Below are 54,324 nucleotides of genomic sequence, written 5' to 3' on the forward strand. Positions count from 1 at the left end.
GTCTTGCCGTGGTCAACGTGGCCAATCGTGCCGATGTTGACGTGCGGCTTATTACGCTCAAACTTTTCCTTTGCCATTCCTCAGGCGCCCTTTTGCGATTTGGGGGACCCTTGGTCCCGTGGTTACATCTGCGCGCGCGAGATATTTGGTTCAAAGCGGAAAATCAAGCACATCCTGAGGGAAATGCGCCGATCACGTTGGATTTTGCGTGACCTCGACAGATTCCAGCGGCTGGATCAGGTCTGGCCGTTTGTCAAACCAGCCGTTTTCTTCATGCTCTTCAGCAAGCCATTCCTCGACACGGTCGGCAATTTTTAGAGCCAGACCGCTCATCTGTTCTTCTTTGGTGCGCTCATGCCCTGACCCTTTAAATGCACTTCCGCCGGTGGTGTCTTCCAGCACCTGGAATTGCTTCCCTTTGGCCAGAAACTCTTTCTTCTTCACGTCATAGACGTTGACCAGCACAATCGCAGTGCTTCTGGGATTGTAAATCACAGGTATTCCCGGCGGAGCCAGCATGTAGCCCTCCAGACTAATGCCGACGTCATATTCCTGCGAACCATCGTAACGCCCCAAACGAATATCAACAGCGTTCTGGATGGCTTTTGTCCATTCTTCAGGTGTGGCGTCCCGCGACACAGGTCCCTGAACGGCCTTGTCCGCAAAGGCATAGTTGACACGCAGTTTGAACTCGCCAAGGGATTCAGGTGGTTCATACACTTGTGTCTGTGTGCAGGCGGCCATCAGGGCCAGTCCGGTGATCAGCGTCAGAATGCGCAACATGTCTCGTCTCGATAGGCCTGTTTTTTGTTGATCTAGCGCACCGATACGGGTTGTGCCAAGCCGTATCGGCGGAAATTCACCTGCGCAGCAGCGCGATCACGAAAACTTATAGTCACGTGGGAAGCCATAGGGTGGTTTTTTCCCGACAGTGGCCCGTTTTGCCAGCCATTGCGTCATATCCGCCTCATGTCGGGTCTTTTCGCCGCCCATGGACCATTTCAGGCCCTCTTCCCAGTTGAAGGTCGTTACGTCCGACAAACCGCCATCCAGCTCGAGCGTTCCCTGCCGACCTCGCGCCATATTGTACTTTTGCAAACGCACACCTTTTCCGCGCGTCATCTCGGGCAATTCCTCGGTTGGGAAAACCAGGAACTTGCCGTTTTGGGATATGACAGCCACGTGGTCGCCATCGACCGGCTTGCAGATCATTGCCGTTTCGCCGCCTTTGACGTTCAGCACCTGCTTGCCATTGCGGGTCTGAGCAAGAACATCGTCCTCGGGAACCATGAATCCGTTGCCCGCGTCCGAAGCCACCAAAAGTTTGCGGCCGGGCTTGTGGATCAGAATGTCGATGATCTGCACCTCGTTCGGCAGATCGACCATGAGGCGCAGGGGCTCGCCCATGCCCCGCCCGCCGGGCAGGTTGGCAGCACTAACGGTGTAGAACCGCCCGTTCGAGGCAAACACCAGCAGCCGGTCCGTCGTTTCCGCGTGGAAGATGAACCTCGGACCGTCGCCATCCTTGAACTTAAGTTCGCGCTTCAGATCGATATGGCCCGTCATCGCGCGAATCCACCCCATCTGAGAACAGACCACGGTGATCGGTTCCTTGTCGATCATCGCTTCAAGCGGCACTTCTTCGACCTGCCCGGCCTCAGCGAACCGGGTCCGACGCGCTCCACCTTCGTAGTCTTTGCCGAAGGTCTTTTTGGTTTCTTTCAACTGCTCGGCGATCTTGGCCCATTGCAGTCCTTCGTCGGCCAGCAGGTCCTCAAGGTTGGCACGCTCCAGCATCAACTCGTCACGCTCGCGGACCAGCTCCATCTCTTCCAGACGACGCAAGCTGCGAAGGCGCATGTTCAGGATGGCGTCGACCTGAACCTCAGACAGTTCACCCTCACCCGGCTTGGGCGTAACATAATCTGACTCGTCGGTGGCGCGGACATGGGTAATGCCCCAATCCTCGCGCATCAGCGCTGCCTTGGGGTCGTCGTCGTAACGGATAATGTCGATCACTCGGTCGAGGTTCAGGAAAGCAACGATAAAGCCCTCCAGCACCTCCAGACGATGATCAATCTTCGCCATACGGTGGCGGGACCGACGCAGAAGCACCTCTTGCCGGTGATCGAGGAAGGCGCGCAGCACTTCCTTCATCGAGCAGACTTTCGGCGTCACCCCGTCGATCAGCACGTTCATGTTCAGGCTGAACCGCACCTCGAGGTCCGAATTGCGATAGAGCATACCCATCAACACCTCGGGGTCGACGTTCTTGGAACGCGGCTCGAGGATCAGGCGGATGTCATCGGCGGATTCATCCCGCACATCGGCGAGGATCGGGATTTTCTTAGTCTGGATCAGTTCCGCGATCTTTTCGATCAGCTTGGACTTCTGAACCTGATAGGGGATCTCAGTGACGACGATCTGCCACTGACCGCGGCCCAGATCTTCGACCTCAAACTTGCAGCGCAACCGGAACGACCCGCGCCCTGTGCGATAAGCCTGCGCGATATTCTCCGGTGGCTCGACGATTACCCCACCGGTCGGAAAGTCTGGACCCGGCACGTAATTCAGCAACGTATCATCGCGCGCGTCTGGCGTCTTGATCAGATGCAGACATGCATCACAAAGTTCCGAAATATTGTGCGGCGGGATATTTGTCGCCATTCCAACGGCGATGCCGCTTGCACCATTGGCCAGCAGGTTCGGAAACTGAGCGGGCAGCACCACCGGCTCGGTCAGTGTCCCATCGTAATTGTCGCGGAAGTCGACGGCATCTTCGTTCAGACCCTCAAGCAGCGCTTCGGCCACGATGGTCATCCGCGCCTCGGTGTATCGCGAGGCCGCCGGGTTGTCGCCGTCGATGTTGCCGAAGTTCCCCTGCCCGTCTACCAGCGGGTACCGGACGTTGAAGTCCTGCGCCAGACGCGCCATCGCGTCGTAAATGGCGGCGTCACCGTGCGGGTGATAATTGCCCATCACGTCGCCGGAAATCTTGGCGGACTTCCGAAAGCCTCCGGTTGCACTGAGTCGCAGTTCTCTCATCGCATAGAGGATTCGCCGATGTACTGGCTTCAATCCGTCCCGCGCATCCGGCAGGGCGCGGTGCATGATGGTGGACAGCGCATAGGTCAGGTAACGCTCGCCTATCGCGCGGCGCAGCGGCTCCGCCACCTCACCCCCGTTGTCGGGGGCCTCCATGTTGGGGTCGTCGATCGTATCGTTCATATATGATGTGATACGACGCAAGGACGTCTTGGTAAAGCAAGCAACGCGTATTTTACTGGGGACAAGTCGCGCTTTTTGCAACAGGGGGAGGCAAGTCAGTGTTTTCCCCGAATTTTCGACTCAAGCTCACTATTATGCTACCATTCCAACAATTGAATAATTGCTGCCTTTTTTGTTGTTACGATTGACCTGGGGGATGCGCCATGACGCGCCTTGTACTTGTTACTTTCGCCGCACTCGGCTGGACCTTTTACGTTATGAGCGGAGGTCCCGACTTTGAGCCGCGCGGGGTCCGCACAGCGGAACCGGAACGCGTTGCCACTGCGCCAAGACCTGCCAAACCAGCCGTCGAACCAGCACCTGCCGAAACTTTGGTCGTTCGTGCTGCAGTAGAACCGTCAGTATCGGCCCCCCCGGTCACTAAAACTGTCGCCGAGTTGGATGAAGCAGAAACAAAAGCGCTGTTGTCTCAGGTTGCGGCTGGCTTGAAGGCGAACCCCACGCTGTTCGCTGACGAAAACGTCACCCTGACCCTGGCATCACTGGAGCAAGGCTTGGCCTCCTTGGAACAGGTGACTACCGACGCCGAATTGCCAACGGTTGAACTGCCCGCCCCTGTTGAGGTCACCAAGGATATCCGCGAAATTTCAGGAACCCGTGTAAACCTGCGCGATGGGCCGGGGACGATCTATCCGATCATCGGCAAGGCCAGGATTGGCCAGCAGGTTGAGGTCTTTGGAGATTCAGGCAGCGGCTGGTTGCGCCTGCGCGTGTTACCCGGGCAACAGGTTGGGTGGATTTCGGCATCACTCGTCCGGAAAACAACGAACTGACATCGAAGCGTCATTGCCCTGCCGCAAACCCCGCCATAGCTATGGGCGGGGATCAGGTTCGGAAGGCACATGCAGAAATCGATTCTAATTACAGGATGCTCGTCAGGCATCGGTCTGGACGCGGCACACGGAATGCGTGCGCGCGGCTGGCGCGTTTTTGCATCCTGCCGCAAGCAACGCGACTGTGATCGCCTGCGTGCGCAGGGGTTCGAAAGCCCCAGAATCGACTACACCGATACAGACAGCATCACGTCGGGTTTGTCTTATGTTCTTGAGGCTACAGGCGGCTCGCTGGATGCCCTGTTCAACAATGGCGCACATGGCCTGCCCGGCGCGGTCGAGGATGTTCCAACAGATGGTCTGCGCCATATTTTTGAGACCAATGTCTTTGGCTGGCACGAGCTGACCCGACAGGTCATTCCCGTCATGCGGGAACAGGGTCATGGCCGGATTGTGCAATGTTCCTCGGTTCTGGGTCTTGTCGCCTTCCCGTGGCGCGGCGCGTATGTCGCCACGAAATACGCGATCGAAGGGCTGACCGACACGCTTAGGCTGGAGCTTCGGGATACCGACATCCACGTCGCCCTGATCGAGCCCGGCCCCATCACCTCAAAACTCCGGGAAAAGGCGATCCCCATGTTCGAGAAATACATCGACTGGGAAAACTCGGCCATTCGGGAAAAGTATGAGGACTCACTACTGAAGCGTCTTTACGAAAGCAGTGGGCCAGACCGGTTTGAATTGCCCGCCTCTGCCGTCACGGACAAGCTGGCCCACGCGATCGAGGCGCGACGACCGAAACCGCGTTATTACGTGACCACCCCGACATATGTCGCGGGGTTCCTGCGCCGGATCCTGCCCACAAAAGCAACTGATCGCATCCTTTCGGATATCTGAGACGATATTTCCCGTTCGCTTTTCGACGCTCTGACGCTAGATGGGTGATAATCGAAAAAACCGGACGGTGACTTCATATGGACCTTCTGATGGTCATTCTGCTTCTGGCTATGGCGGCGGTTGTCGTTGTTTTGGCCCTGGGCATCGCGAATTTCGGCAAAGGCGGCATGGAAGCGGCCAAGAAGAGCAACAAGATGATGCGCCTGCGCATTCTCTTTCAGTTCATCGCCGTGTTGTTGATCGTGCTTTTCGTGTATCTGCGCGGACAGGGAGTTCAATAAATGGTCGTACTCAACAAAATCTACACGCGCACTGGCGATGACGGAAAAACCGCTCTGGGCAATGGCGAGCGTGTAGCAAAATACTCGGGCCGCGTCGCAGCCTACGGCACAGTGGACGAACTGAACGCTTTTGTCGGCGTGGCACGGACTGAAGCCGAAGGCGATGTCGAGATCGCGCTGTCGCGCATTCAGAATGACCTGTTCGATCTGGGGGCCGACCTCTGCCGACCTGACATGGAGAAAGATGCCGAGGCCGATTACCCGCCTCTGCGCATCGTGTCCGCCCAGATCGACCGACTGGAAGCCGAGATCGACGTAATGAACGAGACGCTGGAACCTCTGCGCAGCTTCATCCTGCCCGGTGGCTCGCGTCTGGCTGCACATCTGCATGTGTGCCGCACCGTTTCGCGCCGGGCCGAACGGCTTGCGGTCGAACTGACGAATATGGAGCCCGTCAACGACGTGGCGGTCAAATACCTCAACCGTCTCAGCGACTGGTTCTTTGTTGCTGCCCGTTGCGCAAACGCAAACGGTAAAGACGACGTATTGTGGGTTCCGGGCGCGAACCGCTGATCGCGAAATGCAGCGGTCGCGGGTAATATTCTTTCGCCTCTCTGCAAAAAAATTGCAAAACGCGACGTCCCGACGCCATGACGTGACGATTTTGCTCTGTTGTGCCACTGCGGCAAGCGCTATCTAGTCGGGCGAGAGCATTGGTGGAGTCGCCTTCGCGGCTTACCGTTTTTTTGAGGAGAAAGCGCTACAATGAAGGTACTGGTGCCTGTCAAACGCGTGATTGACTACAATGTGAAGGTCCGCGTGAAAGCGGACGGTAGCGGTGTTGATCTCGCCAATGTCAAAATGTCGATGAACCCGTTCGACGAAATTGCAGTCGAAGAGGCGATCCGCCTGAAAGAAGCTGGCAAGGCTGACGAAGTCGTTGCTGTTTCGATCGGCGTGAAGCAGGCGCAGGAAACCCTGCGCACCGCGCTGGCCATGGGTGCGGACCGCGCAATCCTGGTTGTGGCGGCTGACGATGTACACACAGATATCGAGCCTCTGGCCGTTGCCAAGATCCTTGCCAAAGTGGTCGAGGAAGAGCAGCCGGGCATTGTTCTGGCGGGCAAGCAGGCGATCGACAATGATATGAACGCCACCGGCCAGATGCTGTCGGCCTTGCTGGGCTGGTCACAGGGCACTTTCGCGTCCGAGTTGGACATCGAAGGCGACACCGCCAAGATCACCCGCGAGGTGGATGGCGGTCTGCAGACCATCAGTGTCAAGATGCCTACCATCGTGACCGTTGACCTGCGCCTGAACGAGCCGCGCTATGCTTCGCTGCCGAACATCATGAAGGCGAAGAAAAAGCCGCTGGACGAGAAAACCGCCGCCGATTACGGCGTCGACGTCACTCCGCGTCTGGAAGTCGTCAAAACCGAAGAGCCGCCGGCACGTGCCGCTGGTATCATCGTTGGCTCGGTTGACGAGCTGGTCGAGAAACTCAAAGAAGTGGGGGCTGTGTAATGGCTGTACTTCTGCTTGCCGAAGTGAACAACGGCGAACTGGCGATGGATGCGACCGCAAAGGCCGTAACCGCCGCGAAAGTGCTGGGTGACGTTACCGTTCTGGCCGCAGGCGGGTCTGCCGCTGCTGCCGGTGAGGCCGCCGCCAAGATCGACGGTGTGTCCAAGGTTCTGGTCGCCGAAGATGCGTCGCTGGGCCACCGCCTTGCGGAATCCACCGCTGCGCTGATCGTAGGTCTGGCGGATGGCTACGAGCACATCGTGGCGCCAGCAACCACCGACGCCAAGAACGTGATGCCTCGCGTTGCTGCTTTGCTTGACGTGATGGTGATCTCGGATGCATCCGGCGTTGTTGATGGCTCGACCTTCGAGCGCCCGATCTACGCGGGCAACGCGATCCAGACCGTCAAGTCGAACGACGCCAAGAAAGTCGTAACGATCCGAACCGCCAGCTTTGACGCTGCCAGTGAAGGGGGATCGGCCGCGGTTGAGACCGTGTCGGTTGGCGACAACCCCGGCCTGTCCGAATGGGTTGAGGACAAGGTGGCCGAAAGCGACCGCCCTGAACTGACCTCGGCCAGCGTTGTTGTTTCGGGCGGACGCGGTGTCGGCTCGGAAGAAGACTTCAAACTGATCGAGGGGCTGGCTGACAAGCTGGGCGCTGCGGTTGGTGCGTCGCGTGCAGCGGTTGACTCGGGCTATGCTCCGAATGACTGGCAAGTGGGTCAGACCGGTAAGGTTGTTGCCCCTGATCTGTATGTCGCCGTCGGTATTTCGGGCGCAATTCAGCACCTGGCCGGCATGAAGGACTCCAAGGTCATCGTTGCGATCAACAAAGACGAAGAAGCCCCGATCTTCCAGGTCGCTGACTTTGGTCTTGTCGCCGACTTGTTCCAGGCCGTGCCGGAACTGACCGAGAAACTCGGCTAAAGCCAAGCGCAAACAGCAAAAACCAAACAAGGCTCGCCAACAGGCGGGCCTTTTTCAGTTCAGGTCCCTCAAGGCAACCAGCAGTTTTTCGGCAATCTCTCGATGCGCGGAGGGGCCGATCATGTGTTCCGCAATCGGCTGCTGCAGCGTCCCGTACAAAACATCTTCGAGAGCATCTGATCGAGCGGATACAGGTACCGAAACCTCTACAACATCAGCACATAGGGGTTGCAGTTGTTGGATCATTGCGGCGTCAGGCACAATAGGGTCAATATGCGATCCGGCTTGCCGCTGCACATGCAACCAGAGCAGAACAACACTGGGTTCGATCCGGCCGATTAATTCTCCTGTGGTTCGTATCCAGGCCTCTCGCAACTCCTGCACCACGACTTCGAATCGCGCGTCCTTTGGGGCGCTTAACCGCTCCAGCAAATGGCGCACGAAATGGATTTCAGTGAAGTCAACGTCGGGGTATAGCTCCAGCAAGTCTGAGGTGGGTTCAAGGAACCGATCATTGCGGCGCGGATGCACGCGGTAAAACCGATTTGATTGGCGCAGAAGATCCGGCACCTGCAACACGCACAGGCCTGACTGATTGACCAGTTTCAGTACCCCCGGATCAGTGGACAACGCTTCGACCCCGCAAAACAGGCTGCCGAAGTTCACGCACGGTTTTCCCAATCGCGTCTCCAGCACTGCCGGAAACGGGCAATCAACGAATCTGCCGAAAGTTTCCTCTCCTCCCAGGCAAGCCACAAATGGCTTGTCCAGCGCGCCGGGCGGACCCCGGAACCAAAGTTTCGAATCCGCATATTGACAGGCGGACTCCCCACCGCTGTTTGTCTGATGAAAGCTCATATCAAGCCCCCCGTTATCTCACCCGCTGCCATCTTGCGGCCACAGATATTGAGATTTTCCTAATGCGCGCATTTGAAGCAAAATTGACCGCCTCGATCCTCTTGCCGCCTGCCCCGGTCTGCCGATACTGTCGCGGTATCCTCCAGGGCAAAGGCAGCTGAACATGGAAGTTAAATCGGTCGGGGTGATTGGCGCGGGTCAGATGGGTAACGGCATCGCCCATGTTATGGCTTTGGCGGGCTACGACGTCTTGTTGAACGATGTCAGTCAGGATGCTGTGGACAGCGCCATTTCCACAATCGAAGGCAACTTGGCGCGGCAGGCGTCGCGGGGCAAGATTACGGACGACGCGATGCAGACTGCCCTTAAACGGATCACGACCACGCTGGAACTGCCGCGACTGGGTCAAACAGATCTGGTTATCGAGGCGGCAACCGAGCGGGAAGCTATCAAGCAGGCGATTTTCGATGACCTGCAACCGCACCTGCTGCCGCATACGATTCTGACGTCAAATACATCCTCGATTTCCATCACGCGCCTGGCAAGCCGCACGGATCGACCCGAACGGTTCATGGGTTTTCATTTCATGAACCCTGTTCCTGTTATGCAATTGGTGGAATTGATCCGCGGCATCGCCACGGATGAAGAAACCTTCAACGCGTGCAAAGCGGTGGTGGATCGGTTGGGCAAAACGGCGGCAAGCGCCGAAGATTTTCCGGCCTTCATCGTGAACCGGATCCTGATGCCTATGATCAACGAGGCGGTTTACACACTCTATGAAGGCGTGGGGAACGTTCAATCCATCGATCAGTCAATGAAACTTGGAGCGAATCATCCCATGGGCCCGCTGGAGTTGGCGGATTTCATCGGGCTGGACACTTGCCTGGCGATAATGAACGTGCTGCATGACGGGTTGGCCGACACCAAATATCGTCCTTGTCCTCTGCTGACGAAATATGTCGAGGCCGGGTGGCTGGGGCGTAAGACCGAGCGCGGCTTTTATGATTACCGAGGCGAAGTTCCGGTACCGACGCGTTGAGGGGGCCAGCCCCCTCGCCCGGACTTTGCCCGGGCTCACCCCCGGGATATTTTTAGCCAGATGAAGACGCGGATCAGGTTTGTTCCGACTTGCCCAGAGACATGGTGTGATTTCTGAGCCAGGCCATGAAACCGCGCGGATCGCGCTCCAGCAGCTCCAGATCGCGGTCCGAAATCGATTCGCCGATGACCGGCGACTGGGGTTTATTGCAGGATCGGACGATCTCATGCAGCAACAGTCCCTGCCGGAGAATTGCAGAGACGCGGTTGGCAATCTGGTACCAGCGCGAATTACTGCCCGGAAAGAAAATTGGCACCACGCGCGCGCCCGAACGGCGGATCATCTTGGCGGTGAACACGTTCCATTCCCGCTCGATCGCAGGCCCGAACCAATCATCCGAGGACATCACAACACCGGATGGGAACAGCGCCACAACGCCACCGTTTTTGAGATGTTCCATAGCTTTGCCGCGCATTTCCAACATCTTGGCCTGCGCCTCGGGATCATGTGGAAACGGAACCGGAATCATGAATGATGTGGCCGCTTCGTCCAGCCCTGTCAGAACCGAACGGGTCAGGATGCGGTAATCGCTGCGTACCTGGCCGATCAGCTCGGCGAGAATCATGCCATCGACCATCCCATGCGGGTGGTTGGCGACGACGACGACCGGGCCGGTTTTGGGAATGCGGTCAATCTGTTCCTGCGGTGTGGTCAGGTCGATTCCCATAGTCTTGAGGGCACCGCCCCAGAACCGCTGGCCGCGATAGTATTCGTTCTTTTTTTCGAACTTGTTGACCATACGCAAAATGGTCAGCTTGCCTGTGCACCACTCGATGGCCCGAATGGCCGTCGAAGTCCAGGCATCGTCAAATGAGTTTGCATAGGTCAGAGTTCTACGGTCGTAGATCTCACCCTGATCTGCGGCCCCATCCACCACCGGGCTTGTCTTGGTCTCGTGCGTTGTTTCCGCCAATTCCTGGTCTTCCCGTTCTTCATGTCCCGGCGGGGCGGCTTAAAACCCCTCTCCGAACTTGTCATTCACAAGCGTTTCCAGAGCTTCTGCCAATGCCTCAGCATCCGGCCCGGACGTCTCGACGTCAATAGTTGTTCCGCGCGATGCTGCCAACATCAAAAGGCCCATGATACTATCGCCTGATGCAGAAAGTCCGTCTTTTGACACCTCAGCATGCGCATCGAACCCCTCCACAACCTCAACCAGCTTTGCCGAGGCCCGTGCGTGCAGGCCCTTTTCATTGATTATTTTCAGGCTTCGGTTAGTCATATTCAATAATCCGCTTTTAATCCAATGTCACATTCTGCGCATTGATGTACTTCCGTCCAGCCTCCATTGCCTGGCGGACGGCATCACCAATGGGCAAGTGGCGACTTTTGGCCAATTTGATCAGCATCGGCAGGTTTGCCCCATACAGAATACGCCGGTCCTGAGGAGCGCAGGCACGCAGACTGAGATTCGAGGGGCTGCCTCCAAAGAGGTCGGTGACGACAACAACACCATCGCCGGTGTCCACTTCGTCCGCGGCACGGCAGATTTCGGCCTGTTTTTCGTCCCGGTCGTGGTCAGCCTCAATCGCGACCGCCACGAGGCTGGCCTGCGGTCCGACCACATGTTGAGTGGCGGCCAGGTATTCCTGAGCCAACCCCCCATGTGCAACGATCACAATTCCGATCAATCTGACCTCACATTCAACGACCGACGTTCCATCTCGCGATGTCTAATTGCCACCTGCTGACCGTCTTCCGCAAGGGCCTTTGCAACGGCTTCTGCCAGGGCAACCGATCTGTGTTGGCCACCGGTACACCCGAATGCCACGGAAAGATGCGCTTTTCCCTCGGCCCGAAAGGCAGGCAACAGCAGGGTCAGCAAGCCCAGCACACCTTCAAAAAACGGTAAATAGTTTGCGTCTGACTGCACATAGTGCGCAACGTCAGGGTGTCGACCATCCGCTGCCCTGAATTCCGGGCGCCAATAGGGATTTGCGAGAAACCTACAATCGAACACCATGTCCAATCCGCGCGGAAGTCCACGTTTATAGGAAAAGGATTCGATGGAAACCGCCAGATGCCGCCCGCCTTGTGGTGCGAACCAATTCTCGACCTCTTCCCGCAGCTGATGCACGTTCAGAAGGCTGGTGTCGATCAGCGTGTCCGCGATCTCACGTATCGGTGTCAGCAGCTCTTTTTCGCGCTCAACACCGGTTTCCGGGCTGGCATTCTTGGCGACGGGATGCCGCCTTCGGGTTTCTGAAAATCGGCGCACCAGAACATCATCGCTGCAATCCAGATACAGAACCGTCAGATCGACCTGCGCCAACCGACCCAGTGTTTCGGCCAGTTCTATGAAGCCGATCGTTGAGAAATCGCGATTGCGTGCATCTATACCCAGCGCCATCGGACGGTCGCTGTCCGCGCTGTCAAGCAAGCGCAGCAAAAGTCCCATCGGCAGGTTGTCGATGGCCTCAAAGCCCAGATCTTCCAACACATGAATGGCAGTGGATCTTCCTGCCCCGGAGGGACCCGTGACAAGTACGATTCGCCTTTGCGATGTCATTTGTTCGGCCATTCGGGGTTTACACGCCCATTTCCCAGGAGTTGCATCAACGCTGCAGCCAAGTTGGGCACCCCCGCGCCCCGAAGCAAGGGAACAGTTTGCCTCAGCACGGAAATCATCAAAGGATCGGGTAGACGCTGAGGCTCATGCTGGTCCAGATCCACGACGTAATCCAACGGAACCGGGCCTGTGGGATCGGCTGCGAGCAGGCCAAACTGACGCGCCTCGATCAAACCGCGTATCTGTGGCACGTCGGATGCAAACACCCGATGATGCTGCATCTCCAAATTGACGCGGTCATCCGCAACCAAATCCGCACCATACGCCATCATTTGTAACGCCAGACCGGACTTCCCTGTACCGGACAAACCGATGATCAAAAGCCCGCGTCCGGCAAGCGAAACGCAGGAGGCATGTACACAGGCCCTGTCCTGACCTTTGGCGTGTGACAGTGTATCAACGTGCATGGATTTAAACGGGCAGCCCTACAACAAAGCGGGCACCCAGCGGATCCGACGTGATGCCGGCCTCGGTCGGGCGGATGTTTTCCGCCCAGATCACGCCGCCGTGGGCTTCGACAATCTGCTTCGAGATCGCCAGCCCCAGGCCCGAGTTATTGCCAAAATGTTCCGCCGGACGCTGCGAGTAGAATCGCTTGAACACTTTGGTGAGCGCCTGTTCGGGAATTCCTGGGCCGGTGTCTTCGACAACGACCAACACACGGTTGTCTCGCTGTCTGACCCAGACGCGAATGGCGTCATTTTCCTCGCAGAAGGAAATCGCGTTGGTGATCAGGTTGACAAAGACCTGCGCAAGTCGCGCTTCCAGCCCGTTGATCACAATTGGTTCGGAGGGCAGATCCGTAATGTAGTCGATGCCCTTGGATCGGGCATCTTCGCCCAGATACTGGCCGAGATTGCCCAGCAGCTTGAGCAGGTCAAAGGGTTGCTCTTCTTCCTTGACGAGTTCCGCATCCAGACGCGACGCATTCGATATGTCACTGACCAGCCGGTCCAGCCGCCGAACATCATGTTCGATCACATTCAGCAGTTTGTCGCGCTGATCCTCGCGTTTGATCATCCGCAGTGTGCCCACGGCGGATTGCAGGCTGGCCAGCGGGTTTTTGATTTCATGGGCGACATCAGCAGCAAACTGTTCGTTTGCGTCGATCCGGTTGTACAGCGCGGTTACCATACCACGCAAAGCGCGGCTGAGACGCCCTATTTCATCTGGACGACCACTGAGGTCCGGAATACGGATGCGCCCGGGGTTGACGCCCGTACCGCGGTCCTTGCCCATTTCGGCGGCCGATGCCAGGTCAGCCAGCGGATTGGCAATGGTCGAGGCCAGTACAAGACTGAGGCCCACAGAAACCAACAGCGCCACCACGAACATCTGAAGAATGCGCTCCTGCTCACGGCGGGCAAGCGCATCGATTTCACCCGCAGGACCAGTAATGGCAACCGCTCCGGCGGGAACATCCGCATAAAGGATCGGTGCGGCAGCCACGATAACCGTCTCACCCGCGCTGTCCTGTACCGCCTGCACCTGGCTGTGACCGGCAATCGCTTGCGGAATAATGGTCTGAACACGCTGCGCCAACGTCGGTGCCTCGGTTTCAGTTGACCAATTGAGCAGATTCGACAAACCCATCCAGACAGCATTCAGCGTGTCGCTGATCACCGTGCTGCCGGTCTGAATCTCGGCCTCGGATTGCAGAAGAACCGGCATATCTGAGGCTTGCGGGGCACCACGTGTCCAGCCGATTAACGTGCCGCTGGCGTCATATACAAAAACCTCGCCCCCTTCGGGCAGGGTGAGGCCAGACAAGGTATCCTTGACGTCCAGGTTCCCGGCATTCTGCCCGGATTGCTGTGCGCCCTGACGCAGCTGGGTTTCAAACACGTTGCTGACTAGCAGCGCATCGCCCAGCAGATTGCGGGCTGTCTGCTGAACCTTCTCTTTTCGTGAGTCGTCCAGATACAGCAACCCAGTGACCAGAATCACCAGAGCGATCAGGTTGAAAGTGATGATTTTGCGCGCCAGAGGTGAACCACGCAGAGAAAACAGGTTCCTCCGGGATCGCTTTTCCCTAAGCTCCGCTGACTCGGGGTCTTGGGGAATGACCCAGTCATCCCCTAGAACGACGTCACCGTCGCGCATTTCGCTGGCTTGTTCGGTGTCGCGCACGAGACCCCATTACCTCTTGCAGGCGGCCGCGCCTATTCTTCGTTGTACCGGTAACCGATACCATACAAGGTTTCGATCGCCGAGAACTCGGAATCAGCCGCGCGCATTTTTTTCCGCAGGCGCTTGATGTGGCTGTCGATCGTGCGGTCATCCACATAGACCTGATCGTCATAGGCGACATCCATCAACTGGTCGCGGCTTTTGACAAAACCCGGACGTTGGGCCAACGCCTGAAGCAGCAGGAATTCAGTCACGGTCAGGGACACATCATTCCCTTTCCAGCTGACCGCATGGCGCAACGGATCCATTCTCAGGTCGCCGCGTTCCATGACTTTAGTATCATTGCTGTTGGTTGCTACCGCGTCGCCGCTTGTTGCCTCTTGGCGGCGCAGCAAAGCCCGAATGCGTTCGACCAGCAAACGCTGCGAAAAAGGCTTCTTTACATAGTCATCCGCGCCCATGCGCAGGCCCAGAACCTCGTCGATCTCATCGTCCTTCGAGGTCAGAAAGATCACCGGCATCTGCGTCTTCTGACGCAGCCGTTGCAGCAGATCCATGCCGTCCATTCGCGGCATCTTAATATCCAGAACAGCCATGTCCGGCAGTTTCTTGTTGAACGCATCCAACGCGGCCTGGCCATCATTATAAGTTTCAACCTCGAAACCTTCGGCTTCGAGAGTCATGGATACAGACGTCAGTATGTTTCTGTCGTCATCCACAAGTGCAATCTTTGACATCGGGCTCACCCCTATTCCTGCTCACTCGCGCAATAATTCGCTTATTTGTAAGGCATTGTTGGCGGTTTTAAGACGCCGAATCAATCCGTAACTGCGAATCATGCCTTTGTTGCGGCAGGTCTGCGGCAAATTTGCCTTGATGCCCGCAAAAATCTGCCCGCTTTTCCGACATTGAATTTCTGATGGCGCTAAACTCGGGCTTGGTTGCGCTAACTGCGTCAAACCCGCCTGTTCATGCCCTGAATGACCGTGATAAGACGCGCTCAGCCGCCGGTTTTCCCGGCTCACTGCCCCAAAGGCGCAACGGCCAACGACCTTCGCGCCGCCACAGGAGAAGACACACATGACATCTGGACGGGTTAACCCGCAATTCCGCCTCGAAGATCAGGGCATCGAGGGTCTGGGCAATGTCTATTATAACTTCATGGAACCGGCGCTGATCGAAGAGGCGCTGAAGCGCGGCGAAGGCACACTTGGCAATGGTGGTGCGTTTCTGGTTACCACAGGTAAATTCACAGGCCGGTCGCCCAAGGACAAACACGTTGTCAAGACCGCCAGCGTTGCCGACACCATCTGGTGGGAAAACAACGCCGAAATGAGTCCCGAGGGCTTTGACGCACTGTACAATGATATGCTGGCCCATATGAAAGGCCGTGACTATTTTGTGCAGGATTTGGTTGGTGGTGCTGATCCGGCTTACGCGATCAATGTTCGTATGGTCACTGAACTGGCGTGGCATAACTTGTTCATCCGACACCTGCTGCGTCGCCCGGACCGCGAGGATCTGGATGAGTTCACTGCCGATTTCACGGTCATCAACTGCCCCAGCTTTCAGGCCGACCCGGCAAAGCACGGCTGCCGCAGCGAGACCGTGATTGCAATGAATTTCGACCGCAAGCTGATCCTGATCGGCGGCACCGAATATGCCGGTGAAAACAAGAAATCGGTTTTCACCCTGCTGAACTACATGCTGCCCGAAAAAGGTGTGATGCCGATGCACTGCTCGGCCAACCATGCCGTTGGCAACCCGGTCGACACCGCCGTGTTCTTCGGCCTGTCCGGCACCGGCAAGACAACCCTGTCCGCCGATCCTTCGCGCATACTGATCGGGGATGACGAGCACGGCTGGTCGGATCGCGGCACCTTCAACTTCGAAGGCGGATGCTATGCCAAGACCATCAACCTGAATGCAGAGGCAGAGCCGGAAATCTACGCGACCACCTCGAAATTCGGTACGGTGATCGAAAACATGGTCTTCGACCCCGAAACCAAGGAACTGGATTTCGACGACGACTCACTGACTGCGAACATGCGCTGCGCCTATCCGCTCGAATATATCTCGAACGCGTCCAAAAGCGCACTGGGTGGTCACCCAAAGAACATCATCATGCTGACCTGCGATGCATTTGGCGTTCTGCCCCCGATCGCGCGGCTGACGCCAGCACAGGCAATGTATCACTTCCTGTCGGGTTTCACGTCAAAAGTGGCCGGTACAGAACGTGGCATCACCGAGCCGCAGCCGACTTTCTCGACCTGCTTTGGCGCACCGTTCATGCCACGTCGCCCAGAGGAATACGGCAACCTGTTGCGGGACAAGATCGCTCAACACGGCGCGACCTGCTGGCTGGTCAACACCGGCTGGACCGGAGGCGCCTATGGAGTAGGCAGCCGGATGCCGATCCACGCAACCCGCGCTTTGTTGACCGCCGCTCTGGAAGGCTCGCTGCGCGACGCCGAGTTCCGCAAGGATGCCAATTTCGGCTTTGACGTTCCGGTCTCTGTCCCGGGCGTCGCCGAAGTTCTGCTTGACCCGCGCCGCACTTGGGACGATCAGGCAGCGTTCGACAAACAGGCCGAGAAACTGGTTCAGATGTTTGCCGAGAACTTCGAGCAGTATCTGCCCTTCATTGACGACGACATCAAAGCCGTCGCAATCGGATAAATTGGGAAAGGGGCTGAAGAACCCCTTTTGCCTTACGCCTGCCGTGCTTCTCCCTTAGGTTGTTTGTGGTAATAAGCACATACAATTGCGTTGTTTCAAAATGCAATTTACGCTAGCTCTGATAGTCGCTGTGACGAAAAAACCCGGCACTTTTGCGCCGGGCACTGGCTGAAAATAAATTGGGGGTCACTCATGTGCGCACACTCACAACGCGGGATTGAGCAACCTAATCAGCCATCTAGTCTAAGTAAATGGGGATGAGTGTCAATACGAGACTTTCTGAAATGCGCGTCATTCAGAATGACTCAAATGGTCGCAATTAGGCGACAAACGGCACAGAAAACTGTAGGTAACATTATGACTGAGATCTCGAAACTCACCGAACTGCGCAAATTGATGCAAAGCATGGAGCGCACATTAGGCCTGGAAAATCTATCTCCGGTTGAGCGCGACATTTACTATGCCGCCGAAGAGCTTTCCAAGCCCGATCGGGAAGTACGCACGTTCGGTTTGATTGAGCACACGTTGGTTCAGAGCGTTTCGCGACCGACTTTCTTCCGCGCGCTGAAATCTCTGGTCGAAAAAGGCTATCTTTCTCAAAGCGGCAGCGCCAACCGAGGACGGTACATCGTTCATGCGCCCAGATGAAGCGATCCACGAGCGCAAGGAGCCGTGATCACTTTGCGCGCGTGGGCTACTGAAACGCTTCTGGCCTCTCTGGCCTATGTGCTGGCGTCGATCCTTACCTTCGCCGTTCTTATGCCGTTGCAGAACGTGTTTTTCCCGGAATATCCAAGCCGGGCGAGCCTGTTGTTTCTGCCGCATGGTGTACGGGTTCTGACGGCGTGGCTGTTGGGGTGGCGCGCCATTTTCGCATTGTTGCCTGGCGTGTTCATCGTTTTCGCCTATTTGGGTGGAACGGACGTATTCCTGCCCAGCCGCCTGATGGCCATCGCGATTGCAGTTCTGACTGTCCCGGCGGTTTTTTATCTTCTCAAAGCAATCGGATGGAACCTGTTTCCCCGCCCAGACCGCAAACCCTGCTGGATATGTGTGATGGGCGTCGGCGTCATCACGTCCTTCCTTGTCTCCGGGTTGACCAATTTGGCTTTTGGCAGTGCGACGGTCGAATACATCGCTTTCCTGATCGGCGATATATCGGGCTTGTTCTTCCTGATGCTGGGTCTGTATTTTGCCTTCAGGTTTGCCGACAAGCGACGGGTTTAAGGTGTCACCCCATCAGGCCCCGCCGCAGTAAATTCAAGCCGGCCACCAGCAAGACAAACAGTGTGACCTTGCGGAAACTGGCCTGATCAAAATGGTCCTGCAGCTTGATGCCCACCCACATCCCCGCCAAAGCAGGAAGAACCAAGGTCGCGGAAAATGGGATCGTCTCCGCGCGAACAATACCGGACATCTGATGGGCAATTAGCAAAAGCACCGCGCCCAGCCCATAAATGACACCTTGTATTCGAATCTGTTCCTTCTTGGGTGTATTCAAAGCCGTAAGATAGGCAACCGTCGGCGGACCCCATATTCCCGACATGCCGCCGACGAAACCCGCAATGCCTCCGATCACGGCCTCAATACCCTGTGACGGGCGGCTCAGAGTCAAACGGGCGCCCAGTAATTGAAACAGAACGAACACAGATACGAATGCACCGATGAGGATCAGAAAAACAGAATTCGGAACCAGTGCGACAAGCTGCGCACTCAGCACCAGTAAGAGGCCGCCAACAACAAGAAATACCCGGAACCGAAGGATTGCAGAATAGGCTGCGCTGGCCCCACCCCGAAGTGCCTGAAGCCCATTGGTTACAAGTGTCGGCAAAATCAGACCCGCCAACGTCAGATCCGGCGGCAAAAAGGAATTAAGTCCTGACACAAACACCATGGGCATGGCAAAGCCAACTATACCCTTGATCCACCCTGCGGCAAAAGCGACGGCCATGGCCAACAGCAGTTCCTGCGGCGAGAGAATGGAAAACAGGTTCATTCCCCCTAGATATCATCTGGATATTCTTCTGCATTGCAAAAATGATGGGGTAATATTTGAACTTTTTTACATCATAATTGGTATTTTTGTTGCGCTGCACGTGCAGCATGATATGACCAGACGACCGAGGAAAGGACGCGATTCATGGCCCACGACGGACAGGATATGACCGAGATGACAACTGCTGCAGTTTTGCCCGATCTTCTGAATATGACCCGGGCTGCCGTACCCGCGGTAGAAGCCGTTTTTGAAAAGGCCCGTGAATCCGTGCGCCGCATGGTCTCGGCAGATGGCCGTATCTCTGGCGCTCTGATCGAAGCAAACCAGACCGCCGCACATGGTCTGGCCTGGCTGGCCACGTATAATCAGTCGCTGCAACAGATGCAGCGCTGGGCCGAAGCACTTCAGGCCGAAGGCAAGTTCGGCGAAGTCGAGCAGTTGCTTCACCAGATAGCTTTTGGCGAGTACCTGCATCAGGTCGCAGGTGGCATCCCGATGAACCAGGGCGAAGTCGTGCGCCTTCAGGATATGGGTCTCGGTTGGGATGCGCTGTCGGGCTTTCAGTCGTCCGAAGTACAGACCTTGATGGCGCAGGCAAACTCACAAGCCGCACGCAGCCGTTTGGTCGAGCTGATGCAGGATCAGGCCGGTGCCACCATGTTCGGCGCGTCGGGCCTGGACGAAGAACTTGAGATGATCCGCGACCAGTTCCGCCGCTATGCGCAGGAAAAGGTCGAACCATATGCCCATGAATGGCACCTCAAGGATGAGCTGATCCCGCTGGGAATCATCGAAGAGCTGGCGGAAATGGGCGTTTTCGGGCTGACCATCCCGGAGGAGTTTGGCGGTTTCGGCCTGTCCAAAGCCTCGATGTGCGTTGTGTCCGAAGAACTGTCGCGTGGCTACATTGGCGTTGGCTCACTGGGCACCCGTTCGGAAATCGCAGCCGAATTGATTATCGCCGGCGGCACAGACGAGCAAAAGGCCAACTGGCTGCCGAAACTGGCCAGCGCCGAAATTCTGCCGACCGCTGTCTTCACTGAACCCAACACCGGCTCGGATCTTGGCAGCCTGCGCACCCGTGCCGTGAAGGACGAGAACGGTGATTACCGGATCACCGGCAATAAGACCTGGATCACCCACGCCGCGCGCACCCATGTCATGACCCTGCTGGCGCGGACCGATCCCGACAGCACCGATCACCGCGGCCTGTCCATGTTCCTGGCCGAAAAAACACCGGGCACGGACGAGAACCCCTTCCCCACTCCCGGCATGACCGGTGGTGAGATCGAGGTTCTGGGCTATCGCGGCATGAAGGAATACGAGCTGGGCTTTGACGGCTTCCACATCAAGGGTGAAAACCTGCTGGGGGGTGAAGAAGGCAAGGGTTTCAAACAGCTGATGGAAACCTTTGAAAGCGCCCGCATCCAGACTGCCGCTCGCGCTATCGGCGTGGCGCAAAGCGCGCTGGATATCGCCATGCAATATGCGATCGACCGCAAGCAGTTCGGCAAATCGCTGATCAACTTCCCGCGTGTCTCGGGCAAGCTGGCAATAATGGCGGTCGAGATCATGATTGCGCGCCAGCTGACCTATTTCAGCGCGTGGGAGAAAGACCACGGCCAGCGCTGTGATCTTGAGGCCGGCATGGCCAAGCTGCTAGGCGCCCGGGTGGCCTGGGCAGCAGCCGATAACGGGCTTCAAATCCACGGCGGCAATGGCTTTGCGCTGGAATACAAGATCAGCCGCGTTCTGTGTGACGCGCGCATTCTCAACATTTTCGAAGGGGCTGCCGAGATTCAGGCACAGGTCATAGCACGACGTCTGCTCGGGTGACCGGAACCGGCACCCCGTTTCCCCAACTGACCCGGCCTTTGCGCCGGGTCTTTTTCTTTACGGTGGGGTTTGTACGCACTCTGTCCTTGGAACCTTCCGTTTTGTATAGGCCCACATCGACGCCCTTCAGCGCCTCTACAACGGCACGTGTGACTGGCACGTGTCCAAACTTCCCCCTTTGATCCCGGCACTTTCACAGTTACAGCGTCAGCTGGACCTGACTCAACCCGATCAGCATTTGGTACTTTGCATGACCCGATCCTTCTTCGTCCTTTGCGCCACTCTGACGACGCTCTTTCTTGCGGGCTGCACCACCCCTGCGCCAACGGCCAGTCAAAGTGATATCGAGACGCTTGCGCAGTCGATCCAAAGGCTTGGGCCGGATGTCGATCCGGTTGAAGCCCAGAAGGCGGCAACCATCGCCTACACCTATTCGCAGCAATTGGCGCGGGACTGGAATGTCACCGACCCGGCCATTGTCCACAACGCCAAGGTCATTAACGGGTTCCGTGAAAAAGGGTTGTGCAATGACTGGGCCGAAGCCATGACCAAGCGGCTGCGGCAGGAAAACTTCCGGACACTGGACCTGAATTGGGCCACTTCTCCGCCGACATCCTTTCGAATTATCCACCATTCGGCGTCTATCAGCGCCAAGGGGGATTCGATGTATGACGGCATCATCCTTGATCCCTGGCGCAACAGTGGCGCATTGCACTGGGCGCCGGTGCGCGAGGATACGCGCTATAACTGGAAACCCAGGCAGGAAGTGCGCGAGCAACTGCTGAACGGGTCCCTCCCCTACTGACCGTGGTTCCGCCGACAACCCCGATGCGCTAAGACCCAGCCATGACACGCCTGATCCTGACCCTGCCTTTGATGGCACTGTTCCAATGCGACAAGGACGAAACCGTTGCGGCTTATGGTGCGGCGGACCAGATTTGGGTGCTGCAGGAGATCGATGGTCAGCCCTATGAGGCGAGTGCTCTGCTGCGGTTTCCCGAAGAAGGCAGGATTTCCGGAAACGCTCCGTGCAACAGCTATGACGGAACACTCAACGCGCCCTACCCGTGGTTTGAGGTTCAGAACCTCAGCGCGACGCGCGCCGCCTGCGCGGGGCTCGAAGCGGAAGGGTTCTACTTTGCCGCCCTCATGACCATGACCCAATCCGAAGTGTCAGGCAATGTGCTGATCCTGCGAAACGAGGATGGGCACGAGATGGTGTTCACAGCCGCCGAGTGACCTGATCCACGAACCGGGCCCGCGCTTCGGGCAGCGGATTATGCCCCAAAGACGGCGCGACGCGGTGCTCCAGGAAGTACCCGGTCGTGCGCAGGGCCTCTGCGATCTCGGCGTCGGGCGCAGTGCCTTCCCCGCGCAGACAGGGCGGAAGGGGCAACAGCTTGTCCGCCCAATCACCGGCGCCATTCGCACTAACGGAACGGCCTGTTTTGGGCGATACGTAGATCAATCCTTCGGTCACACCTGTCACGGCGCAGGCTGTCAGATCAAGGCCAAAGCCAAGTTCGTCCAGCAGCGCGAGTTCCCATCGCAGATAAGCCAGAGGCCAGATCTCGTCCTGCCCCAGCAGGTCCATCAACTGTTCCGTCCGTGTATAGAGCGAGGCGTGTGGTTCCCGTTCGGGCAAACAAAAGGACAAGAGAGAGACGACAGCGTTGAGCCCGGACAGTGCCAGCCGCCCTGAAAACGCGGCCGCCGCGCGGGACCGCAGGGGTTCGACCTGAAAGGTGCCGATATGTTCTTCCAGTCGCGCGCGCCACAGCACGTCCAGTTGCGCGCCAGGTTGCAGGATCGGCGCGATCTTGCGGCTTGTCCCACCACGCACCACACCAGCATGACGACCATGGCCTTCGGTGAAGACCTCGATAATCGCCGCTGTTTCGCCATGGCGGCGTAAAGTCAGGAGTATTCCGTGATCGCGCCAGTCCAAAACTCGGCCCTGCTGTTGGTTGGGTTGGATCGCAGAAAATCCCAAGCGACGTCGGCGCGCAAGAGCGGAACTTCTTTTCCCGCTTTCGGCGAGAGTCCTTTTTCCGAAGGCGCCATAGTTTTGTGACTTCGTGCCACCCGTCTTGTGCACGTTCTCACAACCCCCACCTGCGCTTCAAACAGAAGGGGCCGCGCCATGATAGATGACGAACCGCAACCTGCCGTGTATTACGACAAACACGAAATCTGGACGCCGGATCCGACAGCCGCAGACATGCAAGTCTATGAGACGTTTGCTTCGGCCGTCGTCGAACTTGTGCAGGTGCTGGATGACAACAAGCCGATGTTGTCACGGGATGTCTACGCCCGCTTTTTTGCGTCTCTGCTGCACCTGTCCAGAATGTTGGGCGAATACGAAGACGGGTGGAACGGCGGAGATGGCGCGTGATCCAAAGGCGAGCGAAGACCGTGGGGAAGAATATCAGCCTTTCATTCCAAAGGCCCCGGTAGAACGCGTCAGCTGACCCACAGACCGATAGAAACCCCATCAGTTGCCCTGTCCGGGTAGGTCGGGGGTCGCCAAAACTATTCCGAAAAACGCATTGCTTGAATCCAGTTCAGGTATTAATGTTCCGCTTATGTTCTTAAAGTGGGATTCCAAAAATGTCTCTTAACTATGTCATGATCGGTTCTAACGACGTTGCCAAAGCGCGGAAATACTATGACGCGGTTGTTCCCCAGATCGGCGGAAAGGTCATCGCCGAGTATATGCCGCACGCTGTATGCTATGAGCTGCGTGGCGGCGGATGCATATGGGTCGCGACACCGTTCGACAAAGAAGTCGCGACGATCGGAAACGGGAACATGGTTGGTCTGCTGTGCCAAAACGAAGCGGAAGTTCGCGATGCGCACGCAACCGCGCTTGCAAATGGCGGAGCAAACGAAGGTGATCCGGGTGACCGCCCCCAATATGGTCCGAACTTTTTTGGCGCTTATGCACGCGACCCTGACGGGAACAAGATGAGCTTTGTCTATTTTGGCGACGCAGGTTGATGGCGCTGAAAACCACTTGCGAACTTGATAGTGAGAAAAACCTAAGGCGGCAGGAGGTTTAGAACGTCACACCTGCGTGAATTAGGATGCCGATAACCATTAATAAGTTCAGCACCATCGAGAGTCCGTTGCCCACATAGATGGGCAGCTTGCCCACCACCATACCATAGGCAAACCACAGGAAGGACAGCCCGGCATAGAGAGACCAGGACAGAAGCGACTGACCGGTCGCGTGTTCGGAATGGGTAAAGTAGAGCTTGATCAATTGTGGAAGCGTGGCAAAAGGCCCGACAACGCCGACAAAGACCATGAAGCCCTCGAACCGCTGCATCCAGTGGCCAAGTTCCGATTTCTCCAGTTTCTCCGCAAGCGTTTCAGTCACGAAAGCCCCTCTTGGTTGCGCTCGGTCCGTAGGACACGTCAGGCCTTACAGGCCAATTGCAGCAATAAAATAGTCGCTTTGATCTCGGCGTCAAAGACCCTTCTGAATCGTGGTCACTCCAGCCCCTCTTCGCCCAGCAGGTGCCGCCCCTGCCGGTCTTCGACCTCAATCACCCATAGGTCCGGGTCAAAGCCACGTTGACGCTGGATGGCCTGGTCCACGTGGCCCTCCGGGCCAGACGAGAGTTCGACCCATTTTCGTTCACCACTCATCAGATCAAAGCTGCGTTGGAACGCAACGGCCTGTCCATCCAGCGTGTTCAGCTTGACCAGAACTGCGCCTGCCGTGTCATCGCCATGGGCCACCACATAGGCCGGGATATCCTGAAATCGCAGCCGCGCCAGATAGGCGTGGACCCAGAACTCGGCCGTCAGACGGGTCATGCGTTTCCGTCTTTGAAATCCAGACCCATTTCCGAGTAACGCTCGGATTCTTCCAGCCAGTTGGGCCGGACCTTCACTTGCAGGAACAGGTGAATTTTGCGGTCGAGGAATTCTTCCAGTTCTGCCCGCGCAGCCTGGCTGACGGCCTTGATGGTCTCGCCCTTTTTGCCCAACACGATGCCTTTGTGGCCGTCACGCATGACATAGATGACCTGATCGATCTTGGCAGAGCCGTCTTTGCGTTCTTCCCAGTTCTCGGTCTCGACAGTCAGCTGATAGGGCAATTCCTGATGCAGGCGAAGAGTAAGCTTCTCGCGCGTCATTTCCGCGGCGATCATGCGCAGGGGCAGATCGGCGATCTGATCTTCGGGATAGAGCCAGGGGCCTTCAGGCAGTTCAGAGGCCAGCCACTTACGCAGGTCCTCGACGCCGTGGCCCTTTTCAGCCGAGATCATGAAGGTTTCGGCAAACGGGTAGCGTGCGTTCAGGTCACTGGTCAGCGCCAGCAGCTTTTCGGACGGCACCTTGTCGATCTTGTTGATCGCCAACGCGATGGTGCGGCTCTGCCCGATCTCTTCCAGACCTTCGAGGATGCGTTCAACCCCTTCGGTGATACCACGATGCGCTTCAACCATCAGGACAACGACGTCCGCATCTGCGGCCCCGCCCCATGCAGCAGCTACCATGGCGCGATCCAGGCGGCGGCGGGGTTTGAACAGGCCGGGCGTGTCGACGAAGACCAGTTGCGCGTCGCCTTCCATCGCCACTCCGCGGATACGCGCGCGGGTGGTCTGCACCTTATGAGTCACGATCGAAACCTTGGCCCCGACCATGCGGTTCAGCAGAGTTGACTTGCCCGCATTGGGCTCTCCGATCAGGGCGATAAATCCGGCGCGTGTGGTCATGAGTCTGGCGATCCTGTTTGCAAGTGCGCACCCCTATAGCAGAAAGCTTCGACGGGCCAGAGGGATTTGTCGCATTGCGGCCATGCGGTTTCGATGTCAGATGAACGCAGACGCCCAGCCAATCCCAGCCCGGCATCAAATCCGGTCAGTGAGGTTTTCATGAAACGTCGCGAGTTTCTTCTTGGAAGCAGCGCCGCTGCAAGTGTTTTGGGATTGGGAGCGTTGCCTCTGACGGCCAGCGATGCTGCGCAGGAGCTGGTGTTGCAACCTGCCAGCTATCGGTTGCGCGATCAGCTGACCACAGGGATGGTCAGCATGTCACCAGATGCGCCACCACCGGTTCTTTACGGGCGTCAGGGCGAAACACTGCGTCTGACGGTGCGCAATACCCTGCCCGATTATACTGCGATGCATTGGCACGGGCTGCGCATCCGCAACGAGATGGACGGGGTACCCTACCTGACCCAGATGCCCATCGGAGAAAACGAGAGCTTTACCTATGAATTCACACCGCCGGATGCGGGCACGTATTGGTATCACCCTCATTGCATGACGATGGACCAGATGGCCCGAGGGCTGACCGGTGTGATGGTGGTTGCCGAACCGGAAGACCCGGGATTCGACAGCGAGCAGGTCGTCAATCTGCGGGATTTCAGGCTGGACGAAGATGGCGCGTTTCTGCCTGCTTATACTGCCCGCGGCGCTGCGCGGGCGGGCACGTTTGGCAACGTGCAGACCGCTAACTGGCAGAGCGAGGCAGTGTATGACCACGCGGCGGGCAGTCTGGTGCGTGTGCGGGTGGTCAACACGGATACGACCCGTATCTACACGTTGCATCCCGAAGGGGCCGAGGTCCGGATCATCGCATGGGACGGACATCCGGTAGAAACAGACGTGACACTGCCCACAGCAGCCAAGCCGCTTTTGCTGGCCCCGGGTCAACGGGTGGATCTGGCGGTTCGGATGCCGGACGACGAGGGGCAGTCAGCCCTGCTGGTGGCCAAGTTTCCCGGGCAGAAACACCGCACTATGGTCCGGTTGCGGGCTATGGGCAAAACCATTGCACGAGACCTGCAAGAGCTGCGCCCATTGAGGGCAAACCCAGTCGCGCGTCCTGATCTGGGTCAGGCCGAGTTGCATGAATTCGTGTTCGGTTGGACCCCGGAAGGCGGCGCCCCGAATGACGGGTTCTGCGGGTCGTTGGGCTATAGTTTCTGGTCGATCAACCGCACGCCCTGGCCAGGCGATGCGGCGCAGGGAACCGGGCCAATGGCCGTGCTGCAACGGGGCAAGAGCTATGTTCTGCGACTGCGCAATGAATCGCCCAACCTGCACCCGATCCACCTGCACGGGCTGGCCTTCGTTCCGCTGACGTCGAACCTGCGCAAACTGCCACCGTTGCTGTCCGATACCATGCTGTTGTTGAAAGACGAGACCGTCGACGTCGCGCTGGTCGCGGACAATCCCGGCGACTGGGCGTTTCATTGCCACGTGGTAGAACACCAGAAAACCGGACTGGCCGGGTTCATCCGGGTGATTTGACGCTAGCCCAGTGGTGACATGTTCAACGCCAGAACGTGGTTCGGATAGGCTTGGTCTGCGATACGGAAATCCGTGACGCCGACCTGACGGAAGCCTTTGGACAGGTAGAAATCGATGGCCGGAGCGTTCTCGGAATTGGTCGTCAGCCAGATTTCGGTGCGGCCTTTGTTCCGGCAATGGTCAATGGCCACCTGCAACAAAGCTGACCCGATGCCCTTTCCGTGGTGGCGCGGCTGCACGTAAAAGGTCACGATCTCAAGATCGGAAAGCCCGTCAATGGGTGGATCACGGCCCTCTGCCAACCGAATGTAGCCATCGATTCCATCGCGGTTTTCAGACACCACCAGAAGATCACTCCCTTCCTCTAGCAGCGTTTCGAACCGTGCGGTTGTGAACCCGGACAATGCAAACTCGGCGAAGAAAGAACTTACGCCATGGCGCAGGTATGTGCCGATCCAGACTTCAATCGACAACGCGGCCAGGCTGGCGGCGTCCGATTTCCGGGCTGGTCTGAGCTTCATGCCCCTAGGACGAGCTGGCCGGACTCAACCGTTCCAGCAAAGCCTTCGCCGCGGCCTGTTCGGCCTGACGTTTGGATCCTGCGGTGGCCTGTGCCTCGGTGCCGTCCTGAAGGCGGGCCGCAATGGTGAATATCGGGGCGTGGTCTGGACCACTGCGTTTGACTTCGACGTATGAGGGCGGCTTTTGCCCACGCGCCTGCGCCCATTCCTGCAACGAGGTCTTGGCGTCACGCGCATCTGCCTCGACCTCGTGGATGCGGTCCCCCCAAAGCGCCAGGATGACATCGCGGGCGGCCTCGAACCCCGCATCCCGGTAGATGGCGGCGATCACGGCCTCCATCGCGTCACCCAGCAGCGCTTGCTTGCGGCGGCCACCAGTCAGCATCTCGGAGCGGCCCAGTTTCAGGACCGCGCCCAGATCGATCTGGCGGGCTACATCTGCGCAGGCCTCTTTGCGGACCAATGCGTTGAACCGGGGGGCCAACTGGCCTTCGGAGGCTTTTTTGTCAGCTTCAAGCAACGCGGTGGCCATGACAAGGCCCAGGACGCGGTCGCCCAGAAACTCCAGCCGCTGATTGTCTGGTCGGGTGGACGAAGACACCGAGCCATGGGTCAGCGCACGCACCAGCAGTTCGGGGTTTTTGAACTCATACCCCAATCGCCGCTGGAACGCCTTTATCTCAGACGAAAGCTTCAATTGACCGCCTTGAAGAAGCGGTCCGACCGCCATGTCCAGAAGAACAGCATCGAACGGCCGGCAGACGAGAACATGATCCGGTCGGCGCGACCGATCAGGTTTTCATAAGGCACGTATCCCACACCACCGGCAGATTGCGGCAGACGGCTGTCGCTGGAATTGTCACGGTTGTCACCCATGAAGAAATAGTTGCCCTCGGGCACGGTATAGATGCCGGTATTGTCTGATGCCTGGTTGCCGATGTTCAGCACATCATAGGAAACGCCATTGGGCAGGGTTTCGATCAGGCGCGACTTTTCGCAGGTGCCGCCAATACCGACAGGACCGTTTTCACAGCGCGGGCGCAGACGCTGCGGGCCCTGCGGTTCTGCAACTTCGGTGAACACGCCATCGGGCTGCTGTGGAACCGGAGTGCCATTGAGGATGATCTGGCCATCGCGGACCTGGATCCGGTCGCCCGGCAACCCGATCAGGCGTTTGATATAATCACGCCCGGTGACCGGATGGCGAAAGACAATGACATCGCCACGTTCCGGATCACCGCCCCAGATACGGCTGTCGTCGTCGCCCTTCATCCAGCCACAGATGTCTTCGGCGTCCACATTCAGGCCGACGCTGGGGATGATCAGGCTGGGGCAGGATGCATAGGAATAGCCATAAGCCATCTTGTTGACGAAGAGGAAATCGCCGATCAACAGCGTCTGCTTCATCGAGCCCGAGGGGATCCAGAACGGCTGAAAGAAGAGGGTACGGAACACGCCGGCAATCAGCAGCGCATAGACGATGGTTTTGATCGTCTCCCAGACGGGATTTCCGGTCTTGGCTTCCTCGGCCATACTGCTCTCTCCAGTTCTTTGCTTGGCTTCGCTGCTACATGCGGGGGCGATGGGGGTGAGTCAAGGCTGCGTGGTGAGATCTTGAAGCGGCCGCGCCTCGATCACCACGAAAGCCTGCGCCCAGGGATGGTCATCGGTCAGCGTGACGTGGATGATCGCCTCGTGCCCTTCAGGCGTCATTTCGCGCAGCCGTTCGGCGGCCCAGCCTGTCACATGCATCACGGGCTGGCCGGTGCGCAGATTGGTGACGGCCATGTCTTTCCACGCGATGCCCATGCGCAAACCGGTACCCAGCGCCTTGGAACAGGCCTCTTTCGCGGCCCAGCGTTTGGCATAAGTACCCGCGGTGTCGGCGCGGCGTTCGGCCTTGCGCTGTTCGGTGTCAGTAAAGACGCGATTGCGGAACCGGTCGCCGAACCGGTCGAGCGTGCCCTGGATGCGATCAATATTTGCCAGGTCTGTGCCGATGCCGAGGATCATGACAATCTCACCGTCAGGATCTTGTAACTCGCCACACCAAAGAACCCGGCGAAGGCGAAATCGAACCAGCGGCGGGCGCGGCGGTAGGTTCGGACCATGCGCTCGGATGAAAACAGAAACGCATAGCCGATGAAGATCAAAAGCGATCCGGCATAAAGCATGGCGAAATAACCCAGCAGCGTCGTCAGGCTGGCATCATTGGGCGCGACGATGGCGTAGATCGAGCCCCAGCTGAGGATCGCCTTGGGGTTGGTCAGGTGAATTGCCGCGCCCTTGGCAAAGATGGTCGGCAAAGTACCCGTGACCGGTTTGCCCAAAGCGACCTCATCCGAGGTCATCGCACGGCGCAGGGCCTTCAGCGCCAGCCAGCCCAGATAGGCTACGCCGATATAGCGGATCACCTCGAACACCCAGACATTGGCCAGCATGATCGCCGACAGGCCAAGCGCGGCGGCAATGCCCCACGCGGCAGATCCAACGCAAATGCCCAGTGCAAAGGCCAGCCCAGCGGTGCGGCCTTCGTTCATAGCTGTTCCGGCAATGCCCATCGTGGCGGGGCCCGGAGAGCCGCCAGCCATCAGCCAGGCTAGCCAGATGGCGACAAAGCCGGGGGTGATCACGCCCGCGCCTCATCCATAAGGCGGCGCATTTCCTGAATGGCCGGGGTCAGACCCAGAAAGATCGCCTCGCCAATCAGGAAATGACCGATATTCAGTTCCTTGACCTCGGGGAAAGCGGCAACCGGCTTTACAGTTTCATAGGTCAGGCCATGGCCCGCATGAACCTCAAGCCCCAGCGAATGGGCGAAGGTGGACATCTGGCGCAGCGATTCAAGCTCGCGCTCGGCATCCTCGATACGGCCTTCGGCATAGGCGTCGCAACAGGCGCCGGTGTGCAGTTCGATTACCTCAGCGCCGATACGGTGCGCGGCCTCGATCTGGCGTTGATCGGCGGCGATGAAGATCGACACCCGACAGCCGACATCACGCAAAGGCGCGATGAAATGCGCCAGCCTGTTTTCCTCGCGCGCGACTTCAAGACCGCCCTCGGTGGTGCGCTCCTCGCGCTTTTCGGGAACGATGCAGACCGCGTGCGGCTTATGGCGCAAGGCGATTTTCTGCATCTCGGGCGTCGCGGCCATCTCAAAGTTCAGCGGCACCGACAGAACCTCCATCAGCCCGTCGATATCGGCGTCCGAGATATGGCGTCGATCTTCGCGCAAATGCGCGGTGATGCCGTCGGCGCCTGCCTCTTCCGCCAGTTTGGCGGCGCGCAGCGGATCCGGATAATCCCCGCCCCGCGCATTGCGCACCGTGGCCACGTGATCGATGTTCACACCCAAACGCAGATGGTTCTCAGACATCCCTCGATTCCTTTTGCATGTTTTGGCCCGAGCCTAGAGGCTCTGCCGAAGAAACGTCAGCCGAATCTGACGCCAAACGCTTGATTTCATCAAACTTCGCCTTGATCTTGGCCCGACGGCGCTGCTGGTACGTCAGGATCAAAGGCAGGCTGAGGTAATAGCAGATCACACCCGCAACGACGCCCGGAATGATCCCACCGATCATGTAGGGGTAGAAGACGTCGTCGTAGAACTGCGACAGCCCGTGCCAGTCGGCCACGCGATCCGTAAACAACGCCAAGAAATTGTTCTTGAGATCCCCTATAGCACTGGCGAATTTGCCCATCAGCCCCCGTGTGTCGCCTTCTTCGTATTCGGTGCCCAGCAGGAAATGCCCGGTCTGAAGACAGATCACCCCAATCGGTACATACGTGAGCGGGTTGCCAAAGAACGTGCCGCTGAGCGCGGCCAGAAGATTGCCTTTGATCAGCCTTGCGCCGATGGCGGCGACTAGAAAATGCAACCCGTAAAACGGAGTAAAGGCCGCGAAAACACCCGCCCCTATGCCGCGCGCGATTCGGTCAGGGGTATCCGGCAGACGCCGGACACGGTGTTTCACGTAATGGAAGGCGCGGGTCCATCCGCCACGCGGATAGACGAAATCCGATGCGATCTGGACTGGAGAGCGTCGGTCTCGGCGCTTGAATACCACCCGTGATCACCCCTTCTCAGCCAGCCGCAACCGAAGTCTTGACCTGATCCCGATACCGTTCGACCGCAGCAACATCGCTTTCCGCCTCTAGCATCAGCATCAGTGAGTGGAGCTGTTCAAGGTCGCGCAGCTCGACATTGATCAGAAGGCGATAAAAATCCGGTTTGCGATCAACAAACTCGAGGTTCGAGATATTGGCCTTTTTCTCGCCGATCAATGTGCAAATACGCCCCAGAACCCCGGCATCGTTGCCAATGGTCAGATCCAACGTCGCGCCATAGACGGCCGGGTGGGTGCCCGAGTGCCAGTGCAGATCGACCCACCGGTCAGGTTCGCCTTCGAACTCGCTGAGCCGATCGCAATCGATGGCATGCACGACCACGCCCTTGCCCCGATAGGTGATGCCGACGATACGTTCCCCCGGAAGCGGTTGACAGCAGGGGGCCCGGTCGAACTTCTGCCCCGGCTCCAGGCCAATCACCGCACGGCGCAGCGGAATGGCGTCGCCGTCGTCCTTGGCAAGTTCGGGATAGACGGCCTGAACCACCTCATGCGCGGTCAGTTCGGCGCTGCCAAGACGGGCCAGTAGCTCGTGCCGATCTTTCAGGCGCAGGTGTTTTGCGGCGGTATCAAGCGCTTTGTCGGTCGCCTTGCGGCCCACGTGCTCGAACCCGGAACGCGCCAGTTCCTTGCCCAGCTTGATGAATCGTTCCCGATCCACCTCGCGCAGGGCGCGGCGAATGGCGGTACGGGCCTTGCCGGTGACTGCAATCTCAAGCCACGTGACCTGTGGCGTCTGACCGTCGGCAGTGATGATGTCCACGGACTGGCCATTTTTGAGCCGCGTCCAGAGCGGAACGCGGATACCGTCAACCTTGGCCCCGACACAGGCGTGACCGATACGGGTATGAATGGCATAGGCAAAATCGATGGGTGTCGCGCCACGCGGCAGTTTAACCACGTCGCCCTTGGGGGTGAAACAGAACACCTGGTCCGAGTACATCTCGAGCTTGACGGCTTCGAGGAAGTCTTCGTGATCTTCCTCGTTGTCGAACTGCTCGGTCAGGTTGGAAATCCATTTGGCCGGATCGACGGCGAATGGGTTCTCGGTGCGCACACCGTCGCGATAGGACCAATGCGCCGCGACCCCGGTTTCGGCCACGTCATGCATCTGCCGGGTACGGATCTGGACCTCGACCCGTTTACCGTCCCGGCCAGAAACCGTGGTGTGGATGGAGCGGTAACCGTTGGATTTCGGCTGGCTTATGTAGTCCTTGAACCTGCCCGGCACCGCCCGCCAGCGCTGATGGATGGCACCCAGAGTCCTATAGCAGTCTTCTTCCGTCTGGGTGATGATGCGGAAACCGTAGATGTCAGACAAGCGAGAGAAGCCCTGATCCTTTTCCTGCATCTTGCGCCAGATCGAATAGGGTTTCTTGGCGCGACCAAAAACCTCTGCCTCGATACCCGCTTTTTCCAGCTCGTGTCGCATGTCGCCGGTGATGCGATGAATCACGTCGCCGGTTTCGCGTTGCAGGGTGATGAAGCGACGGATGATCGACTGGCGGCCTTCGGGGTTGAGGACACGGAAAGCCAGATCTTCAAGTTCCTCGCGCATCCACTGCATGCCCATCCGGCCCGCAAGCGGTGCGTAGATATCCATCGTCTCACGGGCTTTGACGATCTGCTTTTCCGGGCGCATCGCCTTGATCGTGCGCATGTTGTGCAAACGGTCGGCGAGCTTGACCAGAATGACCCGCAGGTCCTTGGACATGGCCATGAACAGCTTGCGGAAGTTCTCGGCCTGCTTGGTCTCGCGGCTGGACAGTTGCAGGTTGGTTAGCTTGGTGACGCCATCCACCAGTTTGGCGACCTCATCCCCAAAAAGTTCAGCCACCTTGCCATAGTTGGCCTTGGTGTCTTCGATCGTGTCGTGAAGCAGCGCCGTGATGATGGTTGCATCATCCAGACGCTGTTCGGTCAGGATGGCGGCAACGGCAACGGGATGGGTGAAATAGGGTTCACCGGAATGACGGAATTGCCCTTCATGCATCTGCTGGCCAAATTCGTAGGCCAGCGCAATGCGGTCAGCATTTGTCTTGGGATTGTAGTTGCGGACCAGCGCAATCAGGTCGTCAGCAGAAATCATCCGGTCCGCACCTTCGTCTTCAGGGCTTACCCCTGCCCTTGAGCCTCCATCAGAGCGCGCAGGAGCTTCTCTTCGGACATGTCGTCCATGGCGGGTTTGTCCGTTTCGGCACCCATCAGCAGCGCCATCTGATCCTCTTCGGGCTCATCAACCTCGATCTGGGTCTGGTTGGCCTCGATCAGCCGCTCGCGCAGTTCGTCTGCGCTTTGGGTTTCGTCGGCGATTTCACGCAGAGACACGACAGGGTTCTTGTCGTTATCGCGGTCAACGGTAATCGCTGCACCGGCGGAAATCTCACGCGCCCGATGGGCGGCGAGCATCACCAGCTCGAACCGGTTTGGAACCTTGTCTACGCAATCTTCAACCGTCACGCGGGCCATTGGGCGCTCTCCGTTTCTGAATCCATGTCAGGAAGGGGTTTATCTAAGCGCGAATCCGCGCCTTGACAAGCAGGAAATGCTGCATTTGCACGGATCACAGCGCCGTGACCGCCTCGACCTCTGCCGCGGGAAGGGCCTGGATCATCTCGGAGACCGTGAGATCCAGAACCGGATGACGCCATTCGGGCACGATATCGGCCATTGGCACCAGGACAAAGGCGCGATCCTGAAGGCGCGGGTGCGGCAGAACCAACTGATCCGGCGCCTCCTGCCTTTGCGATTCGGCCGGCAGGGTCAGCCAGCGATCGAACACGGCGCGATCCGGCAGGACCTGATCTTCGAAACAGACCAGATCCAGATCCAGCGTCCGCATCCCCCAGCGCTGCACCCGTTCGCGCCCGAATTCCTGTTCGACCTCGTGCAGCGCCTGCAACACCTGCGACGGAGATTTCTCGGTCGCAATCAGCGCCGCGGCATTCACGTAGTCCGGGCCGGCCCCGGCGGGAAAGCACGGTGTCGCAAAAAAACGACTGACAGAGCGAATCATCACATTGTGACGCGATAACGCGTCAAGCGCGCTCTGAAGTGTTACAGCGGGACTATTTCCTCTCAAATCGAGATTTGCGCCCAGCGCAACAACGGCATTTGGCATGGATTTGCTCATGTGATACCCTACATTCGACCCATTGCATACTTGCGATAACCGACAGAAGTTCTAATTATAGGCTTACCAGAGCGCGTCATTTTATCACTCACTCACTCACGTAACGCGGCACGCACTGGATTATACCGGAAGGGACCATTTATGTTTTATAAAGACGAACGGCTAGCGCTGTTCATCGACGGCTCGAATCTTTATGCCGCGGCAAAAGCACTCGGTTTCGACATTGACTACAAACTTCTGCGGCAGGAATTCATGCGCCGCGGCAAGCTTCTTCGTGCCTTCTACTACACAGCGCTGCTGGAAAACGACGAGTATTCGCCGATCCGTCCATTGGTTGACTGGCTGCATTACAATGGCTTCACCATGGTCACGAAACCGGCCAAGGAATACACCGACAGCATGGGGCGTCGGAAAGTCAAAGGAAATATGGATATCGAGCTTACCGTCGATGCCATGGAACTGGCGCCGCGCGTCGATCATATCGTGCTGTTCTCGGGTGATGGGGATTTCCGCCCGTTGATCGCCAGCCTGCAACGGCAGGGTGTGCGCGTATCGGTGGTTTCGACCATCCGCAGCCAGCCACCGATGATCTCGGACGAACTGCGCCGCCAGGCAGACAATTTCATCGAGCTGGAAGACCTGCGCGATGTCATCGGTCGCCCGCCGCGTGAAATGCCAACGGAGCATCGCAGCGTCGCTGTTGCCAGCAACAGCTAACAAGGCGACTGGCCTGTCATGATGGGAAAAAATCGCGCGGTCAGGACGTCGGTCCTGGCCGCGCTTCTTTAACAAGGTACAGGTGCTTAAACATCACCTGATTAGCAACGATTCGTGTCAGAGGAATGACGATGTCCTGTCTGGACCAAGGCCGGGAAAAGACTTACCTGTGCCATAAGGAGACAGCCTGATGAAAAAGCCGCCACTGACACTTTACCTTGCCGCCCCACGCGGGTTCTGCGCCGGTGTGGACCGCGCCATCAAGATCGTTGAGATGGCTTTGCAGAAATGGGGCCCACCGGTCTATGTGCGCCACGAGATCGTGCACAACAAATTCGTGGTCGATGGCCTTCGCGCCAAAGGGGCCGTTTTCGTCGAAGAGTTGCAGGAATGCCCCGATGACCGCCCCGTGATCTTTTCCGCCCACGGAGTGCCGAAATCCGTTCCCGCCGAGGCTGCCCAGCGCGAGATGATATATGTGGACGCCACCTGTCCTCTGGTTTCCAAGGTGCATGTCGAGGCGCAGCGCCACGCGGATGCGGGGTTGCAGATGATTATGATCGGCCACAAGGGCCATCCGGAAACCGTGGGCACCATGGGGCAGTTGCCCGAGGGCGATGTGCTGCTGGTCGAGACCGTGGACGACGTTGCCACGGTGCAGGTGCGCGACCCGCAGAAGCTGGCCTTTGTCACCCAAACCACCCTGTCGGTCGATGACACCAAGGACATCATCGCAGCCCTTCAGGCCCGGTTCCCAGCCATTGTCGGACCGCACAAGGAAGACATCTGCTATGCCACCACGAACCGGCAGGAAGCGGTGAAGTCCGTGGCCCCCAAGGCGGATGCCTTGCTGGTTGTGGGGGCGCCGAATTCATCGAACTCGCGCCGCCTGGTCGAGGTCGCCTCGCGCGAGGGGTGTCAGTACGCGCAGCTTGTCCAGCGCGCCACCGAGATTGACTGGCGCGCGCTTGAGGGTATCTCGACCGTGGCTGTCACTGCAGGCGCGTCGGCCCCGGAGGTTCTGGTGAACGAGGTGATCGAAGCGTTCAGCGCGCATTATGATGTCACCGTCGAGCCGGTCGAGACCGCCATTGAAAACGTCGAGTTCAAAGTCCCCCGCGTGTTAAGGCAACCGGCGTGAACGGAGTGCCGAAAGCACCGCTCTATCTGGGACTGGCGGGACTTGTCCCGTTTGTCTGGGGCGCGCTGACCTATCTGAACGGCGACCTGAATGCCTGGGGCGCGCAAACCTTTGGCCCACGTTTCGTAGGGCCCTATGTGCAACTGTTCTATGGATCGGTCATCCTGAGCTTCATGTCCGGTGTTCTCTGGGGCTTTGCCACCAAGACGTCAGGCAGCAAGGCGGCACTGTGTTATCTGTTGTCGGTTCTGCCCGCGCTTTGGGCATTTGCTATGACAGGGGGCGGGCCGGTCAATGCGGGCACCAATCTGATATATGGGTTCGTTGGCTTGTTGTTGCTGGATGCCCTGTTTTCCTACTGGCGCCTTACACCGATCTGGTGGATGCAGTTGCGCATCCTGCTGACCGCAGTCGTATTGGCCAGCCTTGCAGTCGGAGTGTACCTGTGACCGATGAACGTACGATCAAAGCCTATACAAACAAGGTGGCCGAATATCTGAAGATCCCCCTGCCGCCCGAGCAGCTTGAGGCTCGTCAGGCTTTCGCCGATGCGGTCGGTGCAGGAGGCTATGTACTGGATCTGGGGTCCGGGCCGGGGTCGGACAGCAGTTTCCTTATGCGTCAGGGGCTGAAAGTTCGGGCACTGGATGCCACGCCAGCCTTTGTCGAACATGCACGCGTAAACGGTGTGGATGCACATCTGGGTACGTTCGATGACGTCACCGAGACAGCCGAATATGACGGGATTTACGCCAGCTTTTCCCTGCTGCACGCACCCCGCGCAGATTTCCCGCGCCATCTGCAATCGATCCACAGGGCTCTGAAACCGGGCGGCCAGTTGTTTCTGGGGATGAAACTGGGCACCGGTGAGCACCGCGATGATCTGGATCGCTATTACACCTATTACACAGAGTCCGAAATCGAAGACGCATTGAAAGAGGCCGGGTTTACGATTGATCGCGCAGTCCACGGCATCGGAAAGGGTCTGGCCGGATCGTATGATGGATATGTTCTGGTGTTTGCCCATGCCTGAATTGTTTGCATATACAGACGGCGCCTGTTCGGGCAATCCTGGCCCCGGCGGCTGGGGCGTGCTGCTGCGCGCGATGGACGGGGACAGGGTTCTGAAAGAACGTGAGCTCAACGGAGGCGAGGCCGAGACCACCAACAACCGGATGGAGTTGCTGGCCGCCATCAGCGCGCTGGAAACGCTGGAGCGGCCGTCGAAGATCACCATCGTCACCGACAGCGCCTATGTGAAGAACGGTGTCACCGGCTGGATTTTCGGTTGGAAGCGCAACGGTTGGAAAACCTCGAACAAGAAGCCGGTTAAGAATGTCGATCTGTGGCAGCGTCTGGATGAGGCGCAGGAACGGCATGATGTGACCTGGGAATGGGTCAAGGGCCACGCGGGCCACCCCGAGAATGAAAAAGCCGATGAACTGGCTCGTGCCGGCATGGCGCCGTTCAAACCGAAAAAGGCACAGGCGTGACCGCACTGACGCTGCTGGACTATGCCTCAGTTCTGATCTTCGCGTTGACAGGGGCACTGGTGGCCAGCCGTGCCCAGCTGGATCTGGTGGGCTTTGCTTTCATGGCCTGCCTGACCGCCGTCGGTGGCGGCACTGTACGAGACCTTTTGCTGGATCGTCACCCGATCTTTTGGGTCGGGCAGCCGAATTACATCCTGATCGCAGTCGCGGCGTCGGTCTTGGTGTTCTTTACAGCACATCTGGTTGAAAGCCGTTATAACTGGCTGGTCTGGCTGGACAGTTTTGCGCTGTCGGTTGCCGTTGCGGCCGGAACCGGCGCGGCGCTGTCGCTGGATCAGTCCGGGGTCATTGTCGTTTTGATGGGTGTGACCACCGGATGCCTGGGTGGGCTGATGCGCGACGTGGTCTGCAACGAAGTGCCGCTGGTGCTGAAACAGGGCGAACTTTATGTGTCCTGTGCCTTTACAGGTGCCCTGACGGCAGTGCTGGCTGCCAGATTGGGGACAGAGCCTGCGTTTTCTCTGGCTCTCTGCGCGCTGGTGTGCTGGGCGTTGCGAGCCGGATCTTTGATGTTTGGCTGGCAGATGCCGGTCTACAAAAGCCGCCCGCCGCGCAACTGAGCCTATCTGTGGACGCCAAAGCGGCATGCTGATACCCCTGCTGAAAGCGCAGCCCGGAGGCCAATGTGTCCTTTAGACTTACATCCATCACATCTTGCCTGGCCCTGCTCGCCTCATGTGGCGCGTATTACACTCCTGTCAGTTTTGTTGCTCAGGGCGACCAGATCATCGCCTCGGGCACGATTGACGAGACAACCCTGTCTGCCTTTGAGGAAGTGATCGCCCAAAACCCCGAAGCCCGAACGCTGGTGCTGCAATACATTGAAGGATCGTTGGATGATGACGCCAACGTTATTTTCAGCCGCGAAGTGCACAGGGCCGGGTTCGATACCGTCGTGCCCTCGAACGGTCTGGTTGCCAGCGGGGGCACCGATCTGTTTCTGGCCGGAAACCGCCGCGTCCTGCAACCGGGGGCCTGTGTCGGTGTCCACAGCTGGGCCGGGTCAGGTCTGGTGGCGACCGACTTGCCCGAGGACGACCCCGAACATGACCGATACCTGGACTATTTCAAAGACATCGGCGTGGATGAGGCATTCTACTGGTACACCCTCTATGCCGCCCCGGCCGACAGTATGCACTGGATGAACACCACCGAAGCGAACCGGTTCGGTTTGACCACCAGAGGTGCTCCGGCACTTGGGTCTGCGACGGAGTGCGACGAAAGGTAAGTTAGCCGTTCAACAAGCGCGCGCCGATTTCCTTGACGAACTTCGCGGCCACCATCGCCGTCATGCCATAGGGGTCGCGATGCGGGTTAAGCTCGACAATATCTGCACCGACCAGCTGACCTTTGAACCGATGGATCAGGTCGATAACCTCGCGCGTGCTCAGCCCGCCTGGCTCATGGTGCGAGACGCCGGGGGCAAAGGCCGGGTCCAACGCATCCAGATCCAGTGACAGGTAGACGGGGCCATCGAAGGCAATCTGCAAATCGGGGCTCCAGCTGCGCATGTCGATCACCTCGACGCCGAACCTGTCGGCCTGTTCACGCTGATGCGCGTTCATGGTGCGGATGCCGACCTGCACCAGACGCTTGACCGGGCAGTTCTCCATCACGCGGGCAAAGGGGCAGCCATGGCCGAGCGGTCCGATATCCTGCGTTTCGTACAGATCAGGGTGGCTGTCGATATGCAGGATATTCAGCCCTTCGTACCGGTCTGCATGGGCCTTGATCAGCGGATAGGCCACGGAATGGTCACCGCCCAGTGACAACAGGCGTGCGCCGGTTGCGATCCGCTTCGCCGCTTCGGCCTCGATCCGGTCAATCGGTTCCTGCCCGCGCATCTCAAAAACACCCAGATCGCCGGTATCCCGGAATTGGGCGCTTGCACCCAGATCAGTGCCATCCTCGGCCGTCAGGTTGGCCGCGCCGGAATGCAGCGCCTCGCGGATGCGTCCGGGGGCGAATGCCGGCCCTTGCAGGAACGAGGAATGCAGATCCAGAGGAATGCCCATCAAAGCGACATCTCCCGGCTTCAGTTCGTACGGCATCATCACTCCCCTTTTTACTTGAATGTGATCTGGATGGAGGAATGGCGCCGGGTCAAGGGGTTAACGGCGCAGGTAGGTCTGCCAGATCCAGATCACCAGCAATGCACCCAGAACCGCCCCGACAAAACCAGACAGCCACCCCATAACGGTTACAAGAAACCGCAGAACGAACCCTCCGATCAAGGCCCCGACAATACCGATCAGCATGGTCGTCGGGATGTCGGCCTCGATCCGCATCAGGCGGGTGGCGAGGAACCCTGCCGCTGCGCCGATGATGATCAGGGCGACGATTGGCATATCACTTCCTCCAATGGGTCGGCACGATGATCAGGGCCCCAATGGACGAAATCACCGAATCCAGCCCCGGAGGGCCAAAGCTGATGCCAAACATGATGCGGACGAAATAGAACAGGAACGCCCCGCCCACGCAGATGATGATGGATTGTAAATATCCGTTATGGGTGAAACCGGTCTGTTCGGACAGATACCCGACGATCCCGGCAATCACGACAGTGCCCATCATCACCATGAACATATGGCTTTACTCCGAAGACATCCGGGTGCCAATCGGGATTGGCCAGCCCCGCAGGAAGGTTTCCCTATCCTGCGCGCCTTTGCCTGCCCTTTGCAAGCGCAGCAGCTCTACGGCACCCTGCCCGCAGGCCACATACAGATTGTCATTCAGAACCTCCCCCGGTGCGCCCTGTCCTTCGGCCAGACGCGAGGCGAGGAGCTTTACCCGATTGCCTTCGATCTCGGTCCAGGCCCCGGGAAAGGGCGACAGGCCGCGGATCTGCCGATCGACCTCAACGGCGGGGCGCGACCAGTCCACGCGAGCCTCGGACTTGTCGATCTTTGCGGCATAGGTGACACCAATCTCGGGCTGCGGATCAGGAGTCAGGCCGGGCAGCTTTGCCAACGCCTCAACAATCAGAGCCGCGCCCATCGCCGAGAGCCGGTCATGCAGTTCCGCGGTGGTTTCCTCGGGCCCGATATCGGTGGCCTGCCGCAGCAGAACGGGGCCGGTATCAAGGCCCGCCTCCATTTGCATGATACAGATGCCGGTTTGCGCATCGCCTGCCATGATCGCCCGATGGATCGGAGCCGCCCCGCGCCAGCGCGGCAACAGGCTGGCGTGAATGTTCAGGCAGCCATGAGTCGGCGCATCGAGGACGGGCTGGGGCAGGATTAGCCCATAAGCCACAACGACCGCCACATCCGCATTCAGTGCGGCAAAACTGTCCTGTTCCTCAGCCGGTTTCAGCGAGGTTGGGTGACGCACGTCCAGACCCAGCGCCTGAGCACGTGCGTGAACCGGCGTTGGGCGATCCTTCTTGCCCCGCCCCGCTGGGCGCGGGGGCTGGCAATAGACGGCGGCGATCTCATGCCCGGCCTCGACCAGCGCATCCAGAACCGGCACCGAGAAATCCGGGGTTCCCATGAAAACAACGCGCATCTTTATACCTGTTTTTTGACTTTTCGCAGCAGCATGTCGCGTTTAACCTTGCTGAGCCGGTCGAAATACATCCGGCCATTCAGATGGTCGATCTGGTGCTGGACACTGGTGGCCTCGATGCCGACAAAATCGCGACGGTCCACCATGCCCTGTTCGTTCAGGAATTTGACAGTCACTGCACGCGGACGTTTTACCGTGGCCGACACGCCCGGCAGGTTCGGACTGGCCTCTTCATGTTCACGCAGTTCAATCGAGCTGTGCAGAATTTCCGGGTTCGCCAGACGCACGGCCTTGCCCCGCTCGGCCGACCCATCGACCACGGCCAGACGCAACATCACTCCGATCTGCGGCGCGGCCAGACCGACACCGGGCATGGCCTCCATCGTGTCGATCATGTCCTGCCAAATCCGACGAATTTCATCGGTGATTTCGGTCACCTGATCCGCCTTGGTGCGCAAGCGTTTGTCGGGCCAGGGCAGACAGGTACGAACGGTCATACGCGCGTCCGTTCACGTTTGAGCTTTTGCATCTTGCGGGTAATCATTTGCCGTTTCAAAGGTTTGAGATAGTCGATGAACAGCTTGCCGTTCAAATGGTCGATTTCATGCTGCACGCAAGTGGCCCAAAGCCCGTCGAAAGTCTCCTGTTGCAGGTTTCCCTTCTCGTCCATCCAGGTGACATCGACCACCTTGGGGCGGGTCACTTCGGCATATTGATCCGGGATCGACAGGCATCCTTCCTCGTACACATTGGTTTCTTCGGAAGACGCGATAACCTCGGGGTTGAACATGATCAGCGGGCGCGGTGTTTCGCCTTCTTCCTTGACGCAGTCCAGCACGATCAACCTCTCCAGAACACCGATCTGAGGTGCGGCGAGGCCAATCCCGGGCGCGTCATACATGGTTTCCAGCATGTCGTCAGCCAGCGTGCGCAGCTCATCCGTCAGGTCGGACACAGGCGCACAGACCTTTTTCAGGCGGGGGTCGGGATGGATCAGGATATTGCGTCTCATGTGGCTGATTTAGGCCATCCCGCCCCGCGCCGCAACGCCCCCCTTGCACCTGCCCGATTTGCGGTTAGCTTTCGATCGACAAAATGGAGCAGACATGACTTTCAACGACCTGATCGACCGCCGGGGCACCAACAGTTCAAAATGGGACAAGATGGAGATGTTGTATGGCATCTCGCCCGAGGACGGTCTGGCCATGTGGACGGCCGATTCCGATTACCAAACAGCACCCTGCGTGATCGACGCGGTGCGCAAAGCCGCAGATCACGGCGTGTTTGGCTATTCATGGATGCACCCGGATTACCTGGCGTCGGTTCAGTGGTGGATGAAAACCCGGCATGATTGGGAAATCGACTCAGATTGGATTCTGACAACCCAGGGTCTGGGCAATGCAATCGCCCTGTCGCTGGATGTATGGACCGATCCCGGTGATGGCATCGTGATCTTCACCCCCGTCTACCATGAGTTCGCGCACAAGGTGAACAAATCGGGCCGCCGTGTCGTAGAATGCCCATTGGTGCGGGACAGGGATAGCTATGGCCTTGATCTGGAGGACGCCCAGTCCCGGCTGGACGGGTCCGAGAAGATGCTGCTGTGGTGTTCGCCGCAAAACCCGTCAGGTCGCGTCTGGACACCCGAGGAATTGCAAGCCGTAGCCGCGTTTGCCGAACGGAACGGTTTGATCCTGATATCGGACGAGATTCACCACGATTTGGTCTATCCCGACGCCAAATTTGTGCCGATGGATGTGGCCGCTCCAGATGCGCGGCCTTGGACAGTGACGCTGACGGCAGCGTCGAAGACCTTCAACATCGCCGGGCAGCGGACCGGCAATATGATCATTCCCGATCCCAAACTGCGCGCGGCCATGAAGCAACGGCTGCAGACATTGGATTACGATCCCAGCGCGCTGGGTGTGGCGATGATCACCGCCGCCTACAGCCCCGAAGGGGCCGAATGGGTGGATGCCCAGATCGCGCATCTGGAGGAAAACCGGCGCCTGTTCGATCAGACCATCGCCGAAATTCCGGGGCTTTGGTCGATGCCCTTGCAGGCGACCTATCTGGCCTGGGTCGATTTCTCGGGCACCGGCATGGATCACGCCGAATTTGTCCGTCGTCTGCGCGAGGACGCGCGGATCGCGACATCGTCAGGTCCGGGTTTCGGCACTGGAGGCGAGACGTTCGAACGGTTCAACCTCGCCACACAAAGAGCGCGGGTTGAGGAAGCTTGCGTGCGGCTGAAACAGGCCTTCGGGGATCTGCAATAAGTATGCGTCGGCCGGGAATTTCAAGCTCTGCCCTGTTGTTCACAGGTGCCGGTTGATTTGGCTGACGCTGCTTTGGCCCGCGCGTGCCTGCCCTTATGCTGGCACCGCTGGCCTCTGGTATCGACCAAATCCTGGACGCAACTGGAACGCCCGTTGAAATTCGCCCTTAGTCGTCAAGCCCAAGCAGGGCGATCGGCGCGTCGGGCGCGCGATAAAAGTCAAGCGGCGCGCTGTCATGGGCCGCCGTGCTGCGTTTGAATTCATACCGCATCTCACCGCCCTCATCCTCATCCGCGACGATGAGGCATTGATAGAGGTGGTTGGCCCCGTCATAGATATCGACAAGTCCGCGCAGGCGCGGCGTGGTTTCCGCCTCAACCGTAAAACCGTCTTTCCACAATTTGAGTATTTTGTAAGTATTGTCGCCCATTTCCACACGTAAACGGCTGGCTTTTTTCAATGTGGCGATTCGTGCCGCGTCCAACTCGGCGCGTATTTCCTTTGAAACATAGGTACTCATTAATCTGTTCCCCCCGTGAATGACTACCATTGTGCGGGAAAAGTTGTAAAAATCCAGTGAACCACGTCACAGACATCCGATCTGGCGGAGGTTTCCTGCACAGAAACCCCGGCCTCGACTGTGCGCGAATGCAGGGCATTTGCGCGGGCACTCGCATAGGAAGACACCGGGTCCGGCCCTATCTTTGGCGAAACGCGCATGCGGAGGAAAAGATATGGGCCTGTTGGTCGAAGGAAAATGGCACGACACTTGGTATGATACCAAATCCACGGGCGGTGCATTCAAGCGCAGCGCCGCGCAGTTTCGCAATTGGTTGACAGCTGACGGCGAGGCGGGACCATCAGGCAAAGGCGAGTTCAAGGCGGAACCCGGGCGCTATCACCTCTATGTCAGCTACGCTTGCCCCTGGGCGCATCGCACCCTGATTTTTAGCGAGTTGAAAGGGCTGAACGATCTGATTTCAGTCTCGGTCGTACATCCGGACATGCTGGACAAAGGCTGGACCTTTGAAACAGACGGCCATGGCGCGACGGGCGACGATCTCTATGGGCTGAACTATGCTCACCAGATCTATACCAAAGCCGATCCAGCCTATTCGGGCCGCGTGACCGTGCCGATCCTATGGGACAAGCAGAAGGAAACCATTGTCTCGAACGAAAGCTCGGAAATCATCCGCATGTTCAATTCGGCCTTCAACGGGATCACCGGCAATACCGATGATTACTGGCCCGAAGCGATGCGCGATGAAATCGAAGAGGTCAACGGGCGCATCTACTCAGACGTCAACAACGGCGTGTACAAGTCCGGCTTTGCCACCTCGCAAGCGGCCTACGACGCCGCAGTGGGTCCTTTGTTCGACACGCTGGACTGGCTGGAAGACCGTCTGGCCCGGAACCGTTACCTGATGGGGGATCGGATCACCGAGGCTGACTGGCGGCTGTTTACGACGCTGATCCGCTTTGACCCGGTCTATCACCTGCACTTCAAATGCAACAAACGGCGTCTGATCGATTACACGAATCTATGGGCCTATACGCGTGAATTGTACCAATGGCCCGGCGTGGCCCCCACCGTGAACATGACCCATATCGTGCGCCACTATCACTACAGCCATGACAGCATCAATCCATACCGGATCATTCCGGTGAACCCGGTGCTGGATTACGCAGAACCGCACCGCCGCGATCAGCGCCCAGCTGCGTAGTGTTCAACCATCGCCGCCAGATCCTCTGGCGGTGTTTCGCTTTGCACATAAGCACAGGCATTCGGACTGTGGGCAAAGATTGATCCATCCGAGAAGAAGGTGGTGTTGGTGACAAAGATCACCCGCGCCTGGGGGCGGCGATAGCTGGCAAAATCGGCCACAGCCAGAGCACTTCCGGTTTCCAGAACCAGATCCAGCACGATGATTTCGAAATCCGTGCCGTATAGCGCCAGAATGGCGGCCTCCTGCGTCTCGACCAGTGTGACCTCGGCGCCTTGCCGTTCCAGATGCCTTTTCCAGACCCGACCAAGGTCGGAATTACTCTCAACAATCAGAACTTTCATTTGCAACAACCTCGGCACTTGATATGGTGAGTGGTGCCGACCCCCGTGGTCCGTGATCCCGTTATTTCCTTAACAAAGTGTTAACAGCAGCCCCACAGCCCCGTGATCGGGCGGATTTGCTTGTATTAGAGGCAAGAATCCGCTTGAAGCACGCCAAAAGCGGTTTTTTTCTCGCAGAGAGAGCAGATGAGCACATCGGATCAAGACCTGGATCCACGCACGGTTCGCGACCACGGCGGCGGGCTGGACAGGGCGATTGCACAATACGGCGGGCAACGCACCGACTGGATCGATCTGTCTACCGGCATCAATCCGCATACCTATCCTGTTTCGGGCCTGACTGCCGCTGACTGGGCTGAGTTACCGGATCACGGGGCTTTTGAACGGCTGAACGGTGCCGCACGCCGGTTCTGGGACGTGCCGCACCGAGCATCGATCCTGCCCGCACCGGGAGCATCGGCGGTCATCGCGCGTCTTCCCGCGCTAACTGCGGCGGGTACGGTACAGATCACGCCGCCCACCTATAACGAACACGCCGCCGCCTTTTCGGCACAGGGGTGGAATGTTCAAACAAAAGGGCCGGGTGACGCCCGCGTGATCGTCCATCCGAACAATCCCGACGGGTATATCTGGCAGGAAAGCGACGTCTCAGCGCCACTTACCGTTATTGATGAAAGCTTTGGCGACGTCATGCCGGACAAGTCCTTGATCCATCTGGCAGACCGCCCCGGCGTGATCTTGCTGAAGAGTTTTGGCAAGTTCTGGGGGCTGGCCGGGATGAGACTGGGATTCGCCATCGGACGACCGGACTTGATCAACCGGCTGAACGATCTGACTGGGCCATGGTCGGTTTCAGGCCCTGCCTTGCGGGTTGGCACACAGGCCCTTGAAGATACGGATTGGGCGAACGCCACGCGTAAGCGACTGGCAGACGAGGCCACTCGGCTGGATTTGCTGTTGACGGCCAGAGGAGCCAAGGTCGCTGGCGGCACAAGCCTGTTCCGATTGTACAAGGTCGATGATGCCTCCCGCTGGCAGGAACAGCTGGCACAGAACCATATCTGGAGCCGCATCTTCCCCTACTCCGAAACCTATCTGCGCCTCGGTTTGCCTCCTGCGAACGGGTGGGACCGGCTGGAGGTCGCGCTGTGAGCCTTGGCCTGATGCTGGTCTGTGCCATGTGTCTGGACGCAGCGCTGGGAGAACCCGACTGGCTCTGGTCGCGTATCAAGCATCCGGCGGTAGTGATCGGAAACCTGATTGGCTGGCTGGATAAACGTCTGAATCACGGGGCCGCACGTCGGGCAAAAGGGGTGGGTGTGCTTGTCCTGCTGGTTTGCGGCGCATGGGGGCTTGGATGGGCTTTGTCCCTGCTGGGGCCAGTTGTCGAAATCCTGGTCTGCGCGATCCTGCTGGCGCAAAAATCGTTGGTCGCGCATGTTCGCGCCGTGGGCAAAGGGCTGATGGCCTCGCTGGCAGAGGGACGGACGCAGGTGGCCAGGATCGTCTCGCGCGATACACAGGACATGACCGAGGCGCAGGTGGCACGCTCAGCCATCGAAAGCGCCGCAGAAAACCTTAGCGACGGTGTCATCGCGCCTGCTTTCTGGTTTCTGGTCGCGGGGTTGCCGGGGCTGCTGGCCTATAAGGCGGTAAATACCGCCGACAGCATGATCGGGTATCGCAATGAAAAATACCGCGACTTCGGCTGGGCCTCGGCCCGGTTCGATGATCTGCTGAACCTGATCCCTGCCCGTCTGACCTGTGTGATGATCGTGGCACTCTCTGGACAGCGGTCGCGCTGGCGCGTGATTGTGGCGGATGCACGTCGCCATATCTCGCCCAACGCAGGCTGGCCCGAGGCCGCCATGGCCCGCGCCTTGAACGTCGCCCTAGCCGGACCGCGCAGCTATGACGGTAAGGTACGGGATCTGGCCTGGGTCAATGGCGATGCCCCGCGCGAGATCGGGGCGTCAGAGGTTTTTCGCGCATGTCACATGTTGTGGAGCGTTTGGGGGCTTGCGCTTGGGCTCGTGTCAGTGTGGGTTGTGGTCAAACTGATATTCTGAAGGGTCCCTTCATGCGTTTTCTTTCCGGCCTTATCGCCGCTGCCCTGTTTGCCTCTCCTGCCTTGGCCCAATGTGGCGGTGACTTCAATTCTTTTGTCAAAGGGCTAAAGGCCGAGGCCAAACAACAAGGCTTTGAAAAATCCACCGTGAACGCTTTTTTCAAAGGCGTGCAGCAGGATGGCGCCGTGCTGAAGGCCGACCGGGCGCAGGGAGTGTTTCAGAAGCCCTTCATCGAGTTTTCCCGTCGTCTGATCTCGGCCAACCGTATCGAACGCGGGCAAGCGATGTCGCGCAAATACGATGCGGTATTTGGCCGGATCAAGAGGGAATACGGCATCTCGCGTGGGGTGTTGCTGGCTTTCTGGGCGTTCGAGACCGATTACGGATCGTTTCAGGGCGACTTCAACACCCGAAACGCACTGGTGACTTTGGCCCATGACTGCCGTCGGCCCGACCTGTTCCGCCCCCAAATCTTTGCAGCTATCGAGCTATATCAGAACGGTGATTTCGACCCGGCCCGTACAACTGGCGCATGGGCCGGTGAAATCGGTATGGTCCAGATGCTGCCGCGGGATATTCTGGAAAACGGTGTCGATGGTGACGGCGACGGGCATGTCCGTCTGAAAACCTCGGCCCCCGATGCGCTGATGTCCGGGGCCAAGATGCTGTCGCATCTGGGCTGGCGAGCAGGCGAACCCTGGCTACAGGAGGTCACGGTGCCCGCGCAGATGGATTGGTCGCTATCCGGCCCCGGCAAGCCCCGTTCGGTGGCGGATTGGCAGGCCATGGGCGTTCAGGCGCGCAGCGGGTCGCTGGCGAACCTGCCCGCCTCGCTGATCCTGCCACAGGGGCACAACGGCCCGGCCTTTCTGGCCTATCCGAACTTCGACGTCTATTTCGAATGGAACCAGAGCTTTGTTTATGTAATGACCGCCGCCTATTTCGGTACACGTCTGGAAGGGGCGCAGATTTACGATGCCGGCAATCCCGCACAAGGTCTGAACGGGGCGCAGATGAAGCAGCTGCAAAGCAAGCTTCAGACCAAAGGGTATGACGTTGGCAAGGTCGACGGGATCCTTGGGGCTGGCACCAGAGCGGCCGTGCAGGCGGAACAGAAGCGGCTTGGCCTGCCGGCCGACGCATGGCCGACAGTGGATCTGCTAAACCGGCTTTAAGCAGCAACCACGCTCACGCGACCCATTCCCGTTCCTGCGGAACATGGGGTGCAAAGGCGCGCGTCGTCACCACGGCACCCTCGGTTTCGATTGCAGTGTTGGGCTGTATCTCGAGCCATCCTTCATTATTGGCATCCAGTGGCTCGGACGAAATGATGATACCGTCTTTGCAGGCCTTGTAATGCAAGCTGGGTGCAAACCGATCAGAGGCATAACGGGCCGCAAAAACCCGTTTACCGTCCGACCAGCAGGCGGCAAACCGAAGATAGGGTGATGCTCCGCGGTGCCTGGAAAGGGCTTCGACCCGACCGACCGCACGGGCCATTGCACCAACAGGATCGGCGTCCAGCCCCTTTCCATGGGCGATGAGAAAGATCGCCTCGCTCTCGGTTGCGCCCATACGATGTTGGTACAGGTGCGCCGGGATCATGGTATCAAGCTCTTGCCGGATGCGTTCATGACCCCCGGCCTGACCGTTATGCATGAAGCTCCATCTGCCGACGCCAAAGGGGTGACAGTTGTTGCGCGAGGTCGCCATACCCGTCGAGGCCCGTACATGGGCCAGAAACAGCCGTGATTTCGTGTGATGCGCCAATTGCTTCAGATTGGCATCAGACCACGCTGGATGGGTGTCCTTGTAAAAGCACGGCGTTTCACGATCAGAATACCATGCCAGACCGAACCCATCCGCGTTTATCGGTGTTTTCCCAATTAATGCGTTTCGGCTTTGAATAACAAGCGATTGTTCTTGCTCAAGGACCAGTTCGTCCAGATATCGCTGCTGCCCAACCCAAGCCAAAAAACGGCACATTTTTTTTCCCGTACATCAAAGAAGATTCTCCGGGACGATACCGCCTTGGTTGTCAGGTTTCCTCCCTTACATCATCTGGATTTTCGGTATTTGTCTATCAAATGATCTGGAAATATAAAAATTTCAGATCATTTTATTCACTACGCACCGGATACCGGTCGCCTTTTTCGTCAATCAGGATCAACCTTTCCCCGCTGCGCACGTACAAATCGCACCGGCTGAACCCGGTGCGGTAGGCGATGCAGACACTGCCATCCTCGGCAATGGAATAGGTACCAAAAGCAGAATCTCCGCTCGCGTATGTGTAGGAATAGGCCCCGCCCGCTGAGAATTTCGCTTGCCCGTCGTCGTAGAAAGTCAGTGTCTGTCCTGCCAAAGCGTCAAGCTCTGCGGTTGTCAGGGGAATGTCCCCGGTTTTGACAGGCCAGTCGGCGGCAAAGGCCGGGCTGGCGGCGACGAGGGCAGAGATCAGAAAGCGCGTCATGCGCCCAGACTAGCGCGATAAAGTTGCACCCGTCATAAACTTGCAGTGAACGGGGTCACGCGACCATCTGTTCGGCCTTCTTCAGATCGACCGAAACCAGCTGACTGACACCCTGTTCCTGCATGGTGACACCGAACAGGCGATCCATGCGCGCCATAGTCACCGCATGGTGGGTGATGATCAGGAAGCGCGTGTCGGTCTGGCGGCACATCTCGTCCAGCAGATCACAGAAGCGCGTCACGTTTGCATCGTCCAGTGGTGCATCAACCTCGTCCAGCACACAGATCGGGGCTGGATTGGCGAGGAAGACGCCGAAGATCAGCGCAGTCGCCGTCAGGGTCTGCTCACCGCCCGACAACAGGCTGAGAGTCGAGAGCTTCTTACCAGGCGGCTGGCACATGATCTCTAGACCCGCGTCCAGAGGGTCGTCACTTTCGACCATCACAAGATTGGCCTCGCCACCACCAAAGAGATGCTTGAACAACATGGCGAAGTTTGAATTCACCTGTTCAAACGCGGTCAGCAAACGCTCGCGCCCTTCGCGGTTGAGGCTGGCGATACCGCTGCGCAGGGCCTTGATCGCCTCTTCCAGATCGGCTTTTTCGCTGCTGAGCGTATCGAATTCTTCCTGAACTTCCTTGCTGTCTTCCTCGGCCCTCAGGTTCACCGCACCCATCGCATCGCGCTGGCGTTTGTGACGGTTCACTTCGGATTCCAGAACGTCCGCAGCTGGCATCTGGTCGGGGTTCACGTCCAGCTGGTTCAGCAATTGGTTCGGGGTCAGTTGCTGATCCTCGGCAATCCGTTCGGCCGCCGCGACAACACTTTCCTTGGCCGCGTCACAGCGCGCCTCGGCCGCGGCACGGCTTTCGCGCGCTTCAGATGCCAGACGCTCGGCTTCCCGTTCGGCCAGAACGATTTCACGCTGCTGAGCCTCGGCTTCAGCCAATTTGTCGGCTGCTTCGGCCCGCCGAGCCTCGGCGGCAGCGATCAGTTCGTTCAGTTCCTCACGCGCCTCGGCGATTTCGCTGGGCGCGGCCATGGCCTCGGTCAGCTCTTCTTCCGAGCTTTCCTTGCGCTCGGCAAGTTCCGAGATCCGCTTTTCAGCCGTTTCTAAACGGTGGCGCCATCCACTGAGATCCTTTGTGACCTCTTGGGTACGACGCGTGCGGGCGTCCCCTTCGCGGCGCAGTTCGTCATGGGTCGAGCGGTGGGTCAGCATGGTGATCCGCGCCGCCTCGACGGTCTGCTTGATGTCTTCCACTTCTGCACGGGCGCTGTCGAGGTCGCCCAGGCCGCTTAGAGAGGCTTCTGCCTCGCGCAGTTGTGCACGGGCCGACATCGCATCTTCCTTGTGACGGTCCACGGCCAGAGCAAGGGTTTCCAGCTTGCCTTGTGCAAGATTGCGATCCGCTTCGGCCCGGCTGAGCAGACGGGCGGTTTCAGCCATGCGCTGATCAGCAGCACGGCGGGCTTCACGCGCACGGCGGTCTGCCTCAGTCACATCCGCCAATTGCTGAGACAGGGCTTCATGTGCGGCACGGGCACCGTCAGCCTGTGCTTCGGCACGGGCAAGGTCCTGTTTCAGCGCTTCCAGCCTGTTGAGCTGCTCCAACCGCAGAGCAGCAGCACTTGGCGCGTCTTCGGCCCAGGCACGGAACCCATCCCAACGCCACAGGTCGCCCGAGCGGGACACCAGACGCTGGCCGGGTTTCAACGACGCCTGCAACCGCGCGCCCTGATCCGCATCCACCAACCCGATCTGGGCAATTCGGCGGCTGAGACGATCCGGCCCCGAGACATGAAGCGCCAGTGGTTCAGCCCCTTCAGGCAATGGCTGGTCGCTGTCATATCCAGCCACCTGCACCCAGCCGGACGGGCCGTCGCCCTCAACCAGCGGCGCGCGCAGATCGTCAGCCAGAGCAGCACCCAGAGCCTTTTCATAGCCGGGTTCGACGCGCAGCAGGTCCAGCACCTGACCACCTTCCGCTGTGTCGCGTTCCACCAGCTTGGCCAGAGCAGTGGTTTCGGCCCGGATCGCTCCAAGCTCGCCTTCCGCTTCGGAACGTCGCGCCCGGGCCTCGGCTTCGCGCCCTTGCGTTTCGTTGCGAAGTTCATCCGCTGCGGCAAGAGCCTCTTCGGCGGCTTCGACCGCTTCACGGGCTTCTTCCTCGCCCAATTGGGCTTCTTCAAACGCCTCGCTGGCGCGGATCAGGGCTGTTTTCGCCTCGTCCACGGCCTGCCGGGCTTTTCCCTCTTCGCCCTCGGATCGGGTTAGCGTCTTGCGACTGTCTTCGACCAGACGCTGGGCTGACTGGTGCCGGGCAACTAGGCGGGCCATATCCTCGGTTTGCTGCGACAGGTGGTCTTCGCGTTCCTGTAGGATCGAGGCCGCCTCGCGGGCGATTTCCGCCGCCTCGGCCACTTTCTCATCGTGACCTTCAGCTGCCTTGGCCAACTCGCGCGCTTCCCATTCCAGCCGTTCGATCATTTGTCCCGCATCGCGGTTCAGACCGGCTTCGCGTTCGATGTCGTTGCCCAGCTGCTGGATTCGGTTGGTCAATGTTTCGATCGTCTGACGCGCGCGGGTTTCCTGATCGGACAATTGATCGCGCTGCACCTGCTGGCGTTGCAGCACGGCGGCGGCAATGGCCTCTTCCTCGCGCAGCGGCGGCAGGGTTTCCTCGATCTCGGCACGTTTCGCGGCAGCAGCGCGGGCTTCAGCCTCGGCACGGGAGGCTTCGGTGATCCGCTCACGCAGTTTTTCTTCGGCCTGCTGGCGGGCCATGTCGGCCTCTTTCCAACGTCGATAAAGCAGCATCCCCTCGGCCTGACGCAGCTGTTCGCCAATTTCGCGATAGCGCGCCGCCTGACGGGCCTGACGCGCAAGCTGGGCCAGTTGTCCGCCCAACTGCTCCAGCACGTCATCGACGCGGGTCAGGTTGGCTTCGGTGCCCTTCAGCTTCAGCTCGGCCTCATGGCGACGCTGATAGAGGCCCGAGATCCCGGCGGCCTCTTCCAGAATACGGCGACGGGCGCGCGGCTTGGCGTTGATCAACTCGGCAATGCGGTTCTGTCCAACCAACGCGGGCGAATGCGCACCGGTCGAAGCATCGGCAAACAGCATCTGCACATCGCGCGCACGAACGTCTTTGCCATTTGTCTTGTAGGCACTGCCCACATCGCGGGTGATGCGGCGTACGATTTCCAGTTGATCGCTGTCGTTGAACCCCGACGGTGCCAGACGCTCCGAGTTGTCCAAGGTCAAAACGACTTCGGCAAAGTTGCGCGCCGGACGTGTGGCAGCACCGGCAAAGATTACGTCTTCCATCGCGCCGCCGCGCATGGATTTGGGGCGGTTTTCCCCCATCACCCAGCGCAATGCTTCCAGAAGGTTGGACTTGCCGCAGCCGTTCGGGCCCACCACACCAGTCAACCCGTCCGCGATGATCAGATCGGTCGGATCAACAAAGCTTTTGAAGCCGGTCAGTTTGAGCTTGCTGAAACGCAATGGCTGCGTGTCCCATGATTCCTGTGCATTGAAAGTCTGCGCAAGGGATGGGGTCTGAGTCAACGGAGTTGCGCAGGATATGGGATTTCAATTTGAG

The 54,324-nt window shown here is 58.6% G+C and carries 66 protein-coding genes; 29 read left to right on the forward strand and 37 right to left on the reverse strand.

Features of this window, described 5'->3' with window-relative positions; translation table 11 throughout:
- On the forward strand, positions 1–212 hold a 212-nt coding region (locus AC2FEB_RS19020; protein WP_496675854.1), incomplete at its 5' end, for a hypothetical protein.
- On the opposite strand, the gene AC2FEB_RS19025 is transcribed toward AC2FEB_RS19020, so the two are convergent.
- Positions 193–783 carry a hypothetical protein gene (locus AC2FEB_RS19025; protein ID WP_170344863.1) on the reverse strand — a complete coding sequence of 197 codons (591 nt, stop codon included), beginning with the start codon at positions 781–783 and terminating at the stop codon, positions 193–195. The genes AC2FEB_RS19020 and AC2FEB_RS19025 overlap by 20 nt on opposite strands.
- A gap of 96 nt (positions 784–879) precedes the next feature.
- A complete protein-coding gene (gene parC / locus AC2FEB_RS19030) occupies positions 880–3,228 on the reverse strand; it encodes a DNA topoisomerase IV subunit A (protein WP_496675857.1) in 2,349 nt (782 codons plus the stop codon).
- A gap of 203 nt (positions 3,229–3,431) precedes the next feature.
- Between parC and AC2FEB_RS19035 the strand changes: the two genes are divergently transcribed.
- From AC2FEB_RS19035 to AC2FEB_RS19060, 6 genes are all read left to right on the forward strand, one after another.
- The gene (locus AC2FEB_RS19035) at positions 3,432–4,061 is read left to right on the forward strand and encodes an SH3 domain-containing protein (RefSeq protein ID WP_496675859.1); all 630 of its coding nucleotides are present in this window, start codon (positions 3,432–3,434) and stop codon (positions 4,059–4,061) included.
- 69 nt (positions 4,062–4,130) lie between these two features.
- Positions 4,131–4,958: an SDR family NAD(P)-dependent oxidoreductase gene (locus tag AC2FEB_RS19040; RefSeq protein ID WP_496675861.1), complete on the forward strand. Its 828-nt coding sequence runs from the start codon at positions 4,131–4,133 to the stop codon at positions 4,956–4,958.
- Between the two features lie 77 nt (positions 4,959–5,035).
- The gene (locus tag AC2FEB_RS19045; protein WP_117869843.1) at positions 5,036–5,239 is read left to right on the forward strand and encodes a twin transmembrane helix small protein; all 204 of its coding nucleotides are present in this window, start codon (positions 5,036–5,038) and stop codon (positions 5,237–5,239) included.
- On the forward strand, positions 5,240–5,812 hold the full coding sequence (locus AC2FEB_RS19050) for a cob(I)yrinic acid a,c-diamide adenosyltransferase (protein WP_117869844.1): 573 nt from the start codon (positions 5,240–5,242) through the stop codon (positions 5,810–5,812).
- A gap of 192 nt (positions 5,813–6,004) precedes the next feature.
- Complete coding sequence (locus tag AC2FEB_RS19055) at positions 6,005–6,763, forward strand: electron transfer flavoprotein subunit beta/FixA family protein (protein WP_117869845.1); 759 nt, start codon at positions 6,005–6,007, stop codon at positions 6,761–6,763.
- Positions 6,763–7,692, forward strand: coding sequence for an electron transfer flavoprotein subunit alpha/FixB family protein (locus AC2FEB_RS19060; protein ID WP_117869846.1), 930 nt, complete (start codon positions 6,763–6,765; stop codon positions 7,690–7,692). Before AC2FEB_RS19055 ends, AC2FEB_RS19060 begins: the two co-directional genes overlap by 1 nt.
- A 54-nt stretch (positions 7,693–7,746) precedes the next feature.
- Here the strand turns inward: AC2FEB_RS19060 and AC2FEB_RS19065 are convergent, their stop codons facing one another.
- Positions 7,747–8,550, reverse strand: coding sequence for a DUF6473 family protein (locus tag AC2FEB_RS19065; RefSeq protein ID WP_254683707.1), 804 nt, complete (start codon positions 8,548–8,550; stop codon positions 7,747–7,749).
- A 163-nt stretch (positions 8,551–8,713) separates the two neighbouring features.
- Here AC2FEB_RS19065 and AC2FEB_RS19070 point away from each other — a divergent pair, with 163 nt between their 5' ends.
- Complete coding sequence (locus AC2FEB_RS19070) at positions 8,714–9,589, forward strand: 3-hydroxybutyryl-CoA dehydrogenase (RefSeq protein WP_496675866.1); 876 nt, start codon at positions 8,714–8,716, stop codon at positions 9,587–9,589.
- Positions 9,590–9,662: 73 nt separating this feature from the next.
- Here AC2FEB_RS19070 and AC2FEB_RS19075 read toward each other — a convergent pair whose 3' ends face one another.
- Genes AC2FEB_RS19075 through AC2FEB_RS19110 form a run of 8 tightly spaced genes read right to left on the reverse strand, consistent with a single transcriptional unit; the run spans position 9,663 to position 15,373 of the window.
- Positions 9,663–10,562, reverse strand: a complete 900-nt coding sequence (locus AC2FEB_RS19075) for a lysophospholipid acyltransferase family protein (RefSeq protein WP_496675868.1) — start codon at positions 10,560–10,562, stop codon at positions 9,663–9,665.
- A gap of 39 nt (positions 10,563–10,601) precedes the next feature.
- Positions 10,602–10,871, reverse strand: coding sequence for an HPr family phosphocarrier protein (locus tag AC2FEB_RS19080; RefSeq protein ID WP_117869849.1), 270 nt, complete (start codon positions 10,869–10,871; stop codon positions 10,602–10,604).
- 16 nt (positions 10,872–10,887) lie between these two features.
- Positions 10,888–11,280, reverse strand: a complete 393-nt coding sequence (locus AC2FEB_RS19085) for a PTS sugar transporter subunit IIA (protein ID WP_152457103.1) — start codon at positions 11,278–11,280, stop codon at positions 10,888–10,890.
- Complete coding sequence (rapZ, locus tag AC2FEB_RS19090) at positions 11,277–12,158, reverse strand: RNase adapter RapZ (protein WP_254683708.1); 882 nt, start codon at positions 12,156–12,158, stop codon at positions 11,277–11,279. The genes AC2FEB_RS19085 and rapZ overlap by 4 nt, the downstream gene beginning before the upstream one ends.
- Positions 12,155–12,625, reverse strand: a complete 471-nt coding sequence (locus AC2FEB_RS19095; protein ID WP_496675871.1) for an HPr kinase/phosphorylase — start codon at positions 12,623–12,625, stop codon at positions 12,155–12,157. Before AC2FEB_RS19095 ends, rapZ begins: the two co-directional genes overlap by 4 nt.
- A 4-nt stretch (positions 12,626–12,629) precedes the next feature.
- Positions 12,630–14,321, reverse strand: coding sequence for an ATP-binding protein (locus AC2FEB_RS19100; protein WP_496675991.1), 1,692 nt, complete (start codon positions 14,319–14,321; stop codon positions 12,630–12,632).
- 59 nt (positions 14,322–14,380) lie between these two features.
- Positions 14,381–15,085, reverse strand: a complete 705-nt coding sequence (locus tag AC2FEB_RS19105) for a response regulator transcription factor (protein WP_117869853.1) — start codon at positions 15,083–15,085, stop codon at positions 14,381–14,383.
- Between the two features lie 21 nt (positions 15,086–15,106).
- Positions 15,107–15,373: a hypothetical protein gene (locus AC2FEB_RS19110; RefSeq protein ID WP_162896809.1), complete on the reverse strand. Its 267-nt coding sequence runs from the start codon at positions 15,371–15,373 to the stop codon at positions 15,107–15,109.
- Between the two features lie 55 nt (positions 15,374–15,428).
- Between AC2FEB_RS19110 and AC2FEB_RS19115 the strand changes: the two genes are divergently transcribed.
- From AC2FEB_RS19115 to AC2FEB_RS19125, 3 genes are all read left to right on the forward strand, one after another.
- Positions 15,429–17,027, forward strand: coding sequence for a phosphoenolpyruvate carboxykinase (locus AC2FEB_RS19115; RefSeq protein ID WP_117869854.1), 1,599 nt, complete (start codon positions 15,429–15,431; stop codon positions 17,025–17,027).
- Positions 17,028–17,384: 357 nt separating this feature from the next.
- Entirely contained in the window at positions 17,385–17,675 is a 291-nt protein-coding gene (locus tag AC2FEB_RS19120; RefSeq protein WP_117869855.1) for a hypothetical protein, read from the forward strand.
- A 24-nt stretch (positions 17,676–17,699) separates the two neighbouring features.
- On the forward strand, positions 17,700–18,254 hold the full coding sequence (locus AC2FEB_RS19125; protein WP_496675877.1) for a hypothetical protein: 555 nt from the start codon (positions 17,700–17,702) through the stop codon (positions 18,252–18,254).
- Positions 18,255–18,258: 4 nt separating this feature from the next.
- Here the strand turns inward: AC2FEB_RS19125 and AC2FEB_RS19130 are convergent, their stop codons facing one another.
- Positions 18,259–19,023, reverse strand: a complete 765-nt coding sequence (locus AC2FEB_RS19130) for a sulfite exporter TauE/SafE family protein (RefSeq protein WP_117869856.1) — start codon at positions 19,021–19,023, stop codon at positions 18,259–18,261.
- Between the two features lie 144 nt (positions 19,024–19,167).
- Here AC2FEB_RS19130 and AC2FEB_RS19135 point away from each other — a divergent pair, with 144 nt between their 5' ends.
- The 3 genes from AC2FEB_RS19135 to AC2FEB_RS19145 all read left to right on the forward strand — a co-directional run bounded on the left by AC2FEB_RS19135 (position 19,168) and on the right by AC2FEB_RS19145 (position 22,098).
- Positions 19,168–20,859, forward strand: coding sequence for an acyl-CoA dehydrogenase family protein (locus AC2FEB_RS19135; protein ID WP_496675880.1), 1,692 nt, complete (start codon positions 19,168–19,170; stop codon positions 20,857–20,859).
- Between the two features lie 160 nt (positions 20,860–21,019).
- Positions 21,020–21,664 carry a hypothetical protein gene (locus AC2FEB_RS19140; protein WP_496675883.1) on the forward strand — a complete coding sequence of 215 codons (645 nt, stop codon included), beginning with the start codon at positions 21,020–21,022 and terminating at the stop codon, positions 21,662–21,664.
- A gap of 41 nt (positions 21,665–21,705) precedes the next feature.
- Positions 21,706–22,098, forward strand: coding sequence for an META domain-containing protein (locus AC2FEB_RS19145; RefSeq protein ID WP_117869859.1), 393 nt, complete (start codon positions 21,706–21,708; stop codon positions 22,096–22,098).
- Here AC2FEB_RS19145 and recO read toward each other — a convergent pair.
- On the reverse strand, positions 22,082–22,807 hold the full coding sequence (gene recO, locus AC2FEB_RS19150; protein WP_117872845.1) for a DNA repair protein RecO: 726 nt from the start codon (positions 22,805–22,807) through the stop codon (positions 22,082–22,084). The genes AC2FEB_RS19145 and recO overlap by 17 nt on opposite strands.
- 195 nt (positions 22,808–23,002) lie before the next feature.
- On the opposite strand from recO, the gene AC2FEB_RS19155 reads away from it, so the two are divergent.
- Together AC2FEB_RS19155 and AC2FEB_RS19160 are read left to right on the forward strand one after the other, a co-directional pair.
- Positions 23,003–23,254 (forward strand): hypothetical protein, encoded by a 252-nt coding sequence (locus AC2FEB_RS19155; RefSeq protein ID WP_299900540.1) that lies wholly within the window; start codon positions 23,003–23,005, stop codon positions 23,252–23,254.
- A 215-nt stretch (positions 23,255–23,469) separates the two neighbouring features.
- The gene (locus tag AC2FEB_RS19160) at positions 23,470–23,859 is read left to right on the forward strand and encodes a VOC family protein (RefSeq protein ID WP_496675887.1); all 390 of its coding nucleotides are present in this window, start codon (positions 23,470–23,472) and stop codon (positions 23,857–23,859) included.
- Between the two features lie 58 nt (positions 23,860–23,917).
- On the opposite strand, the gene AC2FEB_RS19165 is transcribed toward AC2FEB_RS19160, so the two are convergent.
- The 3 genes from AC2FEB_RS19165 to era form a co-directional block, all read right to left on the reverse strand.
- Entirely contained in the window at positions 23,918–24,241 is a 324-nt protein-coding gene (locus AC2FEB_RS19165; RefSeq protein ID WP_117869862.1) for a SemiSWEET transporter, read from the reverse strand.
- Between the two features lie 113 nt (positions 24,242–24,354).
- On the reverse strand, positions 24,355–24,684 hold the full coding sequence (locus AC2FEB_RS19170; RefSeq protein ID WP_496675890.1) for a DUF1491 family protein: 330 nt from the start codon (positions 24,682–24,684) through the stop codon (positions 24,355–24,357).
- Positions 24,681–25,589: a GTPase Era gene (gene era / locus AC2FEB_RS19175; RefSeq protein ID WP_496675893.1), complete on the reverse strand. Its 909-nt coding sequence runs from the start codon at positions 25,587–25,589 to the stop codon at positions 24,681–24,683. The genes AC2FEB_RS19170 and era overlap by 4 nt, the downstream gene beginning before the upstream one ends.
- Before the next feature lie 159 nt (positions 25,590–25,748).
- Between era and AC2FEB_RS19180 the strand changes: the two genes are divergently transcribed.
- Entirely contained in the window at positions 25,749–27,131 is a 1,383-nt protein-coding gene (locus tag AC2FEB_RS19180; RefSeq protein ID WP_496675895.1) for a multicopper oxidase family protein, read from the forward strand.
- 2 nt (positions 27,132–27,133) lie between these two features.
- Here AC2FEB_RS19180 and AC2FEB_RS19185 read toward each other — a convergent pair whose 3' ends face one another.
- The 10 genes from AC2FEB_RS19185 to folK all read right to left on the reverse strand — a co-directional run bounded on the left by AC2FEB_RS19185 (position 27,134) and on the right by folK (position 34,912).
- Complete coding sequence (locus AC2FEB_RS19185; RefSeq protein ID WP_496675897.1) at positions 27,134–27,652, reverse strand: GNAT family N-acetyltransferase; 519 nt, start codon at positions 27,650–27,652, stop codon at positions 27,134–27,136.
- A gap of 4 nt (positions 27,653–27,656) precedes the next feature.
- Entirely contained in the window at positions 27,657–28,349 is a 693-nt protein-coding gene (gene rnc / locus AC2FEB_RS19190; protein WP_496675899.1) for a ribonuclease III, read from the reverse strand.
- Entirely contained in the window at positions 28,346–29,185 is an 840-nt protein-coding gene (gene lepB / locus AC2FEB_RS19195) for a signal peptidase I (RefSeq protein WP_117869867.1), read from the reverse strand. Before lepB ends, rnc begins: the two co-directional genes overlap by 4 nt.
- 60 nt (positions 29,186–29,245) lie before the next feature.
- A complete protein-coding gene (gene acpS / locus AC2FEB_RS19200; protein WP_117869868.1) occupies positions 29,246–29,665 on the reverse strand; it encodes a holo-ACP synthase in 420 nt (139 codons plus the stop codon).
- On the reverse strand, positions 29,662–30,285 hold the full coding sequence (locus tag AC2FEB_RS19205) for a LysE family translocator (protein ID WP_496675902.1): 624 nt from the start codon (positions 30,283–30,285) through the stop codon (positions 29,662–29,664). The genes acpS and AC2FEB_RS19205 overlap by 4 nt, the downstream gene beginning before the upstream one ends.
- Positions 30,282–31,028 carry a pyridoxine 5'-phosphate synthase gene (locus AC2FEB_RS19210; RefSeq protein WP_496675904.1) on the reverse strand — a complete coding sequence of 249 codons (747 nt, stop codon included), beginning with the start codon at positions 31,026–31,028 and terminating at the stop codon, positions 30,282–30,284. The genes AC2FEB_RS19205 and AC2FEB_RS19210 overlap by 4 nt, the downstream gene beginning before the upstream one ends.
- Positions 31,021–31,719, reverse strand: coding sequence for a DUF2062 domain-containing protein (locus AC2FEB_RS19215; RefSeq protein WP_496675906.1), 699 nt, complete (start codon positions 31,717–31,719; stop codon positions 31,021–31,023). Before AC2FEB_RS19215 ends, AC2FEB_RS19210 begins: the two co-directional genes overlap by 8 nt.
- 16 nt (positions 31,720–31,735) lie before the next feature.
- Positions 31,736–33,868: a RelA/SpoT family protein gene (locus AC2FEB_RS19220; protein ID WP_117869872.1), complete on the reverse strand. Its 2,133-nt coding sequence runs from the start codon at positions 33,866–33,868 to the stop codon at positions 31,736–31,738.
- 26 nt (positions 33,869–33,894) lie between these two features.
- Positions 33,895–34,248, reverse strand: a complete 354-nt coding sequence (gene rpoZ / locus AC2FEB_RS19225) for a DNA-directed RNA polymerase subunit omega (protein WP_117869873.1) — start codon at positions 34,246–34,248, stop codon at positions 33,895–33,897.
- Between the two features lie 94 nt (positions 34,249–34,342).
- Positions 34,343–34,912, reverse strand: coding sequence for a 2-amino-4-hydroxy-6-hydroxymethyldihydropteridine diphosphokinase (gene folK / locus AC2FEB_RS19230; RefSeq protein ID WP_117869874.1), 570 nt, complete (start codon positions 34,910–34,912; stop codon positions 34,343–34,345).
- Between the two features lie 141 nt (positions 34,913–35,053).
- On the opposite strand from folK, the gene AC2FEB_RS19235 reads away from it, so the two are divergent.
- From AC2FEB_RS19235 to AC2FEB_RS19265, 7 genes are all read left to right on the forward strand, one after another.
- The gene (locus tag AC2FEB_RS19235) at positions 35,054–35,629 is read left to right on the forward strand and encodes a LabA-like NYN domain-containing protein (protein ID WP_117869875.1); all 576 of its coding nucleotides are present in this window, start codon (positions 35,054–35,056) and stop codon (positions 35,627–35,629) included.
- A gap of 190 nt (positions 35,630–35,819) precedes the next feature.
- Complete coding sequence (gene ispH / locus AC2FEB_RS19240) at positions 35,820–36,770, forward strand: 4-hydroxy-3-methylbut-2-enyl diphosphate reductase (RefSeq protein WP_117869876.1); 951 nt, start codon at positions 35,820–35,822, stop codon at positions 36,768–36,770.
- Positions 36,767–37,219, forward strand: a complete 453-nt coding sequence (locus AC2FEB_RS19245) for a DUF3429 domain-containing protein (protein WP_117869877.1) — start codon at positions 36,767–36,769, stop codon at positions 37,217–37,219. The genes ispH and AC2FEB_RS19245 overlap by 4 nt, the downstream gene beginning before the upstream one ends.
- On the forward strand, positions 37,216–37,803 hold the full coding sequence (locus tag AC2FEB_RS19250; protein ID WP_117869878.1) for a class I SAM-dependent methyltransferase: 588 nt from the start codon (positions 37,216–37,218) through the stop codon (positions 37,801–37,803). Before AC2FEB_RS19245 ends, AC2FEB_RS19250 begins: the two co-directional genes overlap by 4 nt.
- On the forward strand, positions 37,796–38,263 hold the full coding sequence (gene rnhA / locus AC2FEB_RS19255; protein WP_117872847.1) for a ribonuclease HI: 468 nt from the start codon (positions 37,796–37,798) through the stop codon (positions 38,261–38,263). The genes AC2FEB_RS19250 and rnhA overlap by 8 nt, the downstream gene beginning before the upstream one ends.
- Positions 38,260–38,883, forward strand: a complete 624-nt coding sequence (locus tag AC2FEB_RS19260) for a trimeric intracellular cation channel family protein (protein WP_117869879.1) — start codon at positions 38,260–38,262, stop codon at positions 38,881–38,883. Before rnhA ends, AC2FEB_RS19260 begins: the two co-directional genes overlap by 4 nt.
- Before the next feature lie 65 nt (positions 38,884–38,948).
- Positions 38,949–39,551 (forward strand): COG3904 family protein, encoded by a 603-nt coding sequence (locus AC2FEB_RS19265; RefSeq protein ID WP_254683710.1) that lies wholly within the window; start codon positions 38,949–38,951, stop codon positions 39,549–39,551.
- A 1-nt stretch (position 39,552) separates the two neighbouring features.
- On the opposite strand, the gene speB is transcribed toward AC2FEB_RS19265, so the two are convergent.
- The 6 genes from speB to def (AC2FEB_RS19295) are packed head-to-tail and all read right to left on the reverse strand — an operon-like array spanning position 39,553 to position 42,842.
- Positions 39,553–40,374 carry an agmatinase gene (gene speB, locus AC2FEB_RS19270; protein WP_117872849.1) on the reverse strand — a complete coding sequence of 274 codons (822 nt, stop codon included), beginning with the start codon at positions 40,372–40,374 and terminating at the stop codon, positions 39,553–39,555.
- A 60-nt stretch (positions 40,375–40,434) separates the two neighbouring features.
- Entirely contained in the window at positions 40,435–40,671 is a 237-nt protein-coding gene (locus AC2FEB_RS19275; RefSeq protein WP_117869880.1) for a GlsB/YeaQ/YmgE family stress response membrane protein, read from the reverse strand.
- A gap of 1 nt (position 40,672) precedes the next feature.
- On the reverse strand, positions 40,673–40,909 hold the full coding sequence (locus AC2FEB_RS19280) for a hypothetical protein (protein WP_117869881.1): 237 nt from the start codon (positions 40,907–40,909) through the stop codon (positions 40,673–40,675).
- A 6-nt stretch (positions 40,910–40,915) separates the two neighbouring features.
- Positions 40,916–41,830 (reverse strand): methionyl-tRNA formyltransferase, encoded by a 915-nt coding sequence (gene fmt / locus AC2FEB_RS19285; protein ID WP_117869882.1) that lies wholly within the window; start codon positions 41,828–41,830, stop codon positions 40,916–40,918.
- 2 nt (positions 41,831–41,832) lie between these two features.
- Positions 41,833–42,327, reverse strand: a complete 495-nt coding sequence (gene def / locus AC2FEB_RS19290; protein WP_117869883.1) for a peptide deformylase — start codon at positions 42,325–42,327, stop codon at positions 41,833–41,835.
- Positions 42,324–42,842, reverse strand: a complete 519-nt coding sequence (def, locus tag AC2FEB_RS19295) for a peptide deformylase (protein ID WP_117869884.1) — start codon at positions 42,840–42,842, stop codon at positions 42,324–42,326. Before def (AC2FEB_RS19295) ends, def (AC2FEB_RS19290) begins: the two co-directional genes overlap by 4 nt.
- Positions 42,843–42,936: 94 nt before the next feature.
- On the opposite strand from def (AC2FEB_RS19295), the gene AC2FEB_RS19300 reads away from it, so the two are divergent.
- Entirely contained in the window at positions 42,937–44,109 is a 1,173-nt protein-coding gene (locus tag AC2FEB_RS19300) for a MalY/PatB family protein (RefSeq protein ID WP_496675917.1), read from the forward strand.
- A 166-nt stretch (positions 44,110–44,275) separates the two neighbouring features.
- Here AC2FEB_RS19300 and AC2FEB_RS19305 read toward each other — a convergent pair whose 3' ends face one another.
- Positions 44,276–44,629 (reverse strand): hypothetical protein, encoded by a 354-nt coding sequence (locus tag AC2FEB_RS19305; protein ID WP_299900476.1) that lies wholly within the window; start codon positions 44,627–44,629, stop codon positions 44,276–44,278.
- A gap of 214 nt (positions 44,630–44,843) precedes the next feature.
- Here AC2FEB_RS19305 and AC2FEB_RS19310 point away from each other — a divergent pair, with 214 nt between their 5' ends.
- Complete coding sequence (locus tag AC2FEB_RS19310; protein WP_496675921.1) at positions 44,844–45,833, forward strand: glutathione S-transferase family protein; 990 nt, start codon at positions 44,844–44,846, stop codon at positions 45,831–45,833.
- On the opposite strand, the gene AC2FEB_RS19315 is transcribed toward AC2FEB_RS19310, so the two are convergent.
- Positions 45,815–46,177, reverse strand: coding sequence for a response regulator transcription factor (locus AC2FEB_RS19315; protein ID WP_496675924.1), 363 nt, complete (start codon positions 46,175–46,177; stop codon positions 45,815–45,817). The genes AC2FEB_RS19310 and AC2FEB_RS19315 overlap by 19 nt on opposite strands.
- A gap of 186 nt (positions 46,178–46,363) precedes the next feature.
- Here AC2FEB_RS19315 and AC2FEB_RS19320 point away from each other — a divergent pair, with 186 nt between their 5' ends.
- From AC2FEB_RS19320 to AC2FEB_RS19330, 3 genes are read left to right on the forward strand one after another with little or no spacing between them, the layout of a single operon-like run.
- Complete coding sequence (locus AC2FEB_RS19320; protein WP_496675926.1) at positions 46,364–47,329, forward strand: threonine-phosphate decarboxylase; 966 nt, start codon at positions 46,364–46,366, stop codon at positions 47,327–47,329.
- The gene (gene cbiB / locus AC2FEB_RS19325) at positions 47,326–48,246 is read left to right on the forward strand and encodes an adenosylcobinamide-phosphate synthase CbiB (RefSeq protein ID WP_496675928.1); all 921 of its coding nucleotides are present in this window, start codon (positions 47,326–47,328) and stop codon (positions 48,244–48,246) included. Before AC2FEB_RS19320 ends, cbiB begins: the two co-directional genes overlap by 4 nt.
- 11 nt (positions 48,247–48,257) lie before the next feature.
- Positions 48,258–49,421 (forward strand): lytic murein transglycosylase, encoded by a 1,164-nt coding sequence (locus AC2FEB_RS19330; protein ID WP_117869891.1) that lies wholly within the window; start codon positions 48,258–48,260, stop codon positions 49,419–49,421.
- Positions 49,422–49,434: 13 nt separating this feature from the next.
- On the opposite strand, the gene AC2FEB_RS19335 is transcribed toward AC2FEB_RS19330, so the two are convergent.
- The 3 genes from AC2FEB_RS19335 to AC2FEB_RS19345 form a co-directional block, all read right to left on the reverse strand.
- Entirely contained in the window at positions 49,435–50,232 is a 798-nt protein-coding gene (locus AC2FEB_RS19335) for a class II glutamine amidotransferase (protein WP_496675930.1), read from the reverse strand.
- A gap of 133 nt (positions 50,233–50,365) precedes the next feature.
- Positions 50,366–50,716: a hypothetical protein gene (locus tag AC2FEB_RS19340; RefSeq protein WP_117869893.1), complete on the reverse strand. Its 351-nt coding sequence runs from the start codon at positions 50,714–50,716 to the stop codon at positions 50,366–50,368.
- A gap of 55 nt (positions 50,717–50,771) precedes the next feature.
- Complete coding sequence (locus tag AC2FEB_RS19345; RefSeq protein ID WP_117872850.1) at positions 50,772–54,227, reverse strand: chromosome segregation SMC family protein; 3,456 nt, start codon at positions 54,225–54,227, stop codon at positions 50,772–50,774.
- Positions 54,228–54,324 lie beyond the last annotated feature (97 nt).

It is taken from the genome of Ruegeria sp. YTSC106, from assembly GCF_059609765.1.

What these genes read in the sequence shown, in the direction of transcription:
- AC2FEB_RS19025 (WP_170344863.1), bottom strand. Translation starts at nt 783, where the DNA reads ATGTTGCGCATTCTGACGCTGATCACCGGACTGGCCCTGATGGCCGCC.
- parC (WP_496675857.1), bottom strand. Translation starts at nt 3,228, where the DNA reads ATGAACGATACGATCGACGACCCCAACATGGAGGCCCCCGACAACGGG.
- AC2FEB_RS19035 (WP_496675859.1), top strand. Translation starts at nt 3,432, where the DNA reads ATGACGCGCCTTGTACTTGTTACTTTCGCCGCACTCGGCTGGACCTTT.
- AC2FEB_RS19040 (WP_496675861.1), top strand. Translation starts at nt 4,131, where the DNA reads ATGCAGAAATCGATTCTAATTACAGGATGCTCGTCAGGCATCGGTCTG.
- AC2FEB_RS19045 (WP_117869843.1), top strand. Translation starts at nt 5,036, where the DNA reads ATGGACCTTCTGATGGTCATTCTGCTTCTGGCTATGGCGGCGGTTGTC.
- AC2FEB_RS19050 (WP_117869844.1), top strand. Translation starts at nt 5,240, where the DNA reads ATGGTCGTACTCAACAAAATCTACACGCGCACTGGCGATGACGGAAAA.
- AC2FEB_RS19055 (WP_117869845.1), top strand. Translation starts at nt 6,005, where the DNA reads ATGAAGGTACTGGTGCCTGTCAAACGCGTGATTGACTACAATGTGAAG.
- AC2FEB_RS19060 (WP_117869846.1), top strand. Translation starts at nt 6,763, where the DNA reads ATGGCTGTACTTCTGCTTGCCGAAGTGAACAACGGCGAACTGGCGATG.
- AC2FEB_RS19065 (WP_254683707.1), bottom strand. Translation starts at nt 8,550, where the DNA reads ATGAGCTTTCATCAGACAAACAGCGGTGGGGAGTCCGCCTGTCAATAT.
- AC2FEB_RS19070 (WP_496675866.1), top strand. Translation starts at nt 8,714, where the DNA reads ATGGAAGTTAAATCGGTCGGGGTGATTGGCGCGGGTCAGATGGGTAAC.
- AC2FEB_RS19080 (WP_117869849.1), bottom strand. Translation starts at nt 10,871, where the DNA reads ATGACTAACCGAAGCCTGAAAATAATCAATGAAAAGGGCCTGCACGCA.
- rapZ (WP_254683708.1), bottom strand. Translation starts at nt 12,158, where the DNA reads ATGACATCGCAAAGGCGAATCGTACTTGTCACGGGTCCCTCCGGGGCA.
- AC2FEB_RS19095 (WP_496675871.1), bottom strand. Translation starts at nt 12,625, where the DNA reads ATGCACGTTGATACACTGTCACACGCCAAAGGTCAGGACAGGGCCTGT.
- AC2FEB_RS19100 (WP_496675991.1), bottom strand. Translation starts at nt 14,321, where the DNA reads ATGCGCGACGGTGACGTCGTTCTAGGGGATGACTGGGTCATTCCCCAA.
- AC2FEB_RS19105 (WP_117869853.1), bottom strand. Translation starts at nt 15,085, where the DNA reads ATGTCAAAGATTGCACTTGTGGATGACGACAGAAACATACTGACGTCT.
- AC2FEB_RS19115 (WP_117869854.1), top strand. Translation starts at nt 15,429, where the DNA reads ATGACATCTGGACGGGTTAACCCGCAATTCCGCCTCGAAGATCAGGGC.
- AC2FEB_RS19120 (WP_117869855.1), top strand. Translation starts at nt 17,385, where the DNA reads ATGACTGAGATCTCGAAACTCACCGAACTGCGCAAATTGATGCAAAGC.
- AC2FEB_RS19130 (WP_117869856.1), bottom strand. Translation starts at nt 19,023, where the DNA reads ATGAACCTGTTTTCCATTCTCTCGCCGCAGGAACTGCTGTTGGCCATG.
- AC2FEB_RS19135 (WP_496675880.1), top strand. Translation starts at nt 19,168, where the DNA reads ATGGCCCACGACGGACAGGATATGACCGAGATGACAACTGCTGCAGTT.
- AC2FEB_RS19145 (WP_117869859.1), top strand. Translation starts at nt 21,706, where the DNA reads ATGACACGCCTGATCCTGACCCTGCCTTTGATGGCACTGTTCCAATGC.
- AC2FEB_RS19155 (WP_299900540.1), top strand. Translation starts at nt 23,003, where the DNA reads ATGATAGATGACGAACCGCAACCTGCCGTGTATTACGACAAACACGAA.
- AC2FEB_RS19160 (WP_496675887.1), top strand. Translation starts at nt 23,470, where the DNA reads ATGTCTCTTAACTATGTCATGATCGGTTCTAACGACGTTGCCAAAGCG.
- AC2FEB_RS19170 (WP_496675890.1), bottom strand. Translation starts at nt 24,684, where the DNA reads ATGACCCGTCTGACGGCCGAGTTCTGGGTCCACGCCTATCTGGCGCGG.
- era (WP_496675893.1), bottom strand. Translation starts at nt 25,589, where the DNA reads ATGACCACACGCGCCGGATTTATCGCCCTGATCGGAGAGCCCAATGCG.
- AC2FEB_RS19180 (WP_496675895.1), top strand. Translation starts at nt 25,749, where the DNA reads ATGAAACGTCGCGAGTTTCTTCTTGGAAGCAGCGCCGCTGCAAGTGTT.
- AC2FEB_RS19185 (WP_496675897.1), bottom strand. Translation starts at nt 27,652, where the DNA reads ATGAAGCTCAGACCAGCCCGGAAATCGGACGCCGCCAGCCTGGCCGCG.
- lepB (WP_117869867.1), bottom strand. Translation starts at nt 29,185, where the DNA reads ATGGCCGAGGAAGCCAAGACCGGAAATCCCGTCTGGGAGACGATCAAA.
- acpS (WP_117869868.1), bottom strand. Translation starts at nt 29,665, where the DNA reads ATGATCCTCGGCATCGGCACAGACCTGGCAAATATTGATCGCATCCAG.
- AC2FEB_RS19210 (WP_496675904.1), bottom strand. Translation starts at nt 31,028, where the DNA reads ATGTCTGAGAACCATCTGCGTTTGGGTGTGAACATCGATCACGTGGCC.
- AC2FEB_RS19220 (WP_117869872.1), bottom strand. Translation starts at nt 33,868, where the DNA reads ATGATTTCTGCTGACGACCTGATTGCGCTGGTCCGCAACTACAATCCC.
- rpoZ (WP_117869873.1), bottom strand. Translation starts at nt 34,248, where the DNA reads ATGGCCCGCGTGACGGTTGAAGATTGCGTAGACAAGGTTCCAAACCGG.
- folK (WP_117869874.1), bottom strand. Translation starts at nt 34,912, where the DNA reads ATGAGCAAATCCATGCCAAATGCCGTTGTTGCGCTGGGCGCAAATCTC.
- AC2FEB_RS19235 (WP_117869875.1), top strand. Translation starts at nt 35,054, where the DNA reads ATGTTTTATAAAGACGAACGGCTAGCGCTGTTCATCGACGGCTCGAAT.
- ispH (WP_117869876.1), top strand. Translation starts at nt 35,820, where the DNA reads ATGAAAAAGCCGCCACTGACACTTTACCTTGCCGCCCCACGCGGGTTC.
- rnhA (WP_117872847.1), top strand. Translation starts at nt 37,796, where the DNA reads ATGCCTGAATTGTTTGCATATACAGACGGCGCCTGTTCGGGCAATCCT.
- speB (WP_117872849.1), bottom strand. Translation starts at nt 40,374, where the DNA reads ATGCCGTACGAACTGAAGCCGGGAGATGTCGCTTTGATGGGCATTCCT.
- AC2FEB_RS19275 (WP_117869880.1), bottom strand. Translation starts at nt 40,671, where the DNA reads ATGCCAATCGTCGCCCTGATCATCATCGGCGCAGCGGCAGGGTTCCTC.
- AC2FEB_RS19280 (WP_117869881.1), bottom strand. Translation starts at nt 40,909, where the DNA reads ATGTTCATGGTGATGATGGGCACTGTCGTGATTGCCGGGATCGTCGGG.
- fmt (WP_117869882.1), bottom strand. Translation starts at nt 41,830, where the DNA reads ATGCGCGTTGTTTTCATGGGAACCCCGGATTTCTCGGTGCCGGTTCTG.
- def (WP_117869883.1), bottom strand. Translation starts at nt 42,327, where the DNA reads ATGACCGTTCGTACCTGTCTGCCCTGGCCCGACAAACGCTTGCGCACC.
- def (WP_117869884.1), bottom strand. Translation starts at nt 42,842, where the DNA reads ATGAGACGCAATATCCTGATCCATCCCGACCCCCGCCTGAAAAAGGTC.
- AC2FEB_RS19300 (WP_496675917.1), top strand. Translation starts at nt 42,937, where the DNA reads ATGACTTTCAACGACCTGATCGACCGCCGGGGCACCAACAGTTCAAAA.
- AC2FEB_RS19305 (WP_299900476.1), bottom strand. Translation starts at nt 44,629, where the DNA reads ATGAGTACCTATGTTTCAAAGGAAATACGCGCCGAGTTGGACGCGGCA.
- AC2FEB_RS19310 (WP_496675921.1), top strand. Translation starts at nt 44,844, where the DNA reads ATGGGCCTGTTGGTCGAAGGAAAATGGCACGACACTTGGTATGATACC.
- AC2FEB_RS19315 (WP_496675924.1), bottom strand. Translation starts at nt 46,177, where the DNA reads ATGAAAGTTCTGATTGTTGAGAGTAATTCCGACCTTGGTCGGGTCTGG.
- AC2FEB_RS19320 (WP_496675926.1), top strand. Translation starts at nt 46,364, where the DNA reads ATGAGCACATCGGATCAAGACCTGGATCCACGCACGGTTCGCGACCAC.
- AC2FEB_RS19330 (WP_117869891.1), top strand. Translation starts at nt 48,258, where the DNA reads ATGCGTTTTCTTTCCGGCCTTATCGCCGCTGCCCTGTTTGCCTCTCCT.
- AC2FEB_RS19335 (WP_496675930.1), bottom strand. Translation starts at nt 50,232, where the DNA reads ATGTGCCGTTTTTTGGCTTGGGTTGGGCAGCAGCGATATCTGGACGAA.
- AC2FEB_RS19340 (WP_117869893.1), bottom strand. Translation starts at nt 50,716, where the DNA reads ATGACGCGCTTTCTGATCTCTGCCCTCGTCGCCGCCAGCCCGGCCTTT.